Here is a 57,046-nt window from a genome sequence, read left to right as displayed (position 1 = left end):
CGACTTGACGCGAATGTGCTCATTCAAACCGTGCGCGCCACTGCCCTCCGGGCCGTGGAACATGCCGCTGATGCCATAGGTCCAGATGCCGGCGTTGTTGAGGAAACGACCATCGGTGCCGCCGGTGGACATGGTCGGTATCACCGGCACGCCCGGCCACATATCGTTGCTGATCTCTTCCACCGCCTTCATCAACACCGGCGTCATAGGCGGCATCGGGCCATCGACGCCATCGCCAATGCGGCTGATCTTGATCTTGTCATCAGCCACCACGCGCTGCAGCGTGGCCTGCACCTCCGCGATCGGCTCGCCCGGCAGAATGCGGCAGTTGACGGTGGCGCGGGCGCGCTGCGGCAGCGCATTGTCGGCATGACCGGCATCGACCTTGGTGGCGACGCAGGTGGTACGCACGGTGGAATTGTGCACCGGGCTGACCGCGTACAGACGGTCCAGCGCGGCCTGGTCGGGCGGATCCTGCAGGATGGCCTTCATGTCTTCCGCCACCTGCCCTTTTTCGATCTTCGACATGCGCTCGTAGTAGGCCCGCGTCACCGGCGACAACTTAAACGGGAACGAGAACTGACCGAGTCGTGCCAGCCCTTCGGCCAGGTGATAGATCGCGTTGTCCTTGTACGGCGCCGAGCTGTGGCCGCCGGGATTGGTCACTTCCAACTGGAAGCTTTGATAGATCTTCTCGCCGGCCTGGATGCCGTGGCGTACCGGCTTGCCTTCCTTGTCCAGCAGACCGCCGCCGCCTTCGTTGAGCGCGATTTCAGCTTCGATCAGCGGACGGTGGTGCTTGACCAGGTACTCGGCGCCGTCAAAGTCGGACGGCACCAGCTCCTCGTCGCAGGTCAGCGCCAGGATAATGTCGCGCTTCAGCACCAGCTTTTCCTTTTTGTACAGGATCATGTTGTTGACGAAGGACGCAGCCATGGCCTTGTCGTCGGACGAACCGCGCGCGTAGAAAACGCCGTCTTCCTCGATCAACTTGAACGGATCGCGCTCCCAGTCCTCGCGCTTGGCCTCGACCACATCGATATGGGCCAGCAGCAGCAGCGGCTTTTTACTGCCGTCGCCCTTCAGACGCGCCACCAGATTGCCTTTTTTCGGCCCGCCGGGTGGGATGATGATCTGCAGCTCGCTGTCCTTGAAACCGGCCGTCTTGAGGCGCTTGGCCATTTTTTGCGCGGCCACGGTGCAGGACCCGACCGAGTTAGTGGTGTTGGTCTCCACCAGCTCCTGATAAATCGAGCGCATCTGCTTTTGCACCGGCGTCAGCTCCGCCGCATGAGACGCCCCCGCCATTGCCAACCCCGCCACCAGCCACGCCGCCTTGTTCATATCGCTCCCGTTCGAATCAGATTGTATAAACAACCAAATTTATACCCCGACCATATTGCTGTCAATAAATCTGAATTCAGCCTCTTGCCAAACCCGGCAGGTGGTCGCTATAATTGCGGCCCTTGGCCTGGTAGCTCAGTTGGTAGAGCAGAGGATTGAAAATCCTTGTGTCGGTGGTTCGATTCCGCCCCGGGCCACCAAGAACATGCCTCACCAAACGCCAACCCATTAAGGTTGGCGTTTTTGTTTCCGGAATTCGCAATCCTCGTGTCTGGTCTATTTCCGGTCGTGATCTCCCAATTCCCGGATTGTTCTTACCGGCGCTGGTTTTGTCGCCGGTTTGCGGTACTTTAGGCACCTTATAAATCAACCCGCCCCGTCAAATTTGCGTTTAATTTGGCGCTCTGGCGGTCAACAAACCTCATCGGCATTTTACTAAATACGACGGTCGGCTTGATTTCTGGCTCAGCCAGTAGCGCTGCAATACTTGCCCTTGCCCCCTTCACCTTATGCCGACGCTTCAGAGTGTCCTCAAACCAGAGATCGGCGCTGACAATGATTTCACCATCTGGCAGAAACTTATAGAGATCGTCTCTTCGTAGATAGGTCTCGTACATCTTGTGCTCAGTCAGCTCCAGTCCGGACACGTCATCATCCAGATACTCCCCCGACCAGACACCCTGGTTATCGCTCCCCGCCAGCATTCTCACTCGGGTAGTACGGCGCCCTACGTTGACGATATGCACATAGATTGACCCAGGTCCGCCACTAATGGATTTGACGTGCTTGCAGGTTGCGACAAGGATCGCGCGGTCCCTCCAAGCATTGGCAGCGCCCAAGGCTGCGGCAAGTATCGCTAAAATTAACGCGATGTTTGCTCTCACTTCAACCGGAAATAAGTCCATATTGTTGCGCCTTTGCAAATCAATGAGTTACGTCAGCAAGACTGAAGTATCCGAACGGTATCAAGACCGTTCGAATCGCGTCCGGGCAATTGCCATAGGACATAGGGGTCTTTACCATTCAATCCGCAGGTAAGATTAGATTTTCTTTCGGACGATGTATTATGCTTAATCCAAGGAAATTATTTTACGCACAGCCGCAATCCCTATTCCAGACTATCAAACTCTTATGCTGCCAGTTCTACGCATTGCTGGAAATGGTCAAGGGCATCGGTTACAGATTCAAGAATAGTTTCACTCGGGAAATATAAAGAGGAGGGAGGTCCCGACTCAGAACGAAGTAATCTGATCAGAACAAGACGGGTGTCCCGCGTTGCTTCGATTCGAACGGCTCAATCCCTTACGACGAAATGCTTATCGTCACTTGGAATCCCCATCCTCGAATTGCTTAAGGCCAGTCCTACAATTTTCTCGAACTTGGCATTCACCACACTACAATTCTTAGCCGCCCCCACGAACAACCGTATTGTGCTAAGCAAACGATTACTGGGAAATCGTTCGCCAAAAACTCTCCTTGCTTTCCGATCATCTAGCACTACGCTATGTCCAAGATTTACCGCTACAGCAATTGCAGCGCTTTCCCCATCCCCCAGAGATGAAGGGCTCGCATCATCAATCAGGTCCAGGTAGTGTTGATTTGCACCGAAAACTGACCCACCTAGCCGCATAATTTGCATCGAAAATTGACCCACGTTTAGCACACAATCCTACTTATCTGAATGAGTAGGGGATCGGAGTGATTGACGTGGCATTACTAGGAATTATTAGGCGCTGGCACCTTCGCGACCAAGTCCCGTTAAGGGAAATCGCCAAGCGTCTCGGCATCTCGCGCAACACCGTCCGGCGCTACCTTCGCTCGGAAAAGACCGAGCCTGCCTATGCGGAGCGCCAATCGGCCAGCGCCATCGACCCATACGCCTTCCAACTCTCAGGCTGGCTCAAGACCGAGGCAGCCAAATCACGCAAGCAACGACGCAGTCTGAAGCAGCTTCACGAGGACCTATCGGAATTGGGGTTCAAGGGGTCTTACGACCGCGTGGCGGCATTCGCCAGGCAATGGAGGGAGGGTCAAACGGAGTGGGTCAATTCGGCGCGCAAACGAACACGCATAGGTCACCTTTGACAATGTCAGGACAGGTTACGCGCCACAAATGACATTGTCAAACATTTTCCAACAAATAGCTGACAATGTCAGATCCACTTCTGAACGAAAAATGCTGTGCCTCCCAAAACCTATAAAGGTAAGGAAGTCTAGGAAGTCCTTGATCAACAAAAATCGTAGCGTTGGCACAAGGGCGACACTGGTCTTGAAAATCCTTGTGTCGGTGGTTCGATTCCGCCCCGGGCCACCAAGAATTCTTAACAAAAACGCCAACCTTCACGGGTTGGCGTTTTTGTTTGGAAGAACCTCACTCAGACTTGCGGGTCACCGCTCAGTTGGGCAGCACCGTCGCCTTGGCGATCTTGTGGTGCGCCGAGCGGGTCGGCAGGCCGCTGCCCGGCTGGCCACCGCCGACGATCACTTCGTAATCACCCTGTGCAATCCGCACCGTACCGTTGTCACTCACCGAACTCAGATCACGCGGCGACAGGCTGAACGTCAGGCGGCGGTGTTCGCCCGGCTGCAAGCTGACCCGTTGGTAGCCGCGCAACGCGATGCGTGGCGCGCCGGATAGCGTCGGGAATTTCAGATACACCTGCGCCACCTCGTCGCCATCGCGCTGGCCGGTGTTGCTGACCTCGGCGCTGACGGTGATGCCGCCGTCGCCAGCGGTTTTGACGCTGACCGCGCCGTAGGCAAAGCGGGTATAGCTCAAGCCATAGCCGAACGGGTACACCGGCGTGCCGCTGAAGTAGCGATAGGTGCGGCCCTGCATGCGATAGTCGCTGAGCGCCGGCAACTGACTGACGTCACGATAGAAGGTGACAGGCAGCCGGCCGCCCGGATTGACCGCGCCGGACAGCACGCGAGCGATGGCGGTACCGCCGGCCTCGCCCGGATACCAGGCCTGCACAATCGCGTTGGCGTGCTGCTTGGCCCAGTCGAGATTGACGGCGCTGCCGCTCATGTTGACCACCACCAGCGGCTTGCCGGTGGTCCGCACCGCCGCCAGCAGCTCGCTCTGATCGGTCGGCAGGTCCAGCGTGGTGCGGTCGCCGTGCTTGAAGCCGGGGATGTCCAGCGAGCTTTCCTCGCCCTCCAGATCGGATGAGATGCCGGTCACCGCCACCACCACATCGGCGCGCTGCGCGGCGGCCACCGCATCCGCTTCCGGCGTGGCGCTGACCCGTTGCCAGACCAGCTCGCTCAGCTGCACGCCATTGACCATCGAGGTCACTTTGATCGGATAGCGCTGACCAGCTTGCAGATGCACGCTCTTCAGGTTGGGCACCGGCGCCGGCAGCGGATCGTGGCCGGTGTCGGCCAGTGGTTTGCCGTCCAGCTCGACGCTGCTCATGGTGCCGCGCATGCCGATGCGGTACTCGCCCGTCACCTCCGGCACCAGGAAGCCGCTCCATACACACAGGCCGCCATCCGGCAGCAGCGGATGCGGCCCCAGCATCGCTTCGCTGACGGCCGGCTCCACCCGCGTGGTGGTTGGCGCCGATGCCAGTTGACGGTCCTTCAACTGGCCCATCTTTTCGCCGATCGAATGCGGCGCCGGCAGGGTGGCCAGCAGGAAGGGGAGGTAGCGCGCGGTCAGGCCGGTCTGGTCGTCCTCGCTGCGCAGCACCCGCGACGGAATCGGGTCGCCATCGGTGATGGATGGGCCGGCCGCCACCAGTTCCACCTCGGCCTGCGGGAACTGCTGGCGGATCGCTTCATAGGCCGATGGCAGCGACCAGGTTTCGCGCTCGGAGTAATTGCCGCGCAGCAGACGATGGCCGTTGGCCTGCGGGCCGATCACCGCGATGCGCAGTTTGCGGGATGACAGCGGCAGGATGCCGTCATTCTTCAGCAGCACCATCGATTGTTCCGCCGCGCGCAGCGTCAGCGCCCGGTGTGCCGCCGAGCCCACTGTGTCGTCGGCCGGGGCGCGCGCTTGCAGATCGCCCACCCGCAGACGCGCTTCCAGCGTGCGGCGCACGGCGCGGTCCAGCGCTTCGGCCGACAGATCGCCGCGCTGCACCGCCTGCACATAATTGTCCGGACGGCCGAAGGAATTGCGGTCGAAGTAGCCGTCGACGCTGCATTCGTTGTCCATGCCGGCGCGGATAGCGGCGGCGCTGGCACTGGCCGCATCGGCGGTGTAGCGGTGATGCTGATAAATGTCGGAGACGGCGTCGCAATCGGACACCACCACGCCTTTGAAGCCCCAGTCCTTGCGCAAGGTTTGCTCCAGCAGGAAGGAGTTGGCGCAGGCCGGCTGGCCGTTGATGCTGTTGTAGGCGCACATGACCGAGCCGGCTTGGCCGTCGACCACCGCCGCGCGGAACGCAGGCAGATAGGTGTCGCGCAGGTCGTGCAGGCTGACGTCGACGTTATCGCGGTGACGGCTGGTCTCCGGCCCGCTGTGCACGGCGAAATGCTTGGGCGTGGCGATCACACGTGGGTGATCCGGGTCCGGGCCCTGGATGCCGCGCACATAAGCCACCGCCAGCGTCCCGGTCAGGTAGGGATCTTCGCCGTAGGTTTCCTGGCCGCGTCCCCAGCGTGGATCACGGAAGATGTTGATGTTGGGGGCCCAGGCATTCAGGCCGGCGCCCATGTCCTGGCGACCGCCACGCGCCAGCTTGCGCTGCCGTATCGACACGATCTCGGTACCAATGGCGTCCGCGACCTGCCCCAGCAGCGGCGCGTTGAAGGTGGCGGCCAGGCCGATCGGCTCGGGATAGTTGGTGGCGTGGCTGTCGCCCACCACGCCGTGCAGCGCCTCGTTCCACCATTGGTAGGCGGGAATGCCGAGACGTTCGATCGGCGCCGAGGTGTTGAGCAGCAGGCTGGCTTTTTCCTGCAGCGTCATCTGGGCGGTCAGGCGCGCGGCCTCGGCCGCCGCGTCGTCGGCGGCATGCGCGGTCAGCGAGCTGAACAGGGTGGCTACGGCGATGCAGCAAAGGGTCTTGGTTGTCTTCATAGTTATGATTTAAAAGGAAACATGGCGCCGCTAAGTGTAGAGCCCTCCCTGCGCCGGCGAGAACGCCTGATTGGCGATAGCTGATATCCGCGCAGACAACAGTTGCGCCGCATCTGGCATACTCGCCACCGGCATGACGATCAAAGGGATGAAATGCGACTGGACCGCTTGGACTTGAATCTGCTGTTTTCGCTGGGCGCGCTGCTGGAGGAAAAAAACGTCACCCGGGCGGCCAGCCGGCTCAACATCAATCGCGCGACCATGGCCGGGGTGCTGGACCGCCTGCGGACCTATTTTGACGACCGTCTGCTGGTGCCGGCCGGCCGGCGCATGGAGTTGACCGAACTGGGAAGCAAGCTGGTTGTGCCGGTCCAGCAATTGTTGTGCGCCATCGACACCACGCTGGATACGCGCGCGCCGTTCCTGCCGCTCAGCGAACAGCGCACCATCCGCATCATGTGCTCGGGTTACGCGCTGGACGTGTTGCTGGGGCCGGTGCTGCGCAGATTGCGCCACGAGCTGCCGGAAGTCACCATCGAGCTGATGCCGATGTCGGATCATCCGATCGACGCCATCAGCCAGGGGAAATGCGACTTCGTGCTACTGCCCAAGCCCTTTGTTGCGCCGGACTTGCCGATGGCCGAATTGTTCGAAGATGTCTTCTGCGCCGTGGTGTGGAGCGGCAATTTGACAGCACCGGCGGTGTTCGACCTGGCGAGCTACCGGGCCTCGCGCCACATCGTCACTCTGATGGGAAATTTGCGGCTGCACACCTCCCCCCACAATGTCATTGACGCGTTTGACATCGGCGACAAGGTGGCGATCCGCGCGACGGATTTCCCCAGCGCGGCGCGCTTCGTGGTCGGCACCGAGCTGGTCGCCACCATGCACCGGCGACTGGCACAGGAGTATAGCCAGCACCTGCCGTTGCGGCTGCTTGAGCTGCCGGTGCCGCTGCCGGTGATGCAAATCTGCCTGCAATGGCCGCGCTTCCGCGAGCACGATCCCTGCCATGCCTGGATACGCCGGGTGATGGGCGAAGTGGCCTCCGCAATGCCCCTACAGGCAAGCTGACCCAAGCATAGCCAAATAAAAACGCCGATCTTTGCGGACCGGCGTTTTTGTTTTTGCGGTGGGCGTTTGTCAGGTCTTACGACGCCGCGTGATCGCCAGCAGGCCGAGCCCCATGACCAGCATCGCATACGTTTCCGGCTCCGGGACCGGCGTGGTCATGTAGATTGCCGCATCAGACAGGCCGACGGCGTTGGTGGTAATCGAGTACAGGCCGGCACCGGCATCAAAACGGTAGAAAGCGGTGCTCTGGTTGTAGTCTTTGCCGCCGCCCATGTGGAAACCAATAATGGTTTCACCGACCATTTTTGTGTCGAACGTGATGGTCGATGTGTTGCTGAAGTTCTTTTTCTCAACCCACACCTCGTTCCACACGCCGCCGCCGAGTGCGAGTACCGAAGCAGCTTGCGCGGCGTCATCGGCTGGGGAATGGTTGATCAGATTGCCATCGAAAAATCCCGTGCAGTCCTCGACCACCACCGACGTAGGGCCAATGACCGTGCACGACGGTGTGATTTTTGCTGCCGCAAATGCAGGTGACACACAGAATGCAAAGGCAGCGGATACGACCGAAACTCTCAGACTATTTTTCATTATTGTCTCCCCCGAATAGTTTTAGATATGGTTCACATGAGTGAATTTCAGGATAGCACTCTGATTTTTGTTCTAAAGAAAAACTATTGTTTTAATGGATATCTATGTTTTCCTTGGGAATTTCCTTGTCAGCCTATCCGTCTTGAAGCCAACGCGGATTTGACATTGTTGCTGCTAGCAAAAAATATGTGGTTTCCCCACAACCGCCGCGCCAGCGCACACTGAAAGCAAACTGAAAGGTGAGCGCCGGTAGACTGCGGGCATAACATAGCAGGAGACCCGCATGAATTCCCCTCATCCCCACCCACCTCTCGAAGACAGCGCCCGCCAGCAGGGCGCGCGCACGCCGTGGCATATGCATGCCTGGCGGCTGATGGAGATGCGTATCGGCCTGGTGCCGCTGCCAATTTATCTGCTGTTGCTGGCTCTGATCGGCGGCTTCGTCGCGCAGGGCAAGGTGCCGACCGATATTTCGGTGTCGATCGCGGTGCTGGCGGTCGGCGGCTTCACCTGCGCCGAATTCGGCAAGCGTCTGCCGCTGTTGCGTCACATCGGCGCGGCGGCGATCTTTGCCACCTTCGTGCCATCGTTCCTGGTGTATGTGCATGCGATGCCGCCGGTGCTGCTCAAGCATGTGGCGGAGTTCACCAAGAACAGCAATTTCCTTTATCTGTTCATCGCCTCGATTGTGGTCGGCAGTATTTTCAGCATGGACCGCACGATACTGGTCCAGGGCTTCCTGAAGATTTTCGCGCCGCTGGCGGCCGGCACGGTGGTGGCGGCGCTGGTTGGCACGGCAGTCGGCACCGCGCTCGGTCTGGGCTGGCAGCACACGCTGTTCTTCATCGTGATTCCGATCATGGCCGGCGGTGTTGGCGAGGGCGCGATTCCGCTGTCGATCGGTTATGCGGCGATTCTCGGCCGCGCGCAGGGCGATATCTTTGCCGAGGTGCTGCCGCCGGTGATGCTGGGCAGCCTGTCGGCAATTCTGATGGCGGGCGCGCTGAATTTTGTCGGCAAGCGTTATCCGCATCTGACCGGCGAGGGCCGCTTGCAGCCGGGTGCGCAGGATGAGCTGCGCGTGGTCGAGCTGCCGGCGGGGTCGGTGGACGTGGGCCAGGTGGCGTCAGCCGGCCTGACGGCGGTGGCGCTGTACATGGTGGGCCTGATGTCGCACAAGCTGTTCGATTTCCCGGCGCCGGTGGTGATGCTGTTCGTGGCGGTGCTGCTGAAGCTGTGCCGGGTGGTGTCGCCGCAGCTGCAGCAGGCATCGCATGTGGTGTACAAGTTCTTTTCGACCGCGGTCACCTACCCGCTGCTGTTTGCCATCGGCGCCGCGCTGACGCCGTGGGAAAAGCTGATCGCGGCGTTCACGCTGAGTAATCTGGCGACCATCGTCGCCACCGTGGCGACGCTGATGGCGACCGGCTTTGTGGTCGGCCGCGCGCTGAAGATGTATCCGATCGAAACCGCCATCATCAACGCCTGCCACAGCGGCCAGGGCGGCACCGGCGATGTCGCCATTCTGACCGCCGCCAACCGCATGCAGATGATGCCGTTCGCGCAGATCGCCACCCGCATCGGCGGCGCGATTGTGGTGACGCTGTCGCTGTTCGTGCTGTCGCGCCTGAGCTAGCGCAGCACCGCCAGCCGCGCCTTCTTGCCGGCGCGGTAGGTGGAGACGGTCATGGCGCCATCGCGAATGTCGCCGTTGGCGTCGAAGCCGATGGTGCCGGTCAGGCCGGGATAGCGGATCTGGCGCAGCACCGGCAGGTAGCGCGCCGGATCGGACGAACCAGCCTGCTGCATCGCCGCCGCCACCGTCATCGCGGCGTCGTAGGCGTACGGCGCGTAGGTCTGAATGTCGCTGTGGAAGCGCGCGCGGAAGCGGGCCACGAAATCGTTGACGGCCTTTTCATGCGCGGCATCGATGCCGCCGGCCTCGGCGCAGAACACTTCACCATCGCGCACACCGCCACCGGCCAGCGCCGGCAGCGCTTCGGTGCAGATGCCATCGCCGCCCATCACCCTCACCTGCATGCCCAGCGCTTTCATTTGCCGCAGCAGTCCACCGGCACCCGCGTCCATGCCACCAAAGAAAATCAGGTCCGGCTGCTTGGCGCGCAGGCTGGTCAGGATGGCGGCATAGTCGCTGGCCTTGGGCGTGGTGAATTCGCGGCCGACGATCTTCAGCCCCGGCACCGCCGCCTGGGCGCTCTTGATGAATTCATCGGCCACGCCCTGGCCATAGGCCGAGCGGTCGTCGATGACGGCGATGCGACGCGCGCCCAGCTGGCCGACCGCGTAGCGGCCTAATGAGCTGCCCAGCATATTGTCGTTGGCGACCACGCGCAGCGCGCCGGGGAAGTGCTGGCGGGTGTAGGCCGGGGTGGTGGCCGAGGGCGAAATCTGCGGAATGCCGGCGGCGTTGTAGATGCGCGAGGCCGGCACGGTGGTGCCGGAATTGGCGTGGCCGATGACGGCGCGCACGCCGGCGTCGACCAGCTTTTGCGCCACCGCCGTGCCCTGGCGCGGATCGGCGGCATCGTCCTCGCTCTGCATGCGGAACACCACCTTGCGGCCGCCCAGCGTGACGCCGCGCGCGTTGAGGTCGTCGATGGCCAGCGCGACGCCGTTTTCCATGGCTTTGCCCAAGTGGGCGATTTCGCCCGACAGTGGTCCGGCCACGCCGAGCGTGACGACTTCCTGCGCGGCGGCCACTTGCCAGACACCACAGGCCAACAACGGAAGCAGGCGTTTCATCGAATCTCCTTGAAATGGTTTAGCGCGGCGGCCGGTACCACAGGCCGTGCCGCGTCAATGGGGTGGCGGCCGGCAGCAGCGGGTTGCGCAGCTCGAACACGCGGCGCGTGCCCAGCGCCGAGCGCTGGATCGCATCGCCGTAATATTCCTGGAACAGCCGTTCGTAGCTGCCATCGGCCAGCATGCTTTCCAGCCCGCGCCGCAGCGCGCCCGCCAGCGTGGTGTTGGCGCGGTTGACGAAGTAGTAGAACGCGCTCGGGTAGTGCAGCGCCAGGCCGGGGGCGACGATCAGGTCTTGCTCGGCAAAGGCTTCGGCCTCGTGCCAGATTTCAAAAGCCGCGCGCGGGAAATAGTCGACCCGGCCCGATTCCAGCATCTTGAACATGCCGGCGTAGTCGGACGCGGTCTGTACCTGGAAGCCGTTGGCGCGCAGGATGTCGGTGTCGGGCCAGTCGTGGCCTTGCAGCGCCTGCAGCGATTGCAGCTGGGCGCGGGTGCGGATGGCGGCGAAGCGGGCGGCGTCGCGGCGCCGGATCAGCAGCAGGCGCCAGCCGATCAGGCCCATGTCGAGCGGGATGCGCACCGGCAGCAGGTCGCGCTCGCGCTGCTGCGAAGCCATGGTCCACAGCACGTCGATGGCGCGGCCGCTGGCCAGTTCCAGCAGCGCGCGGTTCTGGCGCATCATCAGCGGCGTCGATTGCAGCGTGTATTCCTGGCCGGCGCCGGCCAGCGCCAGCTGCAGCAGCCGCACCGGATAGTGTTCGGCACCGCTGGCGTGGCCCTGCGCCTCGGATTGCGGATAACGCACCAGGGTGGCGGCGCGCGCGGCCGGCAGCCCGACAGCGGTCAGCAGGCTGGCCAGCAGAAGTTGTCTGCGTTCAATCATGCAAGGATCTTAACATGCATGCTGATAGATGATGCCTCAGGCGGCTTGGCGGGTGGCCAGGCGGGCGCGTAATTCCTTGATTTCGGCGGCGTAGTTGTCGCGCGCGGTGACGGCGCCGACCAGCTCCATTTCCGCCGTCAGCCGGGCGTCGGACAGCGCGGCGGCGGCCGCCACATTGCGTTCGATCTGGGCGCGCAGGTCGGCCAGCTGGGCGTCTTTGCCTTCGATGGCCAGTTGGTCCTTGGCCTTGCCGACCAGGGCGTCGGTGGCGATGCTGCGGGCGTTGCGCAATTCGGCCTGCAACTGTTCGATTTCCTCGTCGCGGGCGGCGGCTAGTGCTTGCGCCTGGTCGCGCGCGGCGCTGGCGGTCTCCAGCTCGCCGCGAACCTCGGCCAAGGCCTGCTCGCTGCGCTCCAGTTCGGCGCGCGGGCCGGCGCTGGCCTGCTCGGCCTGTTGCTGCACCCAGTCGCCCAGGGCGCTGACGATGGCTTCGGGTATCTCCAGTTTGGCGGCGGTCATGACGGCTCCAGTTATGCGGAGCCCACACGATACCGCACGAGCTTGCCGTCAGGCAAGGTTATTGGCGTTGCGCCGACGCGCCATGCGGGCGATGGTCAGCAAGTTGACGCCAGCCACCACCACTTCCAGCGCGGTGCCGCCGACCGAGCCGGCCAGCAGGTTGTTGGCGATCCACAGCGCGGTGCCACACAACATCACCAAGCGCATCGGGATGCCTTGCAGCAGGAATAGCGCCAGCGTGCCGAGGCAGGACGCCGCCAGCGGCAGCCAGTCGCGCGGCTGTTGCGCCAGCGCCAGGCCCAGCGCCAGATTGGCGGCCACCACCAGCGCCGCCACCCACAGCGCGCGGGTGCGCAGCGCCAGCAGCGAGCGCAGCAGCGACATGCTGGAGCTGGCCACGGCGGTGGGATTGCCCAGCAGCGCGAAGTGGACGATGTAGCTCAGGCATTCGCCGGCCATGAATAGTTTGAAGCGGCGGTCGTCCGTTTGCAGGAAGGAGCCGACGCCAAGCACGAACGCCACGTAGCCGACGCACTGCGCCGGCGAGAACCAATCGATCATCATGGCCGGCATGATACGCGATCGCATCGCCGTCTGTGACGCCGAATCCACAGTTGGTCGGCGCCAGGCGCAATCTGTCGGCGGCGGCGGAGCGGGTGATATAAAGTTGCTATGCTTGTCGTTCCACTACTCACAAGGGGAAATACCGATGATCCGTTATGCCTTGCCTGCGCTGCTGCTCGTCAGCGCCCTGCCCGCCTATGCCCAGGCGCCCGCCTCAGACGTGCCGCTGATCGAACGCGCCAAGATCTTCGGTAATCCCAGCAAGACCGGCGCCAAGCTCAGTCCGGACGGCAAGTGGCTGTCGTGGATCGCGCCGCGCGACGGCGTGCTGAATGTGTGGGTGGCGCCGGCCAGCGATCTGGCCAAGGCCAAGCCGCTGACCGACGAGAAGAAGCGGCCGATACGCAACAGTTTCTGGTCGCCCGATTCGCGCGTGGTGCTGTTCATTCAGGACAAGGGCGGCGATGAGAATTTCCTGCTGTACGGCGTGAATGTCAGCAGCGGCAAGCAGACCAATTACACGCCGTTCGAGAAGACGCGGGCCGAGGTGGTGCACATCAGCAGCAAGGTCAAGGACCGCATTCTGGTGGCGGTCAACAACCGCGATCCGAAGTGGCATGACGTCTATAGCCTGGAACTGGCCAGCTGCAAGCTGACGCTGGTGCAGCAGAACGATGGCTATGGCGGCTTCCTGGCCGACGATCAGCTGAAGCTGCGCCTCGCCGAGAAGCCGCGCGCCGATGGCGGCACCACCTATTTCCGCATCACCGATGGCAAGATCGAGAGCACGCCGCTGACCGAGGTAGGACTGGATGATTCGCAGACCACCAATCCGCTGGCCTTCACCACCGATGGCCGCACGCTGTACTGGACCGACGCGCGCAACCGCAACACCGCCGCGCTGCTGGCGCAGGATGTGGCCAGCGGCAAGACCACGGTGGTGGCGGAAGATGCCCGTGCCGACATCGGCGCCGCGCTGGCCGATAAGCGCAGCGGCCGCATTCAGGCCTACAGCGTCAATTATCTGACGCAGGAGTATGTGGCGCTGACGAATGACCTGAAGGCCGATCTGGCCTTCCTCAAGCAGAACACCAAGGGCCAGTTCAACGTGACCTCGCGCACCGAGGCGGACGACAAGTGGCTGGTGGCGGTGGACCCGGTCACCGCGCCGGCTTCGACCTGGCTGTATGACCGCAAGGCCAAGAAACTGACCCAGCTCTTTGTCAGCCGGCCGGAGCTGGAGGGCGCGCCGCTGGCGGCCATGCATCCGCTGGAGCTGAAGGCACGCGATGGGTTGACGCTGGTGTCGTATCTGACCTTGCCGAAGGCGGCCGATCCGAGCGGCAGCGGCAAGCCGGCCAAGCCGGTGCCGTTGGTGTTGTTCGTGCATGGCGGGCCGTGGGCGCGCGACACTTACGGCTACCACAGCTATCACCAGTGGCTGGCGAATCGCGGCTATGCGGTGCTGTCGGTGAACTATCGCGGCTCGACTGGCTTCGGCAAGAATTTCATTTCGGCCGGCGATTTGCAGTGGGGCCGCAAGATGCATGACGATTTGATCGACGCGGTGCAGTGGGCGGTCAGCAGCGGCATCACCACGCCGGACAAGGTGGCCATCATGGGCGGGTCGTATGGCGGCTATGCGACCTTGGCCGGGGTGACGTTTACGCCGACCACGTTCGCGTGCGGGGTGGACATTGTCGGACCGTCCAATCTGTTCACGCTGCTGCAGACGATTCCGCCGTATTGGGAGGCTGGCAAACAGCAGTTCTACAAGCGCATGGGCGATCCGAACACCGAGGCGGGACGCGAGCTGTTGAAGGAGCGTTCGCCGCTGAACTATGCGGCCAACATCCAGCGGCCGCTGTTGATCGGCCAGGGCGCCAACGATCCGCGTGTGAATGTGCGTGAGTCGGAGCAGATTGTGCAGGCGATGGCGGCCAAGAATATTCCGGTGACGTATGTCGAGTTCCCGGATGAAGGCCACGGCTTCGCGCGGCCGGTCAACAACATCGCGTTTGCGGCGGTGACCGAGAACTTCCTGGCCAAATGCCTCAACGGCCGCGCCGAGCCGATCGGCGGCGCGCTGAAGGCATCGACCGCCCAAGTCAAACACGGCGCCGAGTTCGCGCCCGGCCTGGCCGAAGCGCTGCAGTAAGTACATCACAGCTTGCGCCGCCTCAGCAACCGGCTGAGGGACGCACGCTACGCTGGCGACATCCCCTGTCGCCAGCGGTGTACGATAATGCCGATACAGTCCTTTAAATGCAAAGACACCGAGAAAGTGTTTTGCAATCTTCCCGTGCCAAAGTTCGCGCAGTTTCGTACTGCCATCGAGCGTAAATTGCAGCAGCTGGACAATGCTGTCACGCTGGATTCCTTGCGCACGCCAGCGGGCAATCATCTGAAAGCGTTAGCCGGTAACCGACAAGGGCAACATAGCATTCGGGTCAACAAGCGCTACAGAGTTTGCTTTATATGGGGCGCCGCCGGTCCTGAAGAAGTTGAAGTCGTTGACTATCACAGTTAGCAGGGGAGACCATCATGCCTGTCAATAAAATGCGCCCAATTCATCCCGGGGAAATCCTGCGCGAGGATATTTTGGTGCCGTTGGAGATGTCGGTCACGGCGTTCGCCCGTCTGCTCGATCTGCCGCCTGAGGTGATGACGGAAATCATTAATGAAAAACGCAGCGTGTCGGCCGAGGTGGCGGAGCGGATCAAGCGGCGCTTTGGTGGCGATGTTGATTTCTGGCTGCGTCTTCAGCAGAGCTATGACGACAAGATGGCGTTGCTGGCGCCGGGTGAGTCGTGGCCGGCGCCGGGTTAGTTGGCGCGGGCCAGTGAGGCACGCAGGGTCATGGTGACCGGGTAGTTGCGGGTGACTGGACGCTGCAGGTCGTAGCAGCGGTTCAGCAGGTCGCTGATGCCGTTTTGCGTCATCTCGCGCCACGGCATGTGGACGGTGGTCAGGCGCGGCGCGGAGAATTCGGCGCTGGGCGTGTCATCGTAGCCGATCACCGAGATTTCATGCGGCACGCGGATGCCAGCTTCCTGAAAGTACGACAAAGCGCCGGCCGCCATTTCATCGTTGGCGCAGAACATGGCGGTGCAGCGCCGCCCCGATTCCACCAGTTCCTTGGCCGCCGACCAACCGCCGGCCGGCGAGAAGTCCTTTTCCACCATCCACAGCTGCGCCGGCGCGATGCCGGCCGCAGCCAGTTCGCGCTGGAAGGCTTGTACCCGCAGCACGTTGTCGGGCAAGCTGGCCGGGCCAGACACCAGCGCGATGTCGCGGTGGCCGTGGTCGAGCAGCGTGCGCGCCGCCAGCCGCCCGCCCTCGGCATGGTCGACCGTGAAGCAGTGGCCGGCGATGCTGTCGAAGCGGTGATTCAGCACCACCATCGGTTTGGGACGCGGTCCCAGCGCGGCAATGTCTTCTTCCTGCAGCACATTGGTCATCAGGATCAGTCCGTCGCAGCCGCGTTCGACCAAGAAGGCCAGCCCTTCGATCGCCTGCTGGCGCGCGCCACCCAGGCCGGCGCCGAAGGCGACCACCATGTGCAGGCCGGCGGCGCGCAGTTCGGTGTCGATCAGTTGCAGGATGGGCGTGTAGAAGGTGCCGCTCAGCACCGGGATATAGACGCCGATCATTTTGCTGTGGCCGGACAGCAGGGTGCGCGCGGCGTGCGAGGGCCGGAAGCCCAGTTCGTCAATGGCGGCGCGTACCTTGGCCAGCGTGGCCGGCGCGACCGAGCCTTTGCCGCTGACCACGCGCGAGGCGGTGCCCAGCCCTACTCCCGCCAACCGGGCGACGTCTTTAATGGTGGCCACGATGCTGGCTCACGTAAGTCATGATGTGGACGAAGCTGTCGGTCCAGTACTGGTCGCGGTGCGCGGCCAGGTAGCGCACCAGTTCTTCGTGCGCGGCCGCGCTGGTGACGATGTAGTCGCCGCCCACGCCGTGGAAAGTGAAGTTGACCATGGTGCCGCGCGCGCCGGCTTGTTCGACCAGCGCGATCAGCTGTTGGCCGCTCAGTCCTTCGGGGGCGTAGACGCCGACCGCGTACGGGTTCAGCGTCTGCATTGAGGGCGTGACGGCCTCGCCGCCGACTTTGATGGCGACGAAGGCGTTGTGCAGCGCCGGCAGGTAGTTGCCGTCCTGGGCCTGAGTGTCGCCGCAGGGCACGGTGTAGGTATGCTGCTGTTGGCCGTCGATGGCGGTCAGCATGGTGTTGGCCAGCAGGACTTGCTGCTGCATCTGGGCCATGCTGATGGTGTCGAGGTCGCGCGCCGGCTGGACCCAGTCGTGCGTGCGGCGCGAGCATTGGTGGAACAGGCTGTGGTTGCCCAGTTCGTGGCCGCGCGCGGCGGCGGCGCGCCAGTCGGCCATCCGGCGCTCAACCGAGGGGTTGGACAGTTGCAAGTAGAAACTGCCCTTCAGGCCGTATTTGTCCAGCGTCGGGATGGCGTGGTCGAGCTGGGAGTCCAGCGCGTCGTCGTAGGCCAGGCTGACGGCGGCGCGGGCGCCGTTGGGCCAGGCGAAGGCCGGCTCGGCCGGTGCGGCAGCCGGTGCCACTGCAAGGGCAGGCGCGGCGGCATGCGCCAGCAGCAAGGCTGCCAGGATCGAGCAGATGCGGAGGGTCATGCCGGGCCTTTTCATGGAAACGTTACCAGATCATGGCATCGCGGCGCCGGGCTGTCAATCGCCGCCAAGCCACGCAATCGCTGCGGTGGCGGGCGGTGGCCGCCTTGCGCTCGTGGCGGCGATCAATTGGAAACGTTGCCAATTTGCCTCACTTTGAACGCTGCGAATTGACTTGGATTTTTCAGGGATGCTATATTCGCCACTTATTGGAAAGCTTTCCAAGCGGTAGCGGCAGGTGGCGTTGTTTATAAAAACACAGGAGATAACATGCATTATCCAAGAGCACGACAAACACTGATGAGTCTGGCAGTCGCCAGCGCCTGCGCGGCCGCAGCCGCGCCGGTCTATGCGCAAGAGGCCACGGCGGCCGCAGCGGCTGCGACGCAGCCGGAAGTCCAGAGCGTGGTGGTGACCGGCCTGCGCCAGTCGCTGGCCTCGTCGATGAATCTGAAGCGTAATTCCGACGGTATCGTCGACGGCATCGTGGCCGAAGACATCGGCAAGTTCCCCGACACCAATCTGGCCGAATCGCTGCAACGCATTTCCGGCGTCTCGATCGACCGTTCGATCGGCGAGGGTTCGAAGATCACGGTGCGCGGCGTCGGCCCCGACTTCAACCTGGTGCTGCTGAACGGCCGCCAGATGCCAACCTCCAATCTGGGCGACCTGAACGGCCGCGCCTTCGACTTCGCCAACCTGGCGTCGGAAGCGATCTCGCAGATCCAGGTGTACAAAACCGGCCGCGCCGAAACCCCGACCGGCGGCATCGGCGCCACCGTCAATGTGATGACCGCCAAGCCGTTCGACCGTCCCGGCCTGCACGCCAGCATCGGCGCCAAGGGCGTGTACGACACCTCGAACGACAATCTGCCGCGCGACATCCAGGCCAGCAACTCGCTGACGCCGGAAGTGTCGGGCATTTACTCGAACACCTTCGCCAACAACACCTTTGGCGTAGCGCTGACCGGCAGCTATCAGGAACGCAACCTGGGCTACAACACCGCCGCCGTGTCGAACGGCTGGAAAGGCCCGTACCAGGGCAACGCCGGCCCGCTGTACGCGCAGCAAAACCAGATCACCAACGCGCCAGCCGCCAACGCGCTGTACTCGCTGCCGCAAAACCTGAATTACAACTTCAACGGCGTCAAGCGCCAGCGCACCAACGCGCAGCTGACCTTGCAGTACAAGCCGGTCGATACGCTGGTGACCACGCTGGACTACACCTATTCGGAAAACAAAATCCAGACCAAGCGCAACGATATCTCGGCCTGGTTCAACTTCGGCCCTTCGGCCAGCAACTGGACCGGCGGCTCGCCATCCAGCCCGCTCAGCTGGACCGAGTTCGTGACCGGTTCCGACATCGCCATGGGCGCGGCCGACTTCGCCACCAAGACGCAGAACAAATCGCTCGGCTTCAACGCGGTGTGGAAACCGACCAACACGCTGCGCTTCGAGCTGGATACCCATCACTCCACCGCCGAATCCGGCGCCGACAGCCCGTTCGGCTCCAGCAACACGCTGGGCACGGCCAGTTTCAGCCGCGGCACCACCACGGTCGACTTCAGCAAGGACTTCCCCGTGCTGAGCATCCAGGGCGCCGACTTCGTCAAGGCCGGCCAGCAGGTGACCGGTTCGGTGTTCACCAATTCCTATATGAAGGGCCAGGTCGACCAGACCCAGGTCAAGGGCGCGTGGAAGGTGCTGGAAGCATCCGAACTGCGCTTCGGCGCCACCTACAGCAAGGTCGAAAACCGTTCCGCCTTCTCCAACCAGCAGCGCGACACCTGGGGCGGCGCCACCAAGCCGTCCGACTATCCGAGCAGCGTGTGGCACCAGGATTCGATCGGCCAGTACTTCAACAAAATCAGCGGCAGCAACAACGCGGCGCTGTTCAACCAGTTCTACACCTTCAACTTCGCCCAGGTGCGGCAACTGGCGTCGGACGTGTCCGGCCAGCCGGCGCTGTACCTGCCGAAGAGCACCTTCGACAACGATGCGCGCACCGGCGAAAAATCCAACGCCGCCTACGTGCAGTTCAATACCGACTGGGATACCAAGCTGCCGATTCACACCTCGGTCGGCCTGCGCTACGAGAAGACCGATGTGGTGTCGACCGCGCTGGTGCCGGCCGCGACCGGTATCAGCTGGGTTTCGCAGAACGAGTTCCCGATCACCTTTGGTTCGCCGACCTTCACCACGCTGACCGGCGCCTACCACCACCTGCTGCCAAGCTTTGACTCCGACATCGATCTGACGCCGGACCAGAAGCTGCGCTTCAGCCTGGGCGAAACCATCGGCCGGCCGCGCTATGACCAGATCCAGGGCGGTCAGACGCTGAACTCGCTGGTGCGCACCGACGGCGGCACCGGCTCGCAGGGCAATCCGGCGCTGAAACCGGTCAAGTCGAAGAATCTGGACCTGTCCTACGAGTGGTACTACGGCAAGCAGAATTTCTTCTCGGCCGGCTACTTCCGCAAGAATCTGGAAAACTATGCGGGCCAGTCGCAGATCGACGCCACCCCGTTCAATCTGCACACGCCGGTCGGCGGCGCGCTGTGGAACGAGGCGATCAGCACCGGTGGTTGCCTGACTTCGGACACCACCTGCATCCGCAGCTACATCTTCGCCAACCACCCGACGGCGCCTGGGGTGACGCCGCCTGGTGTCAACGGCAACGTCAACGGCACCATCGTCGGCCAGCCGAGCGATCCGATCGCGCACTTCCGCATCACCTCCTTCTCCAACCAGAAGAAGGCCAGCCTGAACGGGCTGGAGCTGAACTGGCAGCATATGTTCGGCAACAGCGGCTTCGGGGTGTCGTCCAACTACACCTATGTGCACTCGGGCCTGCGTTACGACAACAACGCGATCGGCGAGCAGTTCGCGCTGGTCGGGCTGTCCAACTCGTACAACGTGGTCGGTATCTACGAGGACAAGAAGTGGACCGCGCGCGTGGCCTACAACTGGCGCGGCGAGTTCCTGTCGTCGACGTTTGACGGTTCGGGGCCGAATCCGCAGTACGTCGAACCGTATGGCCAGGTCGACGTCAGCATCGGCTGGAATTACAACGAGAAGCTGAGCTTCCAGCTGGAAGGCATCAACGTCACCAACCAGATCCAGCGTGTGCATAGCCGCACTCAGCAGCAGCTGGAATCGGTGACCCAGGCCGGGCCGCGTTACATGATAGGCGCGCGCTACAAATTCTAAGCAACGTTGTAGCCACACCACGAAAAGCCGCTGTTTTACAGCGGCTTTTCGCGCATTTTTAGGTTACACTTTCTGCAACTCATTACATAACAAAAAGGGAGACCATGCTGCGACGGATTGTGATCGTCGGCGGCGGTTCGGCCGGCTGGCTGACAGCAGGGCTGATCGCGGCCGAGCACCGCGCGCGCGCGGCGGACGGCTTGCAAGTCACGCTGATCGAATCGCCCGACGTGCCGGCCATCGGCGTCGGCGAAGGCACTTGGCCCAGCATGCGCGATACGCTGCGCCGCATCGGCGTGTCGGAGGCGGATTTCTTCCGTCAGTGCGACGCGTCGTTCAAGCAGGGCTCGCGCTTCAACCGCTGGGTCGATGGCGGCGATGAGGATTATTACTTCCATCCGTTTTCGCTGCCGCAGGGCTTTGGCGAGATCAATCTGCCGGAGCAGTGGCAGGCGCTGGGTGGCGGCATTCCGTTTGCCGACCTGGTCAGCCATCAGCCGCATCTGTGCGTGCAGGGCCGCGCGCCCAAGCAGGCGCAGACGCCGGAGTTCGCGGCCGTGGCCAATTATGGCTATCACCTCGACGCCGGCAAATTCGGCGCTTTCCTGCGCCAGCATTGCCTGGAAAAACTGGGCGTGCAATATGTGCCGGACCATGTGGTGGCGATCAACCCGGCACCGGATGGCGATATCGCTTCCCTGCAGACGCAAAAGCATGGCGCGCTGGAAGGCGATCTGTTCATCGATTGCACCGGCCTGCAGTCGCTGTTGCTGGGCAAGCACTATGGCGTGCCGCTGATCGAGCAACAGCATGTGCTGTACAACGATAGCGCACTGGCGGTGCAACTGCCCTACCCCGCCGACGATTATCCGATCGCCTCGCAAACCTCGTCCACCGCGCAGAGCGCCGGCTGGATCTGGGACATCGGGCTGCCGACGCGGCGCGGCGTTGGCCATGTCTATGCCAGCCGCTACATCAGCGACGACCAGGCCGAGGCCGAACTGCGCGCCTACATCGCGCAGACCGGCGGACCGGCAGCGGCCGAGATTCCAACGCCGCGCAAGCTGAGCTTCCAGCCCGGCTATCGGGAAAAATTCTGGCACCGCAACTGCGTGGCGATCGGGCTGTCGGCCGGCTTCATCGAGCCGCTGGAGGCGTCGGCGCTGGCCATTGTCGAGATGTCGGCCGCGATGCTGAGCGAGGACATGCCGGCCACGCGCGCGGCGATGGACATCGTCGCCAAGCGCTTCAACGAAGCCTTCACCTACCGCTGGGAACGGGTGATCGATTTCCTCAAGCTGCACTACGTGCTGAGCCGGCGGCGCGACACGCCCTACTGGCGCGACAACACCGCCGAGGTGCCGGCGCGGCTGGCCGAGCTGCTGACCTTGTGGCAGCACCGGGCGCCGTCGCGCAGCGATTTTTATCGCATCGAGGAAGTGTTCCCGTGGGCCAGCTATCAGTACATCCTGTACGGCATGGGCTTCCGCAGCGATTTCAGCCGCGCGCCCCGGCCGCACGAGGCCGGCGCCGCCGACGCCTATTTCCGCGAGGCCGCCAGCCTGACCCAGAAGATGCTGGGCGGGCTGCCGGACAACCGCACGCTCATTCACCACATCAAGCATCACGGCTTGCCACAATAACGAGGGGACATCCACCATGCCTAACCCGGTTTTACTGAACAGCATCGAACACAAGGATTTGCGCATCATCACCAATCGCGGCGCCGAATGGGGCGACCAGCTGGCTTGGGTCACCACCTTCCCGGCCGAGTTCCGCGACGTGCAGGCGTGCTACCCGATCGTATTCCGCCAGACCACCGACGGCCTGGGCTTCGAGCCGATCGCGATGCTCGGTCTGGTCGAGAACGAGAACCTGTTCCTCAAGGGCGACCGCTGGGACGCGCCGTATGTGCCAATGCTGGTGGAGCGCCAGCCGTTCCTGATCGGCGTCAATGGCAGCGAGCTGATGGTGCATGTCGACCTCGATCATCCACGCGTCAGTCAGCAGAGCGGCGAGGCGGTATTCAAGCCGCACGGCGGCCATACCGAATTCCTGGAGCGCGTCAATTCGCTGCTGTCGGCGATCCACCAGGGCATGCAGCAGTTGCCGGATTTCCTGACCGCGCTGCTGCAAAACGAATTGTTGGAAAGCTTTGCTCTGGAAGTGGAATTGAACGATGGCTCGCAAAACCGGCTGTCCGGTTTCTACACCATCAACGAGGACCGGCTGCAGGCGCTGAGCGGCGAAGTGGTGGCGCAGCTGCACGCGGCCGGCCATCTGCGCAGCATTTACATGGTGCTGGCCTCGCTGTCCAACTTCCGCATGCTGATCGACCGTAAGAACGCGCTGCTGTATGTCTGAAACGATGCGCGAAATCAGCGGCATCGGCCCGCAGGGGCTGAGCGATGAGCTGCTGACCGCCACCCAGCCGCTGGTGCTGCGCGGGCTGGCGGCCAGCTGGCCGATGGTGGACGCGGCGCTGACTTCGGACCGCGCCGGCCTCGACTACCTGCGCCGCCATGACCAGGGCGCGACGGTGGGCGCGATGCTGGGGCCGCGCGAGGCCGGCGGCCGCTTCTTCTACAACGCCGATTTCAACGGCTTCAACTTCCAGCCGGTGCACGCCAAGCTGAGCGGCGTGCTGGACGAGATCGAGGGCAAGCTGGCGCTGGACCCGGCGCCCACCGTGTATGTCGGCTCGACCACGGTGGATACCTGCCTGCCCGGCTTCCGCGCCGCCAACGATCTGGATCTGGGCGGACGCGATGCGCTGGCCAGCATCTGGATCGGCAACCGCACCCGCATCGCCGCCCATTACGATGTGCCGGACAATGTGGCGGTGGTGGCGGCCGGACGGCGCCGCTTCACGCTGTTCCCGCCGGAGCAGCTGTCCAATCTGTATGTCGGGCCGATCGACTTCACGCCGGCCGGCCAGGCCATCAGCCTGGTGGATTTTGCGGCGCCGGACTTGGTGCGCTATCCGAAATTTGCCGAGGCGATGCGACACGCCCAGGTGGCCGAGCTGGGGCCGGGCGACGCCATCTTCATTCCCAGCATGTGGTGGCATCACATCGAGGCGCTGGCGCCGTTCAATGTGCTGGTCAATTACTGGTGGCGGCAATCGCCCGATTACATGGATACGCCGACCGGCGCGCTGATGGCGGCGCTGCTGACCATGCGCGAACTGCCGCCGGCGCAGCGACAGGCGTGGCAGGAAATTTTCCGTCACTACGTGTTTGAGGCCGACGCAGAAACGGCCGCTCATATCCCGCCGCACGCGCGCGGCGTGCTGTCGCCGCTGACGGCCGACGGTGCGCGTGCGCTGCGCGGCCATCTGCTGAAAAAACTGAATCGCTAAAGGAGACCCTATGCGCGACACCAATCATCGCCAACCGGTACGCCGGATTGTCATCTGTGGCGGCGGCACCGCCGGCTGGATGGCCGCCGCCGCCATTTCCAAGGTGCTGGGCAAGCTGCTCGACATCAAGCTGATCGAGTCGGAGGAAATCGGCACGGTCGGCGTCGGCGAGGCCACGATTCCGACGCTGACCAACTTCCACAATGTGCTGGAGATTAACGAGCAGGAATTCATGGCCGAGACTCAGGCCACTTTCAAGCTGGGCATCAGCTTCGAGGGCTGGCGCAACGTGGGCGAGAATTACATTCACTCGTTCGGCACCACCGGGGTCGATCACTGGACGGCCGGTTTCCAGCACTTCTGGCACAGCGGCGTGCAGCGCGGGCTGGCCGGCGATTATGGCGACTACTGCCTGGAACTGAAGGCGTCGCAGGAAAACCGCTTCGCGCATCTGCCCAACAATGGCATGAACTACGCTTACCATCTGGACGCGTCGCGCTATGCCAAGTATCTGCGGCGGCTGAGCGAGCCGCGCGGCGTGCAGCGCATCGAGGGCAAGATCGTGCGCTTCAGCAAGCATGAGAATGGCGATGTGCGCTCGGTGGTGCTGGCGTCCGGGCAGGAAATCGAGGGCGATATGTTCATCGACTGCACCGGCTTCCGCGCGCTGCTGATCGGCGAGGCGATGGACGAGCCGGTGACCGACTGGTCGGAATGGCTGTTCTGCGATCGCGCGATCGCGGTGCAGACCGAGGCGGTGGGTGCGCCGGTGCCGCTGACGCGCTCGATGGCGCATCAGGCTGGCTGGCAGTGGCGGATTCCGCTGCAGCACCGGGTCGGCAATGGGATTGTGTTCTCCAGCCGTCATCTGGATGAGGAGACGGCGGCGCGGCAGCTGATGGCGAATGTCGAGGGCCGCGCGCTGATCGAGCCACGCGTGATCAAGTTCAAGCCTTGCCAACGGCGCCAGACGTGGAAGGGCAATGTGGTTGGGATCGGCCTGTCCAGCGGCTTCCTGGAGCCGATCGAGTCGACCAGCATTCACCTGATCCAGCGCAGCGTAATCCGGCTGATGCAGATGTTCCCGTCGGATGGCATTCAGCAGGCCGACATCGACGAGTACAACGCGCAGTGCAACAGCGAGATCGATCACATCCGCGATTTCATCATCCTGCACTATCACGTCAATAACCGCACCGATTCGCAGTTCTGGATCGATGCGCGCGAGATGAGCATTCCGGATTCGCTGCGTCACCGCATTGAATTGTTCCGCGAGACCGGGCGCGTGTTCCGCATTCCGAATGAACTGTTTGCGGAGAATTCGTGGATCCAGGTAATGCTGGGCCAGGGCATGATGCCGAAGTCGCACCACCAGACGGCAGACCTGATGGGCGATGAGGAGTTGAAGGCTTTCCTCGGCGGCATCAAGAGCCGCATCGACCGCACCGTGGTGCAGCTGCCGACGCATCAAGCCTACGTCGAACGCTACTGCGGCCGCCCGGACCGGGGCGCGCGGGCGGCGTAAGGATAGGCTTTTTGTGCTACCATGATTTCAAGTGGACTGGGAGTTCCCGGTCGGCGTTAATGCCTCGATGATTTCATCGGGGCTTTTCGCTTTCTTGGGTTGGGTAAATCGTCAGCCCCGTGTATCCGTCGTTCCCGCAGGCTGCAGCTTGCCCAGCCGATTCGCTCCCTCGCACAGTTTACGAAATTCGAACGCCAGCTGTCGGTCCTCTTTTCTTCCTCGGCATTCGACCAACACGTGCGTTGTCGCTTCGAGCTCGCCTTTCTCACCCAGCAATGCATAGAGGGCTTCAAGACAAAATCCCAAAGCGAGATGATACGGATTCGGTGGTAGCTCAGTCTCGCAACCAAGCCGCATCTAGTCGACAACGCACGCAATCAAGGTGAATTTGCTCGCATCGATAATCTCGGTGAGTTCCGCGATAAAGCGCTCTTTGTGCTCACGGTTGTGAAAAAAGGAAAAGCATCCCTTTTCCTTGCGAATGTCCGTCTCGTGCAACACAACTGAACTGTGCCCGAAGTGCCTGAACTTAAACTTTTCGACCGCAGGCGCGACTATCTCCGCGTAATGATGTTTATCGAAAACACAGAATGCCAGCACAAACACGGGATAGCTCTGGTCCAAGGGTGCCATGCCATGATCACCGCTCTCGTCAACATAGACAATGAAATTACTGAACCTTGAAGGTGACGGCTCGTTCGCTGTATCGATCTTCACTGTCGCCACCCAGGCAGATATCAAGATCAAACAAGCATACGCCACGTCACAAGCAACCTATTGATTGAACACTAGCTTACCGCGTTGCCGGTCACCGCTGCTCGTGTCTGCCGGGCCAGTTCAAGACACAGCCGGTGTACCACTGGGGATTTGACGCTGGCTGATCAGGAGGAGCGGGGTATCGGTGTCTACCTGCGCGGTCACTGTGGATTTCCTTCTATTTTTTCCTCTGCTTTCCCCTATTTCCCCCTGCTTTCCCCTGCAAAGTCAAAGCAGGAGAAAATTGAGAAAAGCAGGAGAAAATAGAAGTAAAAGTAGAGGGTTTGCCACAGGCGCCGGGGCACGACACCCCCTACCCTACATGGCTGGAGTAATTATCAAAAAGAGTTGATTAATTTGCAGTTAGTGACGGGAAGGCATATAATATTTCCCCTCATTAACTCTTGAAAGACTCTATGCTGAAACGCCTTTCCGGCATGCTCGCACTCCTGTGCGCCATGTCTCTGATGACCGGTTGCGCGGTCAACCGCGCCAGCGCTTCGCTGACGCCAGGCACCGACCTGAGCAAGGTTAAAACCGCCTACGTGGTGAAGTTCGACAAAGACGTCCACGACGTCAACAACATCATTGCCAAGAAGCTGGAAAGCAAGGGCTACCAGGTCACCACCGGCCCGGAACTGCCGCCGCCATACAAAGCCGACGTGGCCGTCACCTACACCGACAAATGGATGTGGGACATCACCATGTACATGATCGAGCTGACCGTCAACTTCCGCGATCCGAAGACCAACTTCCCTATCGCCACCGGCAATTCGCTGCACACCTCGCTGACCCGCAAGTCGCCTGAGGAAATGGCGGACGAAGTACTGAGCAACATCCTCGCAGCACCAAAACAATAACCATACTTACACCACACAGGGATTTCACCATGAGCAAATTACGCAATCTGCTGGCCGTACCAGTGGCCGCACTGATCGTCACGCTGACCGGCTGCGCCGCCATCACGCCACAGGAATACACCCCAGCCCCAGTCCAGCTGGCCAAACAGCACCCGCAGACCGTCAGCGTTAGCGTACAGGCCAAAGACATGGGTGACGCCGAGCGCACCAAAACCGAGTCAGCCAATATGACCGCCGCGCTGAGCGATGCCATCACCGCCTCCAAAGCCTTCTCCGGCGTGCTGAAAGAAGGCGGCGACTACAAGCTGACCGTGCAGGTGTTCAATCAGACCGTGCCGGTGATGGGCTTCTCCATGAGCACGACGCTGGAAATGGGCTGGACGCTGACCCGCAAGGACACCGGCGCCGTGGTCTGGCAGGAATCGATCAAGACCGAACACACGACCGGCGCCACCGAAGCCTTTTCCGGCGCCGAACGCGTAAAGATGGCAATCAGCGCCTCCGTCAAGAAAAACTATGTTGAAGGTCTGAAACGCATCGCAGCGCTGCAGCTGTAAGCCGCTAGCGTTCGCTCAAGCCCGCCACCAGCTGGTCGAACACCAGCCGGATGCGGGTTGGCACCGGGCCGCGCTGGGGTCGGTAGATGTAGATGTCCCAGGGCTCGGGCTGCAGCTTTTGCAGCACCGGCAGCAATCGCCCGCTGGCGATGTGCTCGTCGGCCATGAAGCCGGGCAGTTGGCCGAAGCCGATGCCGGCCAGGATGGCGTCAAATTCGGCTTCCGATTCGCTGCTGAGAAAACGCGGGTTCAACGGCGAGATGGTCTGGCCGCCGGCGAAGTACCACGGCCACGCGCGGCCGGTGCTGTGGTCGCGCAGCGAGGTGGTGGGCAAGTCATGCAGCTGCTCGATGCTCTTCGGCTTGCCATGCAGCGCGATCAACTCGGGCGTGCCGACGGTGCGGAACGGCGGCGAGGCCACCCGCCGCGCCACGTAGCGGCTGTCGCGCAGCGAGCCGTAACGCACACCGATGTCGATCCGTTCGTCCACCACATCCGTATGGGTGTCGCTGAACTGGACGTCAAAGCGCAGCAGCGGATATTGCCGGCTGAGCGTGGTCAGCACCGGCATGATCAGACGTCGCCCCAAGCCGACCGGCGCGGTCAGCCGCACCACGCCTTCCGGCTGTGACGGCGCCGCCTTTTCCACTGGCTGAAACAGCGCGTCGATGCCGGCCACGCTGTCGCGCGCCTGCGCCGCCAGCCGTTCGCCGTAACCGGTGATCTGGATGCCACTGGTATTGCGGTGAAATAGCAGCTCGCCCTGCGCCGCTTCCAGATCCTGCACCGCGCGCGTCACCGCTTGCGGCGAGATGCCGAGCCGCACGGCCGCTTCCTTGAAGCTGGGCGCTTCCGCCGCCGCCACGAAGATGCGCAGCATTTCCAATCGATTGAGCATGTTGAGAATTCCAGAAAATGGAATTCTCAAATCATATCATTTCCATTTATTCGCATAGTCACCCTGCCTATACTGGACTCATCAACCAACCACAAGGAGTCCTGACATGAGCAACAACATCGAAAACAAAGTCGTCGTCATCACCGGTGCCAGCAGCGGTCTGGGCGAAGCCACCGCGCGTCATCTGGCCGCGCGCGGCGCCGCCGTGGTGCTGGGTGCGCGCCGCACCGACAAGCTGGAACAGATCGCCGCCGAGATCCGCGCCGCCGGCGGCCGCGCCGAGGTGGTGCAGACCGACGTCACCAGCCGCGAGCAGGTGCAGGCGCTGATCGACACCGGGGTGCGCGTATTCGGCCGCGTCGACGTGCTGGTCAACAACGCCGGCCTGATGGCGATCGCGCCGCTGGACGAAACCAAGGTGGAGGAATGGGATCGCATGATCGACATCAACGTCAAGGGCGTGCTGTACGGTGTCGCCGCCGCGCTGCCCTTGTTCCGCAAGCAGAATAGCGGCCACTTCATCAACATCGCCTCGGTGGCGGGCGTGAAGGTGTTCAGCCCTGGCGGCACGGTGTACAGCGGCACCAAGTTCGCGGTGCGGGCGATTTCGGAAGGCTTGCGCCATGAAGTGGGCGGCAGCATCCGCACCACCACCATCGAACCGGGCGCGGTCGATTCGGAACTCAAGCTGGGCAGCTCGCACACGCAAAGCGCCCAGTTTGTGCAGGACTTCTACCGTCAGGCGATTCCGGCCGACTCGGTGGCGCGCGCGATCGCTTACGCGATCGAGCAGCCGGCCGACGTCGACATCAACGAAATCGTGCTGCGCCCGACGGTGCAGGAGTTCTAAAGCTAACCTGTCTTACTTGGCCACGACCACGCCGCAGGCCAGGCGCTTGCCGGAGTTGCCGGTTGGCTGGGTGACGAAGTCGTCGGCATCGGCGTGAACGATAACGCCACGGCCGACGACGTTGCCGGCGGCGCCGTCATCCAGCGAGATTTCGCTGGTCGGCACGCTCAGGTGCAAGGTGGCCTTGCCGCTGGCGTCGGCGGTGAGGTTGCCGAAGTCGCCGCCGTGGTGGGCGCCGGCCGTCGGCGCGCCATGCTGGTGGCCGGCCGGGTTGAAGTGGCCGCCGGCGCTGGTGCCGTCCGGCGCGCTGCAATCACCCTTTTCATGCAGGTGGAAGCCGTGCACGCCCGGCGCCAGCCCCTGTATCTCGGCGTCGATCTGCAGCTTGCCGGCCTGCTGCGTGAAACGCACGCTGCCGGTGACATTGTTGCCCTGGGTAGGTTTCAGTTCAGCCACGGCGCTGGTGGTGGCGGCTTGGGCGGCGCCAGCGGCAAACAGCAGGGCGACGGACAGGGTAGCGAGACGCATCATGGGGGTTCTCCATCAAATGAATTGTGCCGCTATTGTCACACCGCTTGTGCCTAGCGCGCCACACTCTAACCAAATTTTTATCATTTCCGGATTTTTGAAGTAGTAATATTACAGACCCATCCAGTCCACAGACGATTGGAGGTAAAAATCACTACAACAACGGAGATGAGCATGAGACCAAACTGTAGTTTTGTTTCAACTATGAAGTTTATGCTGGCCGTGGCCGCGCTGACCAGCCTGGCCGCCTGTGGCGGTGGCGGCAGCGACACGGACGCCGCCACGCCAACACCCAAGGCCAGTACGCTGGCGGCGGTCAGCCTGCAGGGCAGCGTCAGCGCACTGGCCGCGACGCCGGTGGCAGCCGGTAATATCCGCATGCACTATCACCGCGCCCAGGGCGATACCGCGCAATGGGGCGTGTACTCGTGGGACGGTCCTGTCACGCCCAGCTCGGCGTGGATTACCGACCGCTTCATGATGACCCAGAGCGACAGCTTTGGCGGCTATGTCGACATCCCCATCAACACCAGCAAGTCGGCGATCTGGTTCCTGGTTACCGACGGCAGCGGCAACAAAAATTGCGGCAACGACCAGTCGGCCACCTTCAACAGCTATATCGCCACCGCCGGCCAGGAAATCTGGATGCTGGAAGGCGATTGCACCGTCTACAACAGCCAGCCGGCCATCAGCTACGGCAATCTCAACAACGCCAGCGCGCACTGGCTGGACAACGCCACCCTGGCCTGGCCTGGCGTGCCGGCCAGCGGCGCCAGCTACCGGCTGTACTACGCCGCCAATGGCGGCCTGGGCTCGGCGCCGGAGGGCGTGACCGGCGCCGACGGCAGCATCGCGCTGAGCGCCAGCGCCACGCTGCCGGCCGCGCTGCTGACCAAGTATCCGCACCTGGCCGGCGCCACCGCGCTCAGCATGTCGTCGAGCGACGCCGCCACCATCGCCGCCAAGGCCAGCAACCAGTTCGCGGTCGCGCAGTTCAACGCCAGCGGCCAGATCGTGCAAGTGACGTCGCTGCAGATCGCCGGCATGCTGGACAGCGTGTTCGCATCCAGCGCCGCCAGCGCCACACTGGGCCTGAGCTTTGAGCGCAATGGCGCTCCCACCTTCCGCCTGTGGGCGCCAACCGCCAAGTCGGTCAGCCTCAGCCTGTATCCGGATGCCAGCAGCGCCAGCACCGTCACCCGCGCGATGACAAAGAACGCCGCCAGCGGCGTGTGGAGCTACACCGCGCCCGACGCCAGCTGGATCAACCGCTACTACTACACCTACAACGTGCAAGTGCTGTCGCGCTGGGCCGGCAACACGCTGGTCAACAACAGCGTCACCGATCCCTACTCGCTGAGCCTGAACGCCAACAGCCAGCGCAGCTTCGTCGCCAACCTCGACAGCCGCGCGCTGAAGCCGGACGGCTGGGACTATCACAACGTGCCACGGCTGGCCTACCCGACCGACATCGCGCTGTACGAGTTGCACATCCGCGACTTCAGCGCCAGCGACGCCAGCGTGCCGAGCGCGCACCGCGGCAAATACCTGGCCTTCACCGATCGCGGCTCGAATGGCATGCGCCACCTGCGCGGCTTGCAGCAGGCCGGCCTGACCCACGTGCATTTGCTGCCGACGTTTGACATCGCCAGCGTCAACGAAACCGGCTGCGTCACCCCCACCATTCCGAACGGCGCCGCCAACGGCACCGAGCAGCAGGCGGCGGTGGAAGCCGCGCGCGGCACCGACTGCTTCAACTGGGGCTACGATCCGGTCCACTACACGGCGCCGGAAGGCAGTTACGCCAGCAACGCCAACGACGGCGCGCTGCGGGTGCGCGAATTCCGCGCCATGGTGCAGGGCCTGCACGAGCAAGGGCTGCGGGTGGTGATGGACGTGGTCTACAACCACACCAGCGCCTCGCAACAGGGCGCGCTGTCGGTGCTGGACAAGATCGTGCCGACCTACTACTACCGCCTCAACGCCGGCGGCAGCATCACCAACGACAGCTGCTGCGCCGACACCGCGTCGGAAAACACCATGATGGCCAAGCTGATGATCGACTCCACCAGCACCTGGGCGCGCGACTACAAGGTCGACGGCTTCCGCTTCGACATCATGGGCTTCACGCCGCTGGCGGTGATGAAACAGCTGCAGACGGCGGTCAACCAGGCCGCCGGGCGCGACATCTATCTGTACGGCGAAGCCTGGAATTTCGGCACCGTCGCCAACGACGCCCGCTTCGTGCAGGCGCGCCAGGCCAATATGTTTGGCAGCGGCATCGGCTCGTTCAACGACCGCATCCGCGACACCATGCGCGGCGGCGGTTGCTGCGACAGCGGCGACGCGCTGCTGACGCAACAGGGCCTGGTCAACGGCGTCTACAGCGCCCCCAACGGCTATTCGACGCAGACCCGCGACGACTTGCTGCGCCTGGGCGACCTGGCCAAGGTGGCGCTGTCCGGCACCTTGCGCGACTACAGCTTCACCGACCGCGCCGGCGTGCTGCGCAAGAACAGCGAGATCGATTACTTTGGCCAGCAGGCCGGCTTTGCCGCCCAGCCGTCCGAGACCATCAACTACATCGAGGCGCACGACAACCAGACCCTGTTCGACATCAACGCCTTCAAGCTGGCGCCGACCACCAGCCTGAGCGACCGGGTGCGGATGCAAAACCTCGGCGCCGCCTTCACCATCCTGTCGCAGGGCGTGCCCTTCCTGCACGCCGGCCAGGAAATCCTGCGCTCCAAATCGCTGGACCGCGACAGCTATGATTCGGGCGACTGGTTCAACAAGCTCGACTACAGCTACCAGGCCAACAACTTCGGCGTCGGCCTGCCGCTGGCGGCGGTCAACCAGAGCAACTGGTCGCTGATGTCGCCTATCCTGGCTAACCCGCTGATCGCGCCCGACAGCAGCGCCATCGTCAGCGCCCGCAACGCGGTGCAGGACTTGCTGGAGATCCGCCAGGACAGCAGCCTGTTCCGCCTGCGCACCGCGCAGGACGTCAGCGAGCGGCTGCGCTTCCACAACACCGGCGCCGCCCAGGTGCCCGGCGTGATCGCGCTCAGCATCGACGGCCAGCATCCGCGCCGCTACGCCGACGCCCGCTACAAGTCGGTGGTGACGCTGTTCAACGTCACGCCGACCACGCAAACGGTGACGCTGCCGGAACTGGCCGGCCGCGCGCTGCGCCTCCATCCGGTGCAGCGCCAGTCGGCCGACGCGCTGGCGCGCGGCGCCAGCTATGTCAGCGCCAGCGGCCGCTTCACGCTGCCGCCGCGCAGCACTGTGGTATTTGTGGAAAACGCCAGCCACAGCGCCGCCGACGATTGAGCCGGCGCAACCCCGCCCTGCCATTTCTGATTTGGAATGGCAGGGCGATGTCAGTTATAGTCGTTGGCGAGGCCAGCGTTCCGCGACGCCCACCACCGCGAGGAATTCCCGATGAAAAAACTGTTCATAGCCAGCCTGATGTTCGCGCTCGGCGGCGCCGCGTTTGCGGCCGAGCCAACCGCGCAGCAAAACAAGATGAAAACCTGTAATGCCGACGCTAGTGGCAAGAAAGGCGATGAACGCAAGGCTTTTATGAAGCAATGCCTGAGCGCCAAGCCAGCGGAGGCGGCCGCGCCCAAGCTGACCCAGCAAGAGAAAATGAAAAAATGTAACGCCGACGCCACCGGCAAAAAAGGCGACGAGCGCAAAGCCTTCATGAAAGAATGCCTGAGCAACAAATAAGTTCCACTCCCCAGCAACGCCATCCCACCGGATGGCGTTTTTTATTGGTATTGAGTATTGCCTTGGCACATTAATTGCTTAAAAACTACTTTTTTGTGTTCACCTACCCCCATGACCACACTTACCCAAGCGCACTCGGACATATTCCTACCCCACATGCCCGACGTCGCCCGCTGTGAACTCTCGCTGCGGGAACTGAATCAAATGTGGCGACTGATCGAGTCGTCCGCCAAAATGAATTGCCCGGCCGAGGCACGGCTGCTGCTGCCGGCCATGGTGGCCACCCGCACCGGTTTCGCGCACCTGGAACAGGCGCTGGTCGCCAATCTGGTGCAGGAAAAGGTACGCCACGTGCTGGCCGAACTGGGCACGCAGGCGCGCTACGCGATCGACATCCTGGTGCGCAATCTGTTCGAGCGCACCGCCGATGTCGGCTTCCTCGCCAGCGACGCCGAGCTATGCCGCTTTGTCGCCGGCCTCGACCAGGGAGACGGCGCGCGCGAGGCGGCGCGCCAGCGGCTGGCCGCCTACCGCGCGAAATACACGGTGTACGACGACATCCTGCTGCTCGACAGCGAGGGCCGGGTACTGGTGCAGGCCGACCCGTCCAGCGCCGACGCCCGCCCGCCGCTGACCTACAGCCGCGACCCGCTGCTGGCGCAGGCGCTGGCCGGCGACGGCTACCTGGAAGTGTTCCGTGCCACCGATCTGCGCCCCGGCAAGACGCGGGCGCTGGTGTACGCGCACCGCATGCTGCATCCGGACAGCGGCGCCCCGGCCGGCGTGCTGTGCCTGTGCTTCAACTTCGAACAGGAGATGGACGCCATCTTCGCCGCCTACCGCGATCCGTCGCAGCGCGCCAACATGCTGCTGCTGGACGCCGACGACCGCGTCATCAGCAGCGCCGACCCGCTGTGGATCCCGGCCGGAGTACGCGTGCCGACCAACGCCGACGGCCAGCCGCAACTGCTGATGTTCGGCGGCCGCGAATATCTGGTGCGCACCTTCAGCTCGGCCGGCTACCAGGGCTATCCCGGCCCGGCCGGCTGGAAGGCGCAGTTGATGATCCCGATCGACCTGGCGTTCCGCGCCAGCGGCGCGCAAGCGCTGGACACGGTCGAGCCGGCGCTGATGCAGGGACTGCTGTCGCACGCGCAAGCGTTCAGCCCCTCGCTGCACGAGCTGATGAGCTCAGTCACGCGCACCACCCGCACCATCGAGCGCATCGTCTGGAACGGCAAGGTCACCAGCGCCGCCAATGATGCCAATCACGCCGGCGGCGGCATCAACAAACTCAATACCGTGCTGGACCAGATCACCGAAACCGGCGAACGCAGCGATGCCCTGTTCTCGCACTCGATCCAGGATTTGTACCAGACCGTGCTGGCGTCCAGCATCAGCGAGGCCGAGCTGACCTCGCAACTGCTGGTCGACATGCTCGATCGCAATCTGTACGAGCGCGCCAACGATTGCCGCTGGTGGGCGCTGTCGGCCCAGCTGCGGCACGGGCTGGCGCAACCGTCGCCCGAGCAACTGGCCGCGATCGGCGCCGTACTGCGTCACATCAACAGCCTGTACACCGTGTACGCGCGGCTGTTCGTCTACGACCGCAGCGGCCGCATTGTCGCCTGCACCGGCGGCGACGAGCTGATCGGCCAGAGCGTGGACGCCGACACGCTGGGCCGGGTGCTGGCCTTGCGCAGCGAGCAGGACCACTATCCGCAACCGTTCGCGCCGTCGCCGTTCTATGCCGGCCAGCCGACCTATATCTACCACGCCGCGATCCGCCATCCCGAGCAGGGCGGCGTGGTGGGCGGCATCGGCGTGGTGTTCGACGCCCAGCCCGAGCTGCTCAACATGCTGCACAGCGGGGTCGCCGGCCGGGCCCAGATGCGCGCCTATTTCGTCACCCCGGACGGTAGCGTGCTGTCCAGCACCGACGCCGCCTGCGCCCCCGGCGACCGGCTGCGGCTGGACGGCGGCCTGCTGCAACAGGCCGCCGCCGGCGCGGTCGGCGCCCGCATCCTGCAGCACGACGGCCAGTACGTGATCGCGGCCTGCACCGGCGCCGCCGGCTACCGCGAATTCCGCGCCGCCGACGGCGTCGAACAGCCGGTGCTGGCGGTGCTGCTGCAAGCCTTCGGTCCGGTGCGCAACACGCTGCCGGCGCCGGCGGTGCGCATCGAACGGCTGCGCGACAGCGGTCCCGACTACGCGATCTTCTACGCCGGCCGCACCCTGATGGCGCTGCGCGCGGCCCACATCCAGGAAGCGCTGCCGTTCGCGCGGGTGCAGCGCACCAGCAGCGGTGGCGGCGCGGCCGGCATCGCGGCGGCGCGGCTGGGCATGCTGGACGTGGCGCCGGCCGGCGGCCGCCAGCCCTGCGTCTGGGTGTTCGACCTGGCGCTGCTGGCCAACGGTCAGCCCGGCCACATCAGCGACAACAGCCAGGTGATGCTGGTGCGCCACGGCGACAGCGTGATCGGCCTGCTGGTGGACGATCTGCACTCGGTGCAGCAGTTCGACAGCGCCGACCTCAGCGCCTCGCCGCTGGGGCTGGGCGACAGCGCGCTGGCGCCGCGCCTGATCCAGGCCAACCAGGGCCAGTTGCTGATCCAGGAAATCGACATCGAACGGCTGTTCGCCCGCTTGCGGGCGTAGCCGGCGCGCAACACCGGACGCGATTTCCACCGTTCGTCGCAAAGAAGTCGCGTCCGGCGCCAAGTTCAGTAAAATGCAAGATGAGGTTTTTAATAACGATAAAGGAATTCCCATGCGCCGTTCCGCCATCCTGTCCGCCCTGTCCGCCCTGTTCGCCCTGAGCACGCCACACGCCGCCGCCGCCGAGTCCGCGCGCGCGCTGCCCGGCTTCATCGCCATCAACGCCAAGGGTGCGTTCACGCTGACGGTGGAAGTCGGCCCGGCGCAGTCGGTCAAGCTCAGCGGCGAGGACAAGGCCGTGGCGGCGATCAAGACCGAGGTGGTGGCCAACGAGCTGCAAATCACGCTGCCGGAAAAAACCTTCTCGTCGAACAAGAGCACGCCCCACATCGCGATCACCTTGCCGTCGCTGAGCAGGGTCAAGGTCGAAGGCGCCGGCGAAACCCTGCTGCACAAGATCAATAGCGACCGCATCGACATCAGCTATGTCGGCGCCGGCCGCCTGGCGGCCGACGGCAAGACCCAGTATCTGCGCCTGAACGCCAAGGGCGTGGGCGAGGTCGACACCCGCAAGCTGCTGGCCGAACGGGTCGACGTCCAGTTCGAGGGCGTCGGCAATGTCAGCGTCTACGCCAGCGAGCTGCTGAACGCGGTGGCGCGCGGCATCGGCGGCGTCGACTACTACGGCCACCCGAAAACCGTCAACAAGAAGGCCGAAGGCATCGGCAACATCAAGGCCGCCGACTGACGTTGCCCCGGTGACACAAGGGGCGTTTGCGGGTAATATCAGTTTCATAAGTACCGCAACGTCCCCCTGGAGGTCTCCGCAGTGGCCAATGACATCGCCCACTGGCGCGCACTAATCTTTGCCAGATTGCTGCTGGTGGTGTTCCTGCTCGGCCTGGTCACGGCCGTGCCCAGCGCCTTGCTGGCCGCCAGCGAAGGCATGTGGTCGATCGCCGTGGTCGACACCGTGGCGCTGCTGTGGATCGGCGTGATCTGGCGCTGGCGCGCGCTGGCCTACACCGCGCGCGTGATCAACTTCCTGGCGGTGGCGTTCGTGGTCGGCATCGCGCTGTTGCTGAAGGTGGGGCCGGTCAGCCAGATTTACCTGATGGCGGTGCCGGTGCTGGCGGCGTTGCTGCTGGGCCTGCGCCCGGCGCTGTGGACGCTGCTGGCGGCCGGGCTGGCGGTGATGGTGCTGGGCTTTCAGGACAACGCCCAGCTGCACATGGCCGGCCTGCCCGACTACGCCTTTCTGCGCGCCGCCATCATCTCGATCAACTTCATGTTCATGACGGCGGTGCTGACGCTGTCGTGCGCGGTGCTGCTGCAGCACCTGGAACGCTCGTTCGACACCATGTCCGGCCTCAACGCCGAGCTGCGCCTGACCTCGGCCGCGCTGGCGCGCCTCAACGACATGGTGCTGATCGCCAAGGTCGACCAGCATGCCCAGCACATCATCTTCGTCAACGAGGCGTTCGAGCGCCGCACCGGCTACCGCCGCGACGAGGTGATCGGCCACGACCTGCGCTTGCTGCGCGGCCCCGACACCGACCCGGCGGTGATCGACGACATCGACAACGCCATGGCGCGCCAGGTGGCGGTGCGCGCCGAGCTGCTGAACTACACCAAGAGCGGCGAGGCCTACTGGGTCGAGACCGAGCTGGTGCCGCTGAACGACGCCGGCGGCGTCAACACCCACTGGGTGGCGGTCGAGCGCGACATCACCGAACGCCGCAAGTCGCAGGAAGACATCCACCGCCTGGCCTTCTATGACGTGCTGACCGGCCTGCCCAACCGCCGCCTGCTGATGGACCGCATCGACAAGCTGCTGGCCAGCTCGGCGCGCGGTGCCACCTACAGCGCCGTCATGTTCATCGACCTCGACCGCTTCAAGACCATCAACGACGCCCGCGGCCACGCCATTGGCGACGCATTATTGTGTAGCGCGGCCCAGCGCCTCAGCAAACTGATGCGCAAGGCCGACACCGTGGCGCGCATCGGCGGCGACGAATTCGTGGTACTGCTGGGCCATCTGGCGCACGAGCTGACCAGCGCCAGCCACGCCGCGCTGACGGTGGCCGAGAAAATCCGCGCCGCCATCGGCCAGGATTGCGAGATCGAGGGCCAGACCTACAATTCCACCGCCAGCATCGGCGTCACCCTGCTGCCCAAGCCGGACCAGCCCGAGCAAAGCGCGCACGACCTGCTGCGCGAGGCCGACACCGCGATGTACCGCGCCAAGTCCGACGGCCGCAACGGCATCGCCTTCTTTGAAAGCGCGATGCAGGCCGAGGTCGAGCGCCGGTTGTCGCTGGAGCACGACCTCGGCGCCGCGCTGGCCGGCGGCCAGCTGCAGATGCATGTGCAGGCCCAGGTCGACCGCGACGGCCGCGCGGTCGGCGGCGAGCTGCTGATGCGCTGGCCGCTGGCCGATGGCGCCATGGTGCCACCGTCGCTGTTCATCCCGGTGGCCGAGGAATCCGGCCTGATCGTCGAACTGGGCGCGTGGGCGCTGCGCCAGGCCTGCGCCGCCGTGCTGCAGTTGCAAGCGGCCGGGCTGGCGATGCCGCTGTCGGTCAACGTCAGCCCAACCCAGTTCCGCCAGGCCGACTTCGTCGACCAGGTGCGGCAGGTGCTGGCCGAGACCGGCGCGCCGCCGCAGTTGCTGGTGCTGGAAGTGACCGAGGGTCTGCTGATCGACAAGATGGACGACACCATCGCCCGCATGCACCAGCTGACCGCGCTCGGGCTGCGCTTCTCGATCGACGATTTCGGCACCGGTTATTCCAGCATGGCCTATCTGAAGAAAATGCCGCTGTATGAATTGAAGATCGACCGCAGCTTCATCATGGACACGCCGGACGACGCCAGCAGCCGCGCGCTGGTGCAATCGATCCTGGCCATGGCCGGCCATCTCGGCCTGCGGGTGGTGGCCGAAGGGGTGGAGACCACCGCCCAGGCCGAGTTCCTGATCGCCCACGATTGCGCCTGCATGCAGGGCTATCTGTTCGCGCGGCCGATGCCGCTGGCGGCACTGATTGACTGGTTACAAGGTAGTACGGCCGTGGCCGCCGCATAAGCCACCCAACCGCAAGGGAGAGCAAGCCATGAAACTCAGTGTTGCACAGAAAATGGGTGCGCTGGCCGGCGCCGCGCTGGCCGGCATCGTGCTGCTGGCAGGCCTCAGCCACTACCAGATGGAGCAAGTCTACGACGCCGCCAACTACTCCACCGTCAACACCGTGCCCAGCCTGGTGACGCTGGACCGGCTGCGCGACAGCTTCCAGCGTTACCGCATCCGTGTCAGCCAGCACGTGCTGAACACCGATCCCAAGAAGCTGACCGAAATCGACGCCAGCATCAACGATATGCGCAAGCTGGTCGACGCCAATCTGAGCAAATACGAGGGGCTGCTGTCGGATGACAAGGACAAGGCGCTGCTGGCCAAGGAGCGCGACGCCTGGCTCAAGGTGCAGCCGCAGATCGAGGCCACGCTGGTCGAATCGCGCGCCAACCACAACGACAAGGCGCGCGATCTGCAGGAACAGGCGCGGCCGGCGGCGCAGGCGGTGCAGGCCGCGATTGACGAACACTTCGACTACAACGTCGCGCTCGGCCAGCAAGGCGCCGAGCGCGCGGTGCAAGCGCGTCAGGTGGCGCTGCGCAACAGCATCGCGATCGCAGTGGCGACGCTGGTGGTGGTGGCGCTGATCAGCGTGTTCATCACGCGCGCGCTGCTGCGCCAGCTGGGCGGCGAGCCGGATTACGCGGCCGACATCGTCAACCGCGTCGCCAATGGCGACCTGACGGTGCAGGTGCAGATCCGGCCGGGTGACAGCGCCAGCCTGCTGGCGGCGATGCACCGCATGGTCGGCAATCTGTCGCGCGTGGTCAGCGAGGTCAATGATGGCGCCGAGGCGCTGGCCAGTGCCTCGGAAGAGGTCAGCGCCACCGCGCAATCGCTGTCGCAGGGCGCCAGCGAACAAGCGGCGGCGGCCGAGCAATCCAGCGCGGCGATCGAGCAGATGTCGGCTTCGATCGCGCAAAACACCGAGAACGCCAAGGTCACCGACGATATCGCCGGCAAGGCCGCGCAGGAGGCGGGCGAAGGCGGCGCGGCGGTCAAGTCGACGGTGACGGCGATGCAGCAGATCGCGCGCAAGATCGGCATCATCGACGATATCGCCTATCAGACCAATCTGCTGGCACTGAACGCGGCCATCGAGGCGGCGCGCGCGGGCGAACATGGCAAGGGCTTCGCGGTGGTGGCGGCCGAGGTGCGCAAGCTGGCCGAGCGCTCGCAGGTGGCGGCGCAGGAAATCGAACAGGTGGCGTCCAGCAGCGTGAATCTGGCGGAAAAGGCTGGCGCGCTGCTCGACACCATGCTGCCCAACATCAAGCGCACCTCCGACCTGGTGCAGGAGATTACCGCCGCGTCGGAAGAACAATCCACCGGCGCCGGCCAGATCAACTCCGCCATGAGCCAGCTCAGTCAGACCACCCAGATGAACGCGTCCAGCTCGGAACAACTGGCCGCCACCGCCGAGGAAATGAGCGGCCAGGCCGAGCAGCTGCAAAGCTCGATGGCCTTCTTCAAGGTGCGCTGAGCGCGGCCCGGCTTACTGGACGATGTTGACGCGCTTGCCGCTGACGGTGCGCTGCGACGGATGACCGTACACGGTGACCTGACCGGAGCCGTTGGCGGTGGCCACCACGGCGTCGGTCACGGCGGCCGAAATGCTGCCGGAACCGTTGGTGCTCAATTCCGCGCTCTGGCTGGTCAGCGCGGCCAGATCGGCGCTGCCGGAACCATTCAGCCGCACCGTCATGCTGCGCACGTTGCCGCTGGCGCTGGCACTGGCGCCGCCCGAGCCATGCAATTCCAGATTCAGCGACTCGCCGTTGACGCGTCCCAGCGTCAGCCGCCCGGAACCATTCAGGCGCGCCGCCGTGGCGCCGCTCTCCAGCCCGGACGCATCCAGCCCGCCGGAGCCATTTAGGCGCGCATCCAGCCGGCTGACCCGCCCGCTCACCCGCACCGCGCGCGAACCGTTCAGCGCCAGCGTCAGCGGCGCGCCATTCAAGCCATTGATCTGCATCTGCCCCGAACCATTGGTCTGCACCGAGCGCAGCACCGGCGTCGAATAGGTCAGCCGCAGCGGTGTGCTGGTGCGCACACTGCCTTCGATCCACACCCGCAGCGTGCCGCCTCTGGCATCGGTACGCACCAGCGGCAGAATATTGCTGTCGCCCTCCAGCTGCAGCGCGGCGCTCTGGCCGACGCGGATCTCGACCTGCATCGGGCCATTGATATCAACCTCATCCAGATTGCCGATCTCGCGGTTTTCCACCACCGACTGGCCATTGCCCTGCACCGCATTGCCGCTGAAAGCGGACTTGAACTGCACATCGCCGTTATCCGGCACAACAATGACGGCACAGCCGGCGAGAGCGGCAAGGGCGGCGAGGGTGAACAAAGAGCGGCGCATGATGGGTGTCCTGTAAGTTATCGTGCCGCCACTATAGCCAGCCGCCACCACGTCCAGCGTGCCGCTGCGACAAACGGTCGAAAACGCGGCATGAAGTGCGCAAACCGCAGTGTTACCATAGTGCCCATGAACACTTCCGACCTGCACGATCTGCGCGCGCGCACGCGCCAATTTGCCCGCGAACGCGACTGGGAACAATTCCACACGCCGAAGAACCTGGCCATGGCGCTGTCGGTCGAAGTGGCCGAGCTGGCCGAGCACTTCCAGTGGCTGCAAACCGGCGCCGACGCCGAGCTGGACGCCGCCAAGCGCGAAGCCATCCGCCAGGAACTGGCCGACGTGCTGCTCTACCTGGTGCAGCTGGCCGACAAGCTGCAAGTCGATCTGCACGCCGCCGCCGTCGACAAGATGGTGCTCAACGCCATCAAATACCCGGCCACCATTTGAATTCTTGTATGTCGGAGAATTTTCCGATATATTGGAAAAATGGATACCGACACCTTGCTGGCCGAACGCGTGCGCGCGCTGCGCAAAACGCGCGGGCTGACGCTGGACCAGTTGGCCGAACTGAGCGGCGTCAGCCGCTCGATGATTTCCGCCATCGAACGCCAGCAGACCAGCCCCACCGCCGCCGTGCTCAACAAGCTGGCCGACGCGCTCGGCCTGACCCTGCCGGCGCTGTTTGCCGACGCCACGCCGGCCGCCGAACCGCTGGCGCGCCATGCCAACCAGCCGGTGTGGACCGATCCGGCCTCCGGCTACGTGCGGCGGCAGCTGTCGCCGTCCGGCTTCCCGTCGCCGCTGGAGCTGGTCGAGGTCGAGTTCCCGGCCGGCCAGAGCGTGGTGTTCGACCATCCGCTGCGCCGCCTCGGCATCCACCAGCAACTGTGGATGCTGCAGGGCGCGCTCGACATCCGCGCCGGCGACCAGCACTGGCAGTTGCGCGCCGGCGACTGCCTGGCGATGCAGCTGGCCGCGCAAGTCGCGTTCAGCAACCCCTACCCGCAACCGGCCCGCTATCTGCTGGCCCTGACCACAAGTGAAACATGAAGGAGATCGACATGGCGGAACAATCCACCGTGCGCTGCACCCATGAACGGCATGCCGCCGCGATACTGGCCATCTTCAATGACGCCATCGCCAACTCGACCGCGCTGTACGACTATCAGCCGCGCACGCTGGACAGCATGGGGCCGTGGTTTGCCGCCAAGGACAAGGGCAACTTCCCGGTGATCGGCATCGAGGATGGCGACGGCCAGCTGATCGCGTTCGGCAGCTACGGTACTTTCCGCGCCTGGCCGGCTTACAAGTACACGGTGGAACACTCGGTGTATGTGCGCCACGACCAGCGCGGCCGTGGCCTGGGCAAGGCCATCATGCAGCTGCTGATCGCCGCCGCGCGCGAGCAGAACCTGCACGCCATGGTGGGCGGCATCGACGCCACCAATGCCGGCAGCATCGCCCTGCACGCCGGGCTGGGCTTCCAGCATGTGGGCACCATGCCGCAGGTCGGCTTCAAGTTCGGCAAATGGCTGGATCTGGCGCTGTACCAGCTGATCCTGGATACGCCGGCGCAGCCGGTCGACGGTTAAGCCGGCGTGCTGCGCCGGATTCTCTGCTTTCTGCTGCTGGCGGCCGTGGCCTTGCTGGCCTCGGCCAGTGCCGGCGACGCGCCATGGCAGTTGCGCGATGCCAGTTGGCAGATGACGCCGGCCAGCGCCTACACCACGCCGTCGTCCGAACTGGACAGCACACGTCTGCCAGGCCGGTGGCAGCGCCTCGCCCTGCCCGCCGCCTTGCCGGCGCTGGCGGCGCCGGGCGGTAACACCGTCGCGGTCGAGTGGCTCCGGCTCACGCCGCCGGCCGCCAACACTGCCACGGCTGCGGCGGCCCAGCCATGGGCCATCTACAGCGCCCGCGTCAAAGTCGAAGGCACGATCGCGGTCTACGTCAACGGCCGGCTGGCGCAGCGCGTGCAAGCGCATGGCCAGTTGTGGGACAGTCTGTTCACCCCGCTGTGGATTGATCTGGCGCCCGCGCGCGATGCCCCGGTGCGCGAAATCCTGATCCGGCTGGAGCACTCGCCGCACAGCCGCGCCGCCCTCGCCTCGCTGTGGCTGGGGCCGGCGGCCGAGTTGCGCGACCGCTACCACCTGCGCAACTGGCTGCAGCGCGACCTGCCGGCCACCCTCAACGCCGCCTTCCTGGCGGTGGGCGTGTTTGCGCTGGCGATCTGGCTGCGCCGTCGCAGCGATCCCGAATACCTGCTGTTCTTCTGGCTGGCCGTCGTGTCCTGCGCCGCCCATCTGCACTACTACACCGCGCTGCCGATCCGCGCCGACTGGTTCGGCTGGATCACCTCCAACGCGCTGTTCTGGCTGGTGATGGTGCTGCACCTGTTCCTGCGCAAGCTGCACCGCCAGCCGCTGACCTGGCTGACGCGCGCGGTGGTCGGCGCCACGCTCGCGGTCAGTGTGTTGTCGGTGCCGGAACTGGGCGTGTTGCCGATCTTCCCCAGCACCTCGCTGCTGGTGCCGGCGATCTACGCGCTGGTGGTGCTGATGTCCACCACGGTCTGCCTCACCGCAGCGGCCTGCTCGTGGCGGCGCAGCCGCGAGGGGCTGTTGCTGGCGTCCGGCCTGGGACTGTGCACACTGCTGGGGGTGCCGGACTGGCTGCTGCACAACAATGTGGTCAGCGTCGAAGGCTGGTTCACCGGCGCCTACACCAACGCCGTCACCTTCGCCATGTTTGGCGTGCTGATGTACCGGCGCTATCTGGGCGCGATCCGCGAAGTGGAACAGCTGAACGCCAGCCTGGAGCAACGGCTGCAGGCGCGCGAGGCGGAACTGGATGTCATCCACCAGCAACTGCGCAGCGCCGCCCGCCAGCAAACCATCAGCGACGAGCGCCAGCGGCTGATGCAGGACATGCACGACGGTCTCGGCTCGTCGCTGATCAACGCGATCCGCTCGGTGGACCGCGCCGAGGTCAGCACCGCGCAGATTTCGCACATCCTCAAAGGCTGCCTGGACGACCTCAAGCTGACCATCGATTCCATGGAGCCGGTCGACAACGACCTGTTGTTGCTGCTGGCTTCGTTACGCTACCGGCTGGCGCCGCGCCTGGACGACGCCGGCATCCAGCTGCACTGGGACGTCCAGACGCTGCCGGCGCTGCCGTGGCTGGAGCCGGGCAAGGCGCTGCACATCCTGCGCATCATCCAGGAAAGCATCGCCAACATCCTGCACCACACCGGCGCCACCGAGATCCGCCTTGGCACCAGCAGCGACGCCGACGGTATCGCCATCAGCATCAGCGACAACGGCGGCGGTTTCGATCTCGCCCGCGCGCTAAGCACCGGCGGCGGGCGCGGCTTGCGCAACCAGCAGCGCCGCGCCGCCGCCCTCAACGGCGCGGTCGACTGGAAGGCGATCGCGGGCGGTACCCGCTTCACCCTCCGTTTGCCACTCGCTTAGAACGAATAACGCGCGTTGACGTAGGCGTAGCGGCCCACCACGTCGTTCAGCCCCTGCACATAGGTGTCGACGTAGGCGCTGTTGGAATACACCATCGCCTTGTCGAACACATTGTTGACGCCGAAGTTCAGCACCAGTTGCTTGCTGGCTTTGAGGGTGTAGTTCAGATCCCACACCGTGTACGACGGCACCCGCGCGTTGGTGACATCGGCGTCCTGGCTGTAGGTCGGATCGCTGATGTTGAGCGTGCTCGACGCGGTGCGCGCCGTCAGCGCCAGCGAGTGATCGCCATAGTCGTACGTGGTGCGCAGCGAGTTGTTCCAGCGCGGATGGTAGACCCCGTCCAGGCGGCTGGTCGGCTGCTCGCCCGGGGCGATGCTCTGATCGTACTTGAAGGTACGGTTCATCGCCTCGTGGAAGCTCAGCTTGCCATACGCGCCCAGCTTCAGCGCATAGCTGATATCCAGATCGGCGCCCGAGATAATGGTCTTGCCGACATTGCTGAACGGCGTGGTCACGCTGTTGATGCGGCCCTTGTTCAGCCCCGGATGAGCCGCCTCCAGCGCCGGATTGCGCGGATCGCGTCCGACCAGCGCGGCAAAGCCAGGAATGATGTCCTCGTTGTCGACGATGTATTGCGCGTCCAGCGCCTGGATGGTGTCACGCTGGTGAATGCCATACCAGTCCAGCGACATCGACAGATCCTTCACCGGTTGCAGCACAATGCCCAGCGAATAGTTGGCAGCCTTTTCCGGCTTCAGGTTCGGATTGCCCTTCAGGTAGTCTTTCGGGCTGTACGAACACTGCGCGCCCACATAGCCGAGCGGAACGCAGCGCGCCCAGTCGGCCACGGTGGTGTAGGCGGTGGTGACCGAGCCCAGTTCCGGCAAGGTCGGCGCCTTGAACGAAGTGGTGGCCGAGCCGCGCAGCAGGATCTGATCGGCCGCGCGCCAGGCCAGCGCCAGCTTCGGATTCCAGGTGGTGCCGAAGTCGCTGTAATGGTCGCCGCGCAAGGCCACTTGCGCGTCCAGCTTCGCCAGCAGCGGCACCGCCAGCTCGCCGTACACCGAATACAGGCTGCGCGAGGCGGTGCTGCTGGTGGCACCGTAGTTGACGATGTTGCCGGCCTCCGCCAACGGATCGGCGACGTCGTTGATCGACTCGTGGCTGGCTTGCGCGCCCCAGGCGAAGCCGACCGGACGGTCCTGGAAGTTGAACAGCGACGGCGTGCTCATCTTCCAGTCCAGCGTACCCAGCTTGGATACCGCCTCGTGATGGAACACGTGCAGCATCGGCGACACCACGCTCATCGGATTGCTCGGATTGAACGGATCGTAGCCGCCGGTGCCCAGGATGCCCTGGCCCAGCAACGCGTTCGACACATCCAGCAGAATGGTGTTGGTGGTCTCGTCCACCAGTTTGGAGCGGTTCAGATTGACGGCGAACTCGCTGTCCCAGCCATGGATGGTGCCACGCCAGCCGGTCACCACGCGCGCGGTGTCGCTCTTGATGGTTTGCACCTTCGGTCCGGCTTCGGTGATCGCGTGGAACACCTGCAAGCGGTCGCCCGGCGCGAAGCCCCAGGTGTCCTCGGTTTCGCCCGGCAAGCCCAGCACGCCAGGATTGGTGGTGCCGTCGGTCGGCGCCAGGAAGCTGCTGCTGAAGACTGGATAGCCCTGTTGATAGGTTGACTTGTTGTGATTGAAGCCGAGTTCGGCAAACAGCTCGTCACCGCCATCCAGACGCTTGGTGACGATGGTCGAGACGCCGACGCGCTCGATGCGCGGCGTCAGCTGGGTGTCGGGATTGGTGAAGCACACCTGGTCGCCGGTGCTGGAAATGCCGACCTTGCCGACGCAGCCGGGAATCGCATACCCGCCCTCGCCGTTGTCGTAGTCGCGCACCCAGCCCTGGAATTGGTCGGTGGTGCGGTTGTCGCTGCCGCCGTAGCGGGTGTAATCGGGATTGGCCAGCGCCGAATGCTCGCTGCTGCGCAGCGAATTGCGCTTCAGCGCATCGACCGTCATCAGCACGTTGTAGCCGTCTTTGTCGAGGTCGCCCCAGCCCTTGGTCAGGCTGGCGTTGAAGGTGGAGCCGTCGCCCTTGACGTTGGAGCCCAGATTGCCGCTCAACTCCATGCCCTGGTAATTGGTGCGGGTCTTGAAGTTGATCACGCCGGCCACCGCGTCCGAACCGTAAATCGCCGAGGCGCCGTCGCGCAGAATCTCCACGCTTTCCAGCGCCGCTAGCGGAATGTTGTTGAGGTCGACAAAGCTGTTTTCGGCGCCGTTGGCAAAGCCGTAGTTGGCCAGGCGACGGCCGTTCAGCAGGATCAGCGTGTATTTCGAATCCAGCCCGCGCAGGCCGACCGACGAGGCGCCGCCGGCAAATGAGTTGTAGCTATTGCCATCCAGCGAGACGCTGACTGACGGCAGCTTGCTCAGCATTTCCACCACGGTGGAGGCGCCGCTCTTGTCGATTTCGGCGCGGGTGATGATTTCCACCGGCGTCGCGCCCTCGCCGGCGATGCGGGCGATGTTGGAACCGGTGATGATGACTTTTTGCGGCTCGCCGGCCGCTGCGTCACCGCCGCTTTGCGCCTGCGCGGCGGTGCTGAACATGGTGGCGCCGGCCAGCAGGCTCAAGGCCAGACGGACCGACAGAACTGATTGCTTTTCTTTATGCATTTTTGAATGGCTCCCGATTTTGCACGGCCGTGGTCGGCCGTATGACATGTCCTCAACGCTGGCTTACAGCGGTGAAGCAATTTCAGTCTCGCATAGGGAATATTCGGTTTGCAAAAAGAAAATAATGCAATATGTATCATACTGTTTATACTAAAACAGTACGTTACAAAAAAGCCAATCCGCTTGGTTTTTGGCCGATTTGGCAGGGTGTGCGGCCGGGCCGTGATCAGCCAAAAAACAACAGCTAGAATGTAGAGTCAAAAAAACAGAAAGAGGCTTTCATGATTCTACGATATTCGGCACTGCTCGCAGCGGCGATGTTCAGCGCGCAAGCGATGGCGGCAGCGCCATCCGACATGCGCAACTACCGCGACCTGGCGCTGAGCGGCGCCGGTGACCGCGTCGCCGCGCTGGAGACAGTCAATCCACCCGATGCGGCCAAGCGCGCGCACGCCAGCGTGGTGGTGCGCGACGGCGCCAGCGGCAAGGTGCTGGCCTCCTACGATCCCTGCGTCAAATGCGACTACAACTTCCCGGCCTGGTCGCCGGACGGCAAGGCGCTGGCCTTCATCGGCAACGACAGCAAGAGCGGCACGGCGACGCTGTACATCGCCAGTGCGGGCAAGGTGCGCGGCGTAACGCAGGTTAAAGGCGTGGCCAACACCGCGCGCTGGGCGCCGAACGGCAAGCAACTAGCGCTGCTGGCCACAGTCGGCGCCAGGAAAAGCACCGGCGCCACCGAAGCCGGCGCGCCGCAGGTCGGTGAAATCGGCGCCGACGAGGATGAGCAGCGCATCGGCGTGGTCGCACCGGCCGGCGGCACGCTGCGCCTGCTGTCGCCGGCCGACACCTTCGTCTACGAATATGACTGGACGCCGGACGGCAAGGGCTTTGTGGTCACCAGCGCGAAGGGCAACGGCGACAACAACTGGTGGATCGCCACGCTGGGCCATGTCGATGCCGACAGCGGCGCGCTGCGCATCCTGGCCGCGCCGAACACGCAGCTGAGCATGCCGCGCGTCTCGCAGGACGGCAAGACGGTCGCCTACATCGGCGGCCTGATGAGCGATTTCGGCTCGGTCGGCGGCGATATCTACACCCTGCCGCTGGCCGGCGGCGAGCCGGTCGACATCACGCCGGGCTTTGCCGGTTCCTTCAGCGGGCTCGACTGGCGCAACGGCCAGATCCTGGCCAGCGCGCAGATCGGCGCCGAGCAGGCGCTGGTCAGCATCGATCCGCAGACGCGCAGCCAGCGCGTGCTGTGGTCGCAGCAAGCCACGGCCGGCACCGCCTGCGAAGGCTGCCTGTCGCTGAGCGCCGACGGCACCATCGCCGCCACCGCACTGGAAAGCTTCGAACGCGCACCGCACATCGTGGCTGGCCGCCTGCCACAACTGGCCGCCATCACGCACGACAACGACGGCTTGCCGGCCGCCGTCAACGCGCGCAGCATCAACTGGAACAGCGATCAATTCAAGGTGCAGGGCTGGCTGCTGGCGCCGCTCAAGACCGAACCGGGCAAGCAGTATCCGATGGCCACCATCATCCACGGCGGTCCGGCAGCGGCGGCGACGCCGATGTTCATCACGCCTGGCAAGGGCACACGCGGCCTGATCCGCGATCTCACCGCCAAAGGCTATTTCGTCTTCCTGCCTAACCCGCGCGGCAGCTATGGCCAGGGCCTGGCGTTCAGCAGCGCCAACCGGCGCGACATGGGCGGCGGCGATTGGCGCGACATCCTGGCCGGCATCGATGCGGTGGAAGCGGCCGCGCCGGTCGACGACCAGCGCCTAGCGCTGATCGGCCATTCCTACGGCGGCTTCATGACCATGTGGGGCGTGACGCACAGCCAGCGCTTCAAGGCCGCGGTGGCCGGCGCCGGCATCGCCAACTGGATCAGTTACTATGGGCAGAATGGCATCGACCAGTGGATGATTCCATTCTTCGGCCACTCGGCCTATGACGATCCGGCCATCTACCGCGCCGCGTCGCCGATCGAATCGATCAAGGCCGCCAGGACGCCGACCCTGATCACGGTGGGCGAACGCGATGTTGAATGCCCGCCGGCGCAGTCAGTCGAATTCTGGCACGGCTTGAAAGCGATTGGCACGCCGACCTCGCTGGTGATCTATCCGGGCGAAGGCCATGCCTTCCAGCAGCCGCAACACCGCGCCGACGAACGCGCACGCACGCTGGCCTGGCTGGACAAGTATCTCAAGTAAGACGCTTATTTAATGCATTTCCGCCAGGCAGAGCCCCTTGGGTGTCCAATTGTGAACCAACGTAGTCGGTGGAAGAGCCGAGTCATGCAGGATAAGCGCGAATCCTTTGCGTGGCTCGGCACCCAACGCCATCAGCAGCATCGGAGGGCCACCACGAACGATCATGCTGTTTCCTGGCCCACGCCCTATTTGCACACCGTCCGGCGTCTCCAGACATGAATCCCCACTGACGGCGTAAAAAGCTTCGGGCCCAGAGTGGGCATGGAGTGGCGCGGTCATGCCAGGGGTGAATGTAGATTTGAGAAACTCTGCATCGTACGACGTATTTTTTTCGATTGAAATCGGCCCAACTTGCGCTACATGCTCTCCGTTAAGCGGGCGTGACGGCACAGGCCCCACGCTGAACAACCAGACGCTTCCAAACGCTTTGATAACCTGAGCGCTCCGGACTGCGTCCCGTTGTGCGGCGTCGACGCTGGCATACTTATCCAGGCTCCAATACACGGAATCGACATTAAGCCTTCCCAAGCTTTCGTGGGAAACAAGACAAGCCGGACCAACTTGCTCGTCTTTGCCGTTGCCATCCTCGCATTGCCGGGATGTCGCCTGTGCCAAAACGGGAGCGCTGAGGAGCAGCGATATCGCTGTGGCACCGAGGGCTATGATTTGTTTGCACCTTGCTGACATCATGAATTTCTTGGTCGTCATCACTGGATACTCCGTAATTAGCAACTGAAATAACTAATGCTGCGGAATCAACCTTACCACTTCGGCCAAGTTGCCTGTGGCTGTCATGTCGTGGCGTGGCGTGACAAATGTCACCGCAAAAGGTGACGTTTGTCCGCTGTGCGGCGGCGACAGGCTGCGTAAAATGTCTTTCATCGGCAGCACCTAAAACCTGAACCCCGTTTTAGTTGAAGCAAGAGAAGCAAGTTCCCTTACTTAACTAACTTTGACGAGGTTTATCATGAATGCAATCAAACAGTTTATCCGCGAAGAAGACGGCATCACCGCGATCGAATACGCTCTGATGGCAGCCGCCATCGCCGCCGCGATCACCGCCGGTCTGGCCGTGCTCGGCCCGAAACTGACCGCTTCGCTGACCTACATCTCCGGTCTGATCAAGTCGTCGTAATCCCGACGCCCAGCCTTTTCACTCAACGATCACACTCAGGAGCATGACCATGAACGCAATCAAAAATTTTATCCGTGAAGAAGACGGCATCACCGCCATCGAATACGCCCTGATGGCCGCCGCCATCGCCGCCGCGATCACCGCCGGCCTGGCCGTTCTCGGTCCTAAACTGACCGCCTCGCTGACCTACATTTCCGGTCTGATCAAGTCGTCGTAATTACAGCAAGACAGCAGCCTTACAATCCGGCCTCGTGCCGGATTTTTTTTGCCGGTGATGCCATCTGGAGATAGCTGATCGCTTTATCCTGATACGTCCGCTCGACTTCCCCCGCCACTGAGAAGCCGTTACGCAGATAAAATTTCCGGGCGCCGATGTTGGACGCCGCGACGTTAAGCGTAATGCCTGCAGTGCTCATCGATAGAACCTTATCCAACAGCGCCTGTCCAACGCCTTGGTTCCGGACATTGCGTCGAACGAACAAGGCGCGCAGTTGATTTTCGTGCAAGGCTGCGAATCCCAGCACTTCCTTATCCTCAAAAACCAGGACTGTCGATTCATTGAACGCCGCGAGAATGGCAGTGTCCTGGTCCAGCGGAGTGACAGCAAACTCGCCGCTTTCAAACTGAAGTTCGTCTTGCTTCGCATCGGCATAGATGCCGCACACCGCAGGAAAATCTGCTTCGGTAAAAGCACGAACTGTCATGTCATCCCTCTCCAAATTCACGTTCTCGCGGAAGAAACCTTGCCACTTCGGCCAAGTTGCCTGTGGCTGCCATGTCGTGGGGTGACAAATGTCATCGCAAAAGGTGACGTTTGTCCGCTGTGCAACGACGAAGGGCTGCGTAAAATGTCTTTCATCGGCAGCACCTAAAACCCGAACCCCGTTTTAGTTGAAGCAAGAGAAGCAAGTTCCCTTACTTAACTAACTTTGACGAGGTTTATCATGAATGCAATCAAACACTTCATCCGCGAAGAAGACGGTATCACCGCCATCGAATACGCTCTGATGGCCGCCGCCATCGCCGCTGCGATCACCGCCGGTCTGGCCGTCCTCGGCCCTAAACTGACCGCTTCGCTGACCTACATCTCCGGTCTGATCAAGTCGTCGTAATCCCGACGCCAGCCTTTTCACTCAACGATCACACTCAGGAGCATGACCATGAACGCAATCAAAAACTTTATCCGTGAAGAAGACGGTATCACCGCCATCGAATACGCCCTGATGGCCGCCGCCATCGCTGCCGCGATCACCGCCGGCCTGGCCGTACTCGGTCCGAAACTGACCGCCTCGCTGACCTACATTTCGGGCCTGATCAAATCGTCCTGATACCCAGCCTCCTCGTTGTAACAACCCTTTAATCCGGAACATCGTTCCGGATTTTTTTCGTCCAACGGCGGGAAAAGCGCTCATCAACTAACCCGCTCCCGATGTTGAGCAATATAGCGCTTCAGTTGAACCAGTTGCTCAGTGGAGAGCGCCCGCAGTGGCACCGGCATCGCGCCGTTCCCCTTTGCGAACAGATAGCCGGTGGGATATTCGTGGATCGCCTCCACGCCGGACCACGGCACCACCAACTCGCCCGACTTGGAGTTGCGCACGATCCCCATGTCGTCAAACTTGAAATCGCACGCGCCAACCCTCAGCACCTTGAACAGAAAGATCGGTGGCCCAACCAGATACAAAGTTCCTTTGAGGATGGGCAAGTCATACCAGCGCAGCGCCTTTCCCTGTTCGGATTTGCGACGCCTTAAATCCGCAATCACGTGAGACGTGACGAGACTGAGGTATTCGCCCAATCGGTAACTCACATGAAAACTGATGGGGACATTTTGCGATTGGCCGTCTTGCATGAACTCTCCTGTTTTTAGCGCCGCCGTGGCTGATCGTACTTCTTCCAGTACTGCGCTTCCTCTTCGTGTATCTCAAACTCCAGGTCCGCAACGCGAATCTGCATATGCTCCTGCACGTCGGCCACCGCCTTGTTGTAGATGACCGGACCAATCTCCTCCAGCACAAACCCCAGCAAACCACCGGCCGCGATATTGCCGATCGTGTCGTCCAGGTTCTCTTCAAAATAGCGCTGGATCGAGCGTATCAGCTCGTCGCGCACTGCTTTCTCTAATTCGATCGCCATCTACTGCTCCTTCCCTAACGCCTTGCGGATCTGCCCCAGCACAATCGGCCAGGAGGGTGACGTCGCCGCCACCTCGTCATAGTGACTGCCGCCAGGCAGCACCAGCACCTCGGCCGCGTCGCCGGCGGCGATGGCGCGGCGCGCATAGTCCTGGCCCACGCGCAGCGGCGAGATATTGTCATGCTCGCCGTGGATCAGCACCGTGCGCACGCCGGCCGGCAGCATCTCGGCCGGCGAGGTGTCGCTGAAGATATCCGGCCGCGCGGCGCTGGCCACGCCGGCCAGTTGCGCCATGTCGCGGTCGCAGCTGGACTTGATCAGCGCCTGCTCGTTGCGCAGATCGGCCAGCCCGCCCAGGCTGAGCACCACCGGCACCGGCAGCGGATCGGCCACGTACAAGGGACTGCTGCGCGGCAGCCGCGCACGCGATCCGGCCCACTGCGCCAGATGGCCGCCGGCCGAATGCCCGACCAGCACCACTCGCGACAGGTCCAGCTGGTGCTGCCCCGCCAGCCCGCGCAAGCGGTCCATGGCATTCGCCACGTCGTGATACATGCCTGGATAACCGCCACCCTCTTCGTCATAGCGGCGGTACTCCACATTCCACACCGCGACGCCTTGCGCTGCCAGCGCGCCGGCCATATTGCGCATCTGCGTGATGCCGCCGAAATGCTTGGTCCAGCAGCCGCCGTGGATAATCACCGCCACCGGGAACGGCCCCGCGCCGGCTGGCTGAAACAGTTCCGCAAACTGCGATGGCGCCGCGCCATACGCCACGTGCAGCGTCGGTGCCGGCCCGCTCAGCGCCAGGTAATCGTCCAGCGTCATCGGCGTGCGCGCGCCGGCGACACCCGCGCCAGCCACCGCCGCCGCCAGCAAGGTCCATCTCATTTTTTTCAGCATGCGCTCTCCTCCAGTCAGCCGCCATGCTACACGAAAAAAAAGGGCCGCCCCCGTGAGGAGACGACCCGAAAAGAACTAAGCCCCCGCTTAGAACTTGTAGTTGGCGCGCGCGTAGTAATAGCCGCCGTTGATGCCGAACGGCGAGAAGCCCGGCAACACGTTGACCGCCGCGTTATCGCCTGCAGCACGTTGCGCCGCCAGCAGACCAGCGTTCACACCATTTGGATAGATGTTGAACAGATTGTTGGCACCCACCGCCACCGACCAGGCGCTGTTGATCTTGTAGCCCAGTTCCAGATCGGTGATGACCTTCGGTTTGATCTCGGTTTTGTAGTACACCGAGCCATCCTCGCTGCCCCACTCTTCAGCCTTGCCGTAGATCGCCTCGCGCAGGTTGACGGTCCAGTTACCGACCTTCCACAGCGCGCCCAGATTGACGCGCATTTTCGGCGACGCGGTTTCCAGATCCGAGATCGCGGTCTTGTCCAGCAGCGTTTGCGGCAGCAACTGGGTCGGCGCCTGATTGACCTTGGTGACTTTCACCTGGTTGTAGTTGGCGGCGATCGACCAGTCCACCTTGCCGGCGGTGCCGTAGTTGGAGTTGACCGTGGTGACGAACTCCAGGCCGCGGCTGCGGGTATCGACCGCGTTGGAGAAGATGTTGATACCGGTCTGGCTCACCGTGCTATCCAGTACGTTGCCGTTGGCCTTGATGGCCGCCGTCACCGCCGGCGAGTTCACCGCGCCACCCGAGCCATACAGCGCGCCCGAGCCGACGATGCGGTCCTTGATCTTGATCTGGTAGACGTCCAGCGTCACCGCCACATTGTTCGCCGGGTTCAGCACAAAGCCCAGCGACAGATTGTTGGAACGCTCAGGCTTCAACCCATCCACGCCCACCAGCTTGGCGCCGGCCGAATTCGGCGCCAGTTGCACGAAGGCGGTGGTCGGGCCGACGTTGGTGGCCGAGTAGTATTCCTCGGCCAGCGTCGGCGCGCGGAAGCCGTTCGAGATGGTGCCGCGCACCGCGAACACCGGCGAGAAGTCGTAGCGGCTGGTCAGCTTGCCGACCTTGGCGTTGCCGAAATCGCTGAAGTGCTCATAGCGGCCGGCCACGTCCACCGTCAGTTCCGGCACCGGATTGCCGGCGAAGTCGATATAGGCCGCCTGGTTGGTGCGGCTATGGCTGCCGGCGTCGGTCAGCGAGAAGCCCGGATACGACTGCGAACCTTCCTTGTAGCGCGAAGCTTCGTCGCCGGCCTGGATCTCATATTTGTCCTGGCGGTACTCGACACCGGCGGCCACGTTCAGCGGCTTGCTCCAGCCGATGTCGAACTCCTTGCTGCCCTCCAGCGTGGTGGTCCACTGGCTGGCGATGAAGGCGCCGGCCGAGAACACGGTCGGGGTGTAGCCGGTGTCGTTGAACAGCGAGACGTTGCCCGAATCGGCCACGCCGATGCGCGCCTTGTCGCGGCCGTAGGTGGTGCTCAGGTCGACGTTCCAGCCCGCCAGCTTGCTCTTGACGCCACCGGTGAAGGCGGCGTCTTCTTCCTTCATGGTCTCCTTCGGCGAGAAGCCGGTCGGATAGATCACGGGCAGGCGGCTCGGCAGACGGTAGTTTTCGAACGCGCGCGCTTCCTTGCGGCCGGCGGTGACGGTCGCATACAGCTGGCTGTCGGGCGCGAAGTCCCAGCCGAAGTTGGCGGCAAAGACGTTCAGGTGATACTGGGCGTCGCCGGCGATATGGTTGACGTGCGGGTAGCCCGGCTCGCGGAACATGCCCGGGTAAGCCGCCATATTGGCAGGATCGACCACCCGCGGATCGATGCCGCCACGGTCGCTGTAGCCGTGGTATTTCGATTCCGCCGTCAGGCTGAGGAAGGCATCCTGGAACGGTTCGACGCCGATATTGGCCGAGCCGTCCAGCGTGCGGCCGCCGCCATCCACATAGCCGCCGCCGTTGACGGTGGCGGTACCGCCGTGGTTATTCGATTTGAGGATGATGTTGACCACACCCGCGATCGCGTCCGAACCATACTGCGCCGCCGCGCCGTCCTGCAGCACCTCGATGTGGTCGATGGCCGACACCGGGATGTAGTTCAGGTCCGCCGCCGCGCCACCCTGGTACGGTCCGCCCAGCACCGCCAGATTGGCGGTGCCGTGACGGCGTTTGCCGTTGATCAGCACCAGCGTGTTGTTCGGGCTCAGGCCGCGCAGGCGCGCCGACAGCGTCAGGTTGGCGGTGTCGCCGCCAAACGCCTGGGCGGTGAACGACGGCAGATTCTGCGCCAGCGCCTGGATCAGGTCCGGCTGGCCGGTACGCTGCAGCGAGGCCGAATCCAATACCTGAATCGGCGAGGCGCTGTTTTCCACCTTGATGCCGCTGGAACGGGTACCGGTCACGATCACCGCGCCGGCATTGGGTGCATCGACCGGCGCCGCCGCATCGTCGGCGGCGGCAGGATCGGCGGCGTAAACACCAAACGCCAGAGTAGACAGCACGGCTGCAACGCCGATCTTGAGTGTGGCCTTATGCATATTTTCAATTCCCCATTTTTGAATGACAAAGAAAGTAAGACCCAGAACTACCAAAACTGCCGATTACTTTTTGGCGGCGACCAC

50 protein-coding genes, 1 tRNA gene and 1 pseudogene (2 of these 52 only partly in view) are annotated in these 57,046 nt (G+C 63.5%); 30 read left to right on the top strand and 22 right to left on the bottom strand.

Annotated features, from left to right (window positions below; translation table 11 throughout):
* A protein-coding gene (locus tag GJ699_RS28410; protein ID WP_154382793.1) for a M20/M25/M40 family metallo-hydrolase crosses the window boundary here: on the bottom strand, positions 1–1,344 show its 5' portion. 57 nt of this gene lie to the left of the window's left edge; the window shows 1,344 of its 1,401 coding nt (coding positions 1–1,344); its start codon is at positions 1,342–1,344; the stop codon falls past the left edge of the window.
* 124 nt (positions 1,345–1,468) lie between these two features.
* Here GJ699_RS28410 and GJ699_RS28405 point away from each other — a divergent pair.
* Positions 1,469–1,544 (top strand) — tRNA-Phe (locus tag GJ699_RS28405).
* A gap of 159 nt (positions 1,545–1,703) precedes the next feature.
* Here the strand turns inward: GJ699_RS28405 and GJ699_RS28400 are convergent.
* Positions 1,704–2,249 carry a hypothetical protein gene (locus tag GJ699_RS28400; protein ID WP_154382791.1) on the bottom strand — a complete coding sequence of 182 codons (546 nt, stop codon included), beginning with the start codon at positions 2,247–2,249 and terminating at the stop codon, positions 1,704–1,706.
* 793 nt (positions 2,250–3,042) lie between these two features.
* Between GJ699_RS28400 and GJ699_RS28395 the strand changes: the two are divergent.
* Positions 3,043–3,384 (top strand): annotated as a pseudogene (locus tag GJ699_RS28395) (helix-turn-helix domain-containing protein); the annotation flags it as partial.
* 355 nt (positions 3,385–3,739) lie between these two features.
* Here the strand turns inward: GJ699_RS28395 and GJ699_RS28390 are convergent.
* On the bottom strand, positions 3,740–6,382 hold the full coding sequence (locus tag GJ699_RS28390; RefSeq protein WP_154382789.1) for a glycoside hydrolase family 3 protein: 2,643 nt from the start codon (positions 6,380–6,382) through the stop codon (positions 3,740–3,742).
* Between the two features lie 153 nt (positions 6,383–6,535).
* On the opposite strand from GJ699_RS28390, the gene GJ699_RS28385 reads away from it, so the two are divergent.
* Positions 6,536–7,456: a LysR family transcriptional regulator gene (locus GJ699_RS28385; RefSeq protein ID WP_154382787.1), complete on the top strand. Its 921-nt coding sequence runs from the start codon at positions 6,536–6,538 to the stop codon at positions 7,454–7,456.
* Between the two features lie 69 nt (positions 7,457–7,525).
* On the opposite strand, the gene GJ699_RS28380 is transcribed toward GJ699_RS28385, so the two are convergent.
* Positions 7,526–8,047 carry a PEP-CTERM sorting domain-containing protein gene (locus tag GJ699_RS28380; protein WP_154382785.1) on the bottom strand — a complete coding sequence of 174 codons (522 nt, stop codon included), beginning with the start codon at positions 8,045–8,047 and terminating at the stop codon, positions 7,526–7,528.
* Between the two features lie 355 nt (positions 8,048–8,402).
* Here GJ699_RS28380 and GJ699_RS28375 point away from each other — a divergent pair, with 355 nt between their 5' ends.
* The gene (locus GJ699_RS28375) at positions 8,403–9,683 is read left to right on the top strand and encodes a 2-hydroxycarboxylate transporter family protein (RefSeq protein WP_371867698.1); all 1,281 of its coding nucleotides are present in this window, start codon (positions 8,403–8,405) and stop codon (positions 9,681–9,683) included.
* Here the strand turns inward: GJ699_RS28375 and GJ699_RS28370 are convergent.
* From GJ699_RS28370 to GJ699_RS28355, 4 genes are read right to left on the bottom strand one after another with little or no spacing between them, the layout of a single operon-like run.
* Entirely contained in the window at positions 9,680–10,810 is a 1,131-nt protein-coding gene (locus tag GJ699_RS28370) for a branched-chain amino acid ABC transporter substrate-binding protein (protein WP_154382783.1), read from the bottom strand. The two genes, GJ699_RS28375 and GJ699_RS28370, sit on opposite strands and share 4 nt — an antisense overlap.
* Before the next feature lie 19 nt (positions 10,811–10,829).
* Entirely contained in the window at positions 10,830–11,696 is an 867-nt protein-coding gene (locus GJ699_RS28365) for a substrate-binding periplasmic protein (RefSeq protein WP_154382781.1), read from the bottom strand.
* A 36-nt stretch (positions 11,697–11,732) separates the two neighbouring features.
* Positions 11,733–12,215, bottom strand: coding sequence for a hypothetical protein (locus GJ699_RS28360; RefSeq protein WP_154382780.1), 483 nt, complete (start codon positions 12,213–12,215; stop codon positions 11,733–11,735).
* Between the two features lie 48 nt (positions 12,216–12,263).
* Positions 12,264–12,803, bottom strand: coding sequence for a YgjV family protein (locus GJ699_RS28355; RefSeq protein ID WP_229262339.1), 540 nt, complete (start codon positions 12,801–12,803; stop codon positions 12,264–12,266).
* 121 nt (positions 12,804–12,924) lie between these two features.
* On the opposite strand from GJ699_RS28355, the gene GJ699_RS28350 reads away from it, so the two are divergent.
* The 3 genes from GJ699_RS28350 (at position 12,925) to GJ699_RS28340 (ending at position 15,608) form a co-directional block, all read left to right on the top strand.
* Complete coding sequence (locus GJ699_RS28350; RefSeq protein WP_154382778.1) at positions 12,925–14,937, top strand: S9 family peptidase; 2,013 nt, start codon at positions 12,925–12,927, stop codon at positions 14,935–14,937.
* Between the two features lie 87 nt (positions 14,938–15,024).
* Entirely contained in the window at positions 15,025–15,309 is a 285-nt protein-coding gene (locus GJ699_RS28345) for a type II toxin-antitoxin system RelE/ParE family toxin (RefSeq protein ID WP_154382777.1), read from the top strand.
* A gap of 14 nt (positions 15,310–15,323) precedes the next feature.
* Complete coding sequence (locus GJ699_RS28340; protein WP_154382776.1) at positions 15,324–15,608, top strand: HigA family addiction module antitoxin; 285 nt, start codon at positions 15,324–15,326, stop codon at positions 15,606–15,608.
* Here GJ699_RS28340 and GJ699_RS28335 read toward each other — a convergent pair.
* The gene (locus tag GJ699_RS28335; RefSeq protein WP_371867696.1) at positions 15,605–16,612 is read right to left on the bottom strand and encodes a LacI family DNA-binding transcriptional regulator; all 1,008 of its coding nucleotides are present in this window, start codon (positions 16,610–16,612) and stop codon (positions 15,605–15,607) included. The genes GJ699_RS28340 and GJ699_RS28335 overlap by 4 nt on opposite strands.
* Positions 16,599–17,426 (bottom strand): polysaccharide deacetylase family protein, encoded by an 828-nt coding sequence (locus GJ699_RS28330; RefSeq protein ID WP_154382775.1) that lies wholly within the window; start codon positions 17,424–17,426, stop codon positions 16,599–16,601. The genes GJ699_RS28335 and GJ699_RS28330 overlap by 14 nt, the downstream gene beginning before the upstream one ends.
* 297 nt (positions 17,427–17,723) lie before the next feature.
* Between GJ699_RS28330 and GJ699_RS28325 the strand changes: the two genes are divergently transcribed.
* From GJ699_RS28325 to GJ699_RS28305, 5 genes are all read left to right on the top strand, one after another.
* Positions 17,724–20,633 (top strand): TonB-dependent receptor, encoded by a 2,910-nt coding sequence (locus GJ699_RS28325; protein WP_229262338.1) that lies wholly within the window; start codon positions 17,724–17,726, stop codon positions 20,631–20,633.
* A gap of 104 nt (positions 20,634–20,737) precedes the next feature.
* On the top strand, positions 20,738–22,276 hold the full coding sequence (locus tag GJ699_RS28320) for a tryptophan halogenase family protein (RefSeq protein WP_154382773.1): 1,539 nt from the start codon (positions 20,738–20,740) through the stop codon (positions 22,274–22,276).
* A gap of 16 nt (positions 22,277–22,292) precedes the next feature.
* Entirely contained in the window at positions 22,293–22,997 is a 705-nt protein-coding gene (locus tag GJ699_RS28315) for a SapC family protein (RefSeq protein ID WP_154382772.1), read from the top strand.
* Positions 22,990–23,994 (top strand): cupin-like domain-containing protein, encoded by a 1,005-nt coding sequence (locus GJ699_RS28310; RefSeq protein ID WP_154382771.1) that lies wholly within the window; start codon positions 22,990–22,992, stop codon positions 23,992–23,994. Before GJ699_RS28315 ends, GJ699_RS28310 begins: the two co-directional genes overlap by 8 nt.
* 10 nt (positions 23,995–24,004) lie before the next feature.
* Complete coding sequence (locus tag GJ699_RS28305; RefSeq protein ID WP_154382770.1) at positions 24,005–25,519, top strand: tryptophan halogenase family protein; 1,515 nt, start codon at positions 24,005–24,007, stop codon at positions 25,517–25,519.
* Positions 25,520–25,876: 357 nt separating this feature from the next.
* Here GJ699_RS28305 and GJ699_RS34805 read toward each other — a convergent pair whose 3' ends face one another.
* Complete coding sequence (locus GJ699_RS34805; protein WP_371867695.1) at positions 25,877–26,236, bottom strand: DUF3800 domain-containing protein; 360 nt, start codon at positions 26,234–26,236, stop codon at positions 25,877–25,879.
* A gap of 455 nt (positions 26,237–26,691) precedes the next feature.
* Here GJ699_RS34805 and GJ699_RS28295 point away from each other — a divergent pair, with 455 nt between their 5' ends.
* Positions 26,692–27,135, top strand: coding sequence for a hypothetical protein (locus GJ699_RS28295; RefSeq protein ID WP_229262337.1), 444 nt, complete (start codon positions 26,692–26,694; stop codon positions 27,133–27,135).
* A 29-nt stretch (positions 27,136–27,164) separates the two neighbouring features.
* Positions 27,165–27,692 (top strand): hypothetical protein, encoded by a 528-nt coding sequence (locus GJ699_RS28290; protein ID WP_154382769.1) that lies wholly within the window; start codon positions 27,165–27,167, stop codon positions 27,690–27,692.
* Positions 27,693–27,696: 4 nt separating this feature from the next.
* Here GJ699_RS28290 and GJ699_RS28285 read toward each other — a convergent pair whose 3' ends face one another.
* The gene (locus tag GJ699_RS28285; protein WP_154382768.1) at positions 27,697–28,590 is read right to left on the bottom strand and encodes a LysR family transcriptional regulator; all 894 of its coding nucleotides are present in this window, start codon (positions 28,588–28,590) and stop codon (positions 27,697–27,699) included.
* Positions 28,591–28,696: 106 nt separating this feature from the next.
* Between GJ699_RS28285 and GJ699_RS28280 the strand changes: the two genes are divergently transcribed.
* Entirely contained in the window at positions 28,697–29,440 is a 744-nt protein-coding gene (locus tag GJ699_RS28280; protein ID WP_154382767.1) for an SDR family oxidoreductase, read from the top strand.
* Positions 29,441–29,452: 12 nt separating this feature from the next.
* On the opposite strand, the gene GJ699_RS28275 is transcribed toward GJ699_RS28280, so the two are convergent.
* Positions 29,453–29,971, bottom strand: coding sequence for a superoxide dismutase family protein (locus GJ699_RS28275; protein ID WP_229262336.1), 519 nt, complete (start codon positions 29,969–29,971; stop codon positions 29,453–29,455).
* Between the two features lie 201 nt (positions 29,972–30,172).
* Between GJ699_RS28275 and pulA the strand changes: the two genes are divergently transcribed.
* The 6 genes from pulA to GJ699_RS28245 all read left to right on the top strand — a co-directional run bounded on the left by pulA (position 30,173) and on the right by GJ699_RS28245 (position 40,980).
* Complete coding sequence (gene pulA / locus GJ699_RS28270) at positions 30,173–33,304, top strand: pullulanase-type alpha-1,6-glucosidase (RefSeq protein ID WP_229262335.1); 3,132 nt, start codon at positions 30,173–30,175, stop codon at positions 33,302–33,304.
* Positions 33,305–33,415: 111 nt separating this feature from the next.
* A complete protein-coding gene (locus tag GJ699_RS28265) occupies positions 33,416–33,706 on the top strand; it encodes a PsiF family protein (RefSeq protein ID WP_154382765.1) in 291 nt (96 codons plus the stop codon).
* Between the two features lie 204 nt (positions 33,707–33,910).
* Positions 33,911–36,367 carry a chemotaxis protein CheW gene (locus tag GJ699_RS28260; RefSeq protein WP_229262334.1) on the top strand — a complete coding sequence of 819 codons (2,457 nt, stop codon included), beginning with the start codon at positions 33,911–33,913 and terminating at the stop codon, positions 36,365–36,367.
* Positions 36,368–36,479: 112 nt separating this feature from the next.
* Positions 36,480–37,115: a GIN domain-containing protein gene (locus tag GJ699_RS28255; RefSeq protein WP_154382762.1), complete on the top strand. Its 636-nt coding sequence runs from the start codon at positions 36,480–36,482 to the stop codon at positions 37,113–37,115.
* A gap of 81 nt (positions 37,116–37,196) precedes the next feature.
* Complete coding sequence (locus tag GJ699_RS28250) at positions 37,197–39,452, top strand: putative bifunctional diguanylate cyclase/phosphodiesterase (RefSeq protein ID WP_371867694.1); 2,256 nt, start codon at positions 37,197–37,199, stop codon at positions 39,450–39,452.
* 28 nt (positions 39,453–39,480) lie between these two features.
* Entirely contained in the window at positions 39,481–40,980 is a 1,500-nt protein-coding gene (locus tag GJ699_RS28245; RefSeq protein ID WP_154382758.1) for a methyl-accepting chemotaxis protein, read from the top strand.
* A 12-nt stretch (positions 40,981–40,992) separates the two neighbouring features.
* On the opposite strand, the gene GJ699_RS28240 is transcribed toward GJ699_RS28245, so the two are convergent.
* Positions 40,993–41,862: a GIN domain-containing protein gene (locus GJ699_RS28240; RefSeq protein WP_154382756.1), complete on the bottom strand. Its 870-nt coding sequence runs from the start codon at positions 41,860–41,862 to the stop codon at positions 40,993–40,995.
* A gap of 126 nt (positions 41,863–41,988) precedes the next feature.
* Between GJ699_RS28240 and GJ699_RS28235 the strand changes: the two genes are divergently transcribed.
* The 4 genes from GJ699_RS28235 to GJ699_RS28220 are packed head-to-tail and all read left to right on the top strand — an operon-like array spanning position 41,989 to position 45,341.
* Positions 41,989–42,309, top strand: coding sequence for a nucleotide pyrophosphohydrolase (locus tag GJ699_RS28235; protein ID WP_154382754.1), 321 nt, complete (start codon positions 41,989–41,991; stop codon positions 42,307–42,309).
* 39 nt (positions 42,310–42,348) lie between these two features.
* Positions 42,349–42,912 (top strand): helix-turn-helix domain-containing protein, encoded by a 564-nt coding sequence (locus GJ699_RS28230; RefSeq protein WP_154382752.1) that lies wholly within the window; start codon positions 42,349–42,351, stop codon positions 42,910–42,912.
* Between the two features lie 11 nt (positions 42,913–42,923).
* Entirely contained in the window at positions 42,924–43,454 is a 531-nt protein-coding gene (locus tag GJ699_RS28225) for a GNAT family N-acetyltransferase (RefSeq protein WP_154382750.1), read from the top strand.
* Positions 43,455–43,460: 6 nt separating this feature from the next.
* Entirely contained in the window at positions 43,461–45,341 is a 1,881-nt protein-coding gene (locus GJ699_RS28220) for a sensor histidine kinase (RefSeq protein ID WP_154382748.1), read from the top strand.
* Here the strand turns inward: GJ699_RS28220 and GJ699_RS28215 are convergent.
* Positions 45,338–48,028 (bottom strand): TonB-dependent receptor plug domain-containing protein, encoded by a 2,691-nt coding sequence (locus tag GJ699_RS28215; protein WP_154382746.1) that lies wholly within the window; start codon positions 48,026–48,028, stop codon positions 45,338–45,340. The genes GJ699_RS28220 and GJ699_RS28215 overlap by 4 nt on opposite strands.
* A gap of 281 nt (positions 48,029–48,309) precedes the next feature.
* On the opposite strand from GJ699_RS28215, the gene GJ699_RS28210 reads away from it, so the two are divergent.
* The gene (locus GJ699_RS28210; protein WP_154382744.1) at positions 48,310–50,250 is read left to right on the top strand and encodes a S9 family peptidase; all 1,941 of its coding nucleotides are present in this window, start codon (positions 48,310–48,312) and stop codon (positions 50,248–50,250) included.
* Positions 50,251–50,259: 9 nt separating this feature from the next.
* Here the strand turns inward: GJ699_RS28210 and GJ699_RS28205 are convergent, their stop codons facing one another.
* Entirely contained in the window at positions 50,260–50,958 is a 699-nt protein-coding gene (locus GJ699_RS28205; protein ID WP_154382742.1) for a hypothetical protein, read from the bottom strand.
* Between the two features lie 259 nt (positions 50,959–51,217).
* On the opposite strand from GJ699_RS28205, the gene GJ699_RS28200 reads away from it, so the two are divergent.
* Complete coding sequence (locus GJ699_RS28200) at positions 51,218–51,385, top strand: Flp family type IVb pilin (RefSeq protein WP_154382740.1); 168 nt, start codon at positions 51,218–51,220, stop codon at positions 51,383–51,385.
* 49 nt (positions 51,386–51,434) lie between these two features.
* Positions 51,435–51,602, top strand: coding sequence for a Flp family type IVb pilin (locus tag GJ699_RS28195; RefSeq protein ID WP_229262333.1), 168 nt, complete (start codon positions 51,435–51,437; stop codon positions 51,600–51,602).
* 19 nt (positions 51,603–51,621) lie between these two features.
* On the opposite strand, the gene GJ699_RS28190 is transcribed toward GJ699_RS28195, so the two are convergent.
* Complete coding sequence (locus GJ699_RS28190; RefSeq protein WP_154382738.1) at positions 51,622–52,089, bottom strand: GNAT family N-acetyltransferase; 468 nt, start codon at positions 52,087–52,089, stop codon at positions 51,622–51,624.
* Between the two features lie 240 nt (positions 52,090–52,329).
* Here GJ699_RS28190 and GJ699_RS28185 point away from each other — a divergent pair, with 240 nt between their 5' ends.
* Positions 52,330–52,497: a Flp family type IVb pilin gene (locus tag GJ699_RS28185; protein ID WP_154382736.1), complete on the top strand. Its 168-nt coding sequence runs from the start codon at positions 52,330–52,332 to the stop codon at positions 52,495–52,497.
* 48 nt (positions 52,498–52,545) lie between these two features.
* Entirely contained in the window at positions 52,546–52,713 is a 168-nt protein-coding gene (locus GJ699_RS28180) for a Flp family type IVb pilin (RefSeq protein WP_229262333.1), read from the top strand.
* A gap of 83 nt (positions 52,714–52,796) precedes the next feature.
* On the opposite strand, the gene GJ699_RS28175 is transcribed toward GJ699_RS28180, so the two are convergent.
* From GJ699_RS28175 to GJ699_RS28155, 5 genes are all read right to left on the bottom strand, one after another.
* Positions 52,797–53,237 (bottom strand): YcxB family protein, encoded by a 441-nt coding sequence (locus tag GJ699_RS28175; RefSeq protein ID WP_154382731.1) that lies wholly within the window; start codon positions 53,235–53,237, stop codon positions 52,797–52,799.
* A gap of 14 nt (positions 53,238–53,251) precedes the next feature.
* Positions 53,252–53,521 carry a DUF2164 domain-containing protein gene (locus GJ699_RS28170; RefSeq protein WP_154382729.1) on the bottom strand — a complete coding sequence of 90 codons (270 nt, stop codon included), beginning with the start codon at positions 53,519–53,521 and terminating at the stop codon, positions 53,252–53,254.
* Positions 53,522–54,424, bottom strand: coding sequence for an alpha/beta hydrolase (locus GJ699_RS28165; protein ID WP_154382727.1), 903 nt, complete (start codon positions 54,422–54,424; stop codon positions 53,522–53,524).
* Between the two features lie 87 nt (positions 54,425–54,511).
* On the bottom strand, positions 54,512–56,962 hold the full coding sequence (locus GJ699_RS28160; protein WP_154382726.1) for a TonB-dependent receptor plug domain-containing protein: 2,451 nt from the start codon (positions 56,960–56,962) through the stop codon (positions 54,512–54,514).
* 63 nt (positions 56,963–57,025) lie between these two features.
* Positions 57,026–57,046: the 3' end of a RidA family protein gene (locus GJ699_RS28155; RefSeq protein ID WP_154382724.1), read on the bottom strand. 489 nt of this gene lie beyond the right edge of the window; the window shows 21 of its 510 coding nt (coding positions 490–510); the start codon falls outside the window, past its right edge; its stop codon occupies positions 57,026–57,028.

It is taken from the genome of Duganella guangzhouensis (assembly GCF_009674535.1).
GTDB lineage: Bacteria > Pseudomonadota > Gammaproteobacteria > Burkholderiales > Burkholderiaceae_D > Rugamonas > Rugamonas guangzhouensis.
The sequence above is the reverse complement of the archived record's forward strand: the minus strand, read 5'-3'. Positions and strand labels throughout refer to the sequence as shown.

Bases quoted from the DNA above. Each gene is read 5' to 3' on its own strand.
- GJ699_RS28400 (WP_154382791.1), bottom strand. From the start codon at position 2,249: ATGGACTTATTTCCGGTTGAAGTGAGAGCAAACATCGCGTTAATTTTA.
- GJ699_RS28390 (WP_154382789.1), bottom strand. From the start codon at position 6,382: ATGAAGACAACCAAGACCCTTTGCTGCATCGCCGTAGCCACCCTGTTC.
- GJ699_RS28385 (WP_154382787.1), top strand. From the start codon at position 6,536: ATGCGACTGGACCGCTTGGACTTGAATCTGCTGTTTTCGCTGGGCGCG.
- GJ699_RS28380 (WP_154382785.1), bottom strand. From the start codon at position 8,047: ATGAAAAATAGTCTGAGAGTTTCGGTCGTATCCGCTGCCTTTGCATTC.
- GJ699_RS28375 (WP_371867698.1), top strand. From the start codon at position 8,403: ATGCATGCCTGGCGGCTGATGGAGATGCGTATCGGCCTGGTGCCGCTG.
- GJ699_RS28370 (WP_154382783.1), bottom strand. From the start codon at position 10,810: ATGAAACGCCTGCTTCCGTTGTTGGCCTGTGGTGTCTGGCAAGTGGCC.
- GJ699_RS28365 (WP_154382781.1), bottom strand. From the start codon at position 11,696: ATGATTGAACGCAGACAACTTCTGCTGGCCAGCCTGCTGACCGCTGTC.
- GJ699_RS28360 (WP_154382780.1), bottom strand. From the start codon at position 12,215: ATGACCGCCGCCAAACTGGAGATACCCGAAGCCATCGTCAGCGCCCTG.
- GJ699_RS28355 (WP_229262339.1), bottom strand. From the start codon at position 12,803: ATGCGATCGCGTATCATGCCGGCCATGATGATCGATTGGTTCTCGCCG.
- GJ699_RS28350 (WP_154382778.1), top strand. From the start codon at position 12,925: ATGATCCGTTATGCCTTGCCTGCGCTGCTGCTCGTCAGCGCCCTGCCC.
- GJ699_RS28345 (WP_154382777.1), top strand. From the start codon at position 15,025: ATGCCGATACAGTCCTTTAAATGCAAAGACACCGAGAAAGTGTTTTGC.
- GJ699_RS28340 (WP_154382776.1), top strand. From the start codon at position 15,324: ATGCCTGTCAATAAAATGCGCCCAATTCATCCCGGGGAAATCCTGCGC.
- GJ699_RS28330 (WP_154382775.1), bottom strand. From the start codon at position 17,426: ATGACCCTCCGCATCTGCTCGATCCTGGCAGCCTTGCTGCTGGCGCAT.
- GJ699_RS28325 (WP_229262338.1), top strand. From the start codon at position 17,724: ATGAGTCTGGCAGTCGCCAGCGCCTGCGCGGCCGCAGCCGCGCCGGTC.
- GJ699_RS28320 (WP_154382773.1), top strand. From the start codon at position 20,738: ATGCTGCGACGGATTGTGATCGTCGGCGGCGGTTCGGCCGGCTGGCTG.
- GJ699_RS28315 (WP_154382772.1), top strand. From the start codon at position 22,293: ATGCCTAACCCGGTTTTACTGAACAGCATCGAACACAAGGATTTGCGC.
- GJ699_RS28310 (WP_154382771.1), top strand. From the start codon at position 22,990: ATGTCTGAAACGATGCGCGAAATCAGCGGCATCGGCCCGCAGGGGCTG.
- GJ699_RS28305 (WP_154382770.1), top strand. From the start codon at position 24,005: ATGCGCGACACCAATCATCGCCAACCGGTACGCCGGATTGTCATCTGT.
- GJ699_RS28295 (WP_229262337.1), top strand. From the start codon at position 26,692: ATGCTGAAACGCCTTTCCGGCATGCTCGCACTCCTGTGCGCCATGTCT.
- GJ699_RS28290 (WP_154382769.1), top strand. From the start codon at position 27,165: ATGAGCAAATTACGCAATCTGCTGGCCGTACCAGTGGCCGCACTGATC.
- GJ699_RS28285 (WP_154382768.1), bottom strand. From the start codon at position 28,590: ATGCTCAATCGATTGGAAATGCTGCGCATCTTCGTGGCGGCGGCGGAA.
- GJ699_RS28280 (WP_154382767.1), top strand. From the start codon at position 28,697: ATGAGCAACAACATCGAAAACAAAGTCGTCGTCATCACCGGTGCCAGC.
- GJ699_RS28275 (WP_229262336.1), bottom strand. From the start codon at position 29,971: ATGATGCGTCTCGCTACCCTGTCCGTCGCCCTGCTGTTTGCCGCTGGC.
- pulA (WP_229262335.1), top strand. From the start codon at position 30,173: ATGAAGTTTATGCTGGCCGTGGCCGCGCTGACCAGCCTGGCCGCCTGT.
- GJ699_RS28265 (WP_154382765.1), top strand. From the start codon at position 33,416: ATGAAAAAACTGTTCATAGCCAGCCTGATGTTCGCGCTCGGCGGCGCC.
- GJ699_RS28260 (WP_229262334.1), top strand. From the start codon at position 33,911: ATGTGGCGACTGATCGAGTCGTCCGCCAAAATGAATTGCCCGGCCGAG.
- GJ699_RS28255 (WP_154382762.1), top strand. From the start codon at position 36,480: ATGCGCCGTTCCGCCATCCTGTCCGCCCTGTCCGCCCTGTTCGCCCTG.
- GJ699_RS28245 (WP_154382758.1), top strand. From the start codon at position 39,481: ATGAAACTCAGTGTTGCACAGAAAATGGGTGCGCTGGCCGGCGCCGCG.
- GJ699_RS28240 (WP_154382756.1), bottom strand. From the start codon at position 41,862: ATGCGCCGCTCTTTGTTCACCCTCGCCGCCCTTGCCGCTCTCGCCGGC.
- GJ699_RS28235 (WP_154382754.1), top strand. From the start codon at position 41,989: ATGAACACTTCCGACCTGCACGATCTGCGCGCGCGCACGCGCCAATTT.
- GJ699_RS28230 (WP_154382752.1), top strand. From the start codon at position 42,349: ATGGATACCGACACCTTGCTGGCCGAACGCGTGCGCGCGCTGCGCAAA.
- GJ699_RS28225 (WP_154382750.1), top strand. From the start codon at position 42,924: ATGGCGGAACAATCCACCGTGCGCTGCACCCATGAACGGCATGCCGCC.
- GJ699_RS28215 (WP_154382746.1), bottom strand. From the start codon at position 48,028: ATGCATAAAGAAAAGCAATCAGTTCTGTCGGTCCGTCTGGCCTTGAGC.
- GJ699_RS28210 (WP_154382744.1), top strand. From the start codon at position 48,310: ATGATTCTACGATATTCGGCACTGCTCGCAGCGGCGATGTTCAGCGCG.
- GJ699_RS28205 (WP_154382742.1), bottom strand. From the start codon at position 50,958: ATGACGACCAAGAAATTCATGATGTCAGCAAGGTGCAAACAAATCATA.
- GJ699_RS28200 (WP_154382740.1), top strand. From the start codon at position 51,218: ATGAATGCAATCAAACAGTTTATCCGCGAAGAAGACGGCATCACCGCG.
- GJ699_RS28195 (WP_229262333.1), top strand. From the start codon at position 51,435: ATGAACGCAATCAAAAATTTTATCCGTGAAGAAGACGGCATCACCGCC.
- GJ699_RS28190 (WP_154382738.1), bottom strand. From the start codon at position 52,089: ATGACAGTTCGTGCTTTTACCGAAGCAGATTTTCCTGCGGTGTGCGGC.
- GJ699_RS28185 (WP_154382736.1), top strand. From the start codon at position 52,330: ATGAATGCAATCAAACACTTCATCCGCGAAGAAGACGGTATCACCGCC.
- GJ699_RS28180 (WP_229262333.1), top strand. From the start codon at position 52,546: ATGAACGCAATCAAAAACTTTATCCGTGAAGAAGACGGTATCACCGCC.
- GJ699_RS28175 (WP_154382731.1), bottom strand. From the start codon at position 53,237: ATGCAAGACGGCCAATCGCAAAATGTCCCCATCAGTTTTCATGTGAGT.
- GJ699_RS28170 (WP_154382729.1), bottom strand. From the start codon at position 53,521: ATGGCGATCGAATTAGAGAAAGCAGTGCGCGACGAGCTGATACGCTCG.
- GJ699_RS28165 (WP_154382727.1), bottom strand. From the start codon at position 54,424: ATGCTGAAAAAAATGAGATGGACCTTGCTGGCGGCGGCGGTGGCTGGC.
- GJ699_RS28160 (WP_154382726.1), bottom strand. From the start codon at position 56,962: ATGCATAAGGCCACACTCAAGATCGGCGTTGCAGCCGTGCTGTCTACT.